At 58.5% G+C, this 57671-nt stretch carries 54 protein-coding genes, 1 other RNA gene and 1 riboswitch (2 of these 56 only partly in view); of the genes, 18 read left to right on the top strand and 37 right to left on the bottom strand.

All coding sequences use genetic code 11. The features are described 5' to 3' along the window. The 3 genes from HY067_12480 to HY067_12470 form a co-directional block, all read right to left on the bottom strand. Window positions 1–305: the beginning of a homoserine O-acetyltransferase gene (locus HY067_12480; protein ID MBI3528773.1), read on the bottom strand. It extends 838 nt beyond the left edge of the window; 305 of the gene's 1143 nt are visible here — the first part of the coding sequence; its start codon is at window positions 303–305; its stop codon lies beyond the left edge, outside the window. 51 nt (window positions 306–356) lie between these two features. Further along, window positions 357–890: a hypothetical protein gene (locus HY067_12475; protein ID MBI3528772.1), complete on the bottom strand. Its 534-nt coding sequence runs from the start codon at window positions 888–890 to the stop codon at window positions 357–359. A 99-nt stretch (window positions 891–989) separates the two neighbouring features. After that, on the bottom strand, window positions 990–3653 hold the full coding sequence (locus HY067_12470; GenBank protein ID MBI3528771.1) for a leucine--tRNA ligase: 2664 nt from the start codon (window positions 3651–3653) through the stop codon (window positions 990–992). A gap of 114 nt (window positions 3654–3767) precedes the next feature. Between HY067_12470 and HY067_12465 the strand changes: the two genes are divergently transcribed. The 3 genes from HY067_12465 (at window position 3768) to HY067_12455 (ending at window position 7863) form a co-directional block, all read left to right on the top strand. Continuing rightward, window positions 3768–4640 carry a FecR domain-containing protein gene (locus HY067_12465; protein ID MBI3528770.1) on the top strand — a complete coding sequence of 291 codons (873 nt, stop codon included), beginning with the start codon at window positions 3768–3770 and terminating at the stop codon, window positions 4638–4640. Between the two features lie 106 nt (window positions 4641–4746). After that, window positions 4747–5625, top strand: coding sequence for a phosphoribulokinase (locus tag HY067_12460; protein ID MBI3528769.1), 879 nt, complete (start codon window positions 4747–4749; stop codon window positions 5623–5625). Window positions 5626–5676: 51 nt separating this feature from the next. Next, complete coding sequence (locus HY067_12455) at window positions 5677–7863, top strand: UvrD-helicase domain-containing protein (protein MBI3528768.1); 2187 nt, start codon at window positions 5677–5679, stop codon at window positions 7861–7863. Between the two features lie 11 nt (window positions 7864–7874). Here the strand turns inward: HY067_12455 and HY067_12450 are convergent, their stop codons facing one another. Genes HY067_12450 through HY067_12440 form a run of 3 tightly spaced genes read right to left on the bottom strand, consistent with a single transcriptional unit; the run spans window position 7875 to window position 10308 of the window. Further along, window positions 7875–8615, bottom strand: a complete 741-nt coding sequence (locus HY067_12450) for a hypothetical protein (protein MBI3528767.1) — start codon at window positions 8613–8615, stop codon at window positions 7875–7877. Between the two features lie 25 nt (window positions 8616–8640). After that, entirely contained in the window at window positions 8641–9570 is a 930-nt protein-coding gene (locus HY067_12445) for a homoserine kinase (protein MBI3528766.1), read from the bottom strand. Window positions 9571–9579: 9 nt separating this feature from the next. Continuing rightward, window positions 9580–10308, bottom strand: coding sequence for a TIGR00730 family Rossman fold protein (locus HY067_12440; protein ID MBI3528765.1), 729 nt, complete (start codon window positions 10306–10308; stop codon window positions 9580–9582). Window positions 10309–10333: 25 nt separating this feature from the next. Between HY067_12440 and polA the strand changes: the two genes are divergently transcribed. Continuing rightward, window positions 10334–13072, top strand: a complete 2739-nt coding sequence (gene polA / locus HY067_12435; protein MBI3528764.1) for a DNA polymerase I — start codon at window positions 10334–10336, stop codon at window positions 13070–13072. A 52-nt stretch (window positions 13073–13124) separates the two neighbouring features. Here polA and HY067_12430 read toward each other — a convergent pair whose 3' ends face one another. The 4 genes from HY067_12430 to HY067_12415 all read right to left on the bottom strand — a co-directional run bounded on the left by HY067_12430 (window position 13125) and on the right by HY067_12415 (window position 17670). Further along, entirely contained in the window at window positions 13125–13298 is a 174-nt protein-coding gene (locus HY067_12430; GenBank protein MBI3528763.1) for a superoxide dismutase family protein, read from the bottom strand. Window positions 13299–13429: 131 nt separating this feature from the next. Continuing rightward, the gene (locus HY067_12425) at window positions 13430–13723 is read right to left on the bottom strand and encodes a ferredoxin family protein (protein ID MBI3528762.1); all 294 of its coding nucleotides are present in this window, start codon (window positions 13721–13723) and stop codon (window positions 13430–13432) included. An 81-nt stretch (window positions 13724–13804) separates the two neighbouring features. Further along, window positions 13805–15574 (bottom strand): lipid A export permease/ATP-binding protein MsbA, encoded by a 1770-nt coding sequence (gene msbA, locus HY067_12420; protein MBI3528761.1) that lies wholly within the window; start codon window positions 15572–15574, stop codon window positions 13805–13807. Between the two features lie 104 nt (window positions 15575–15678). After that, window positions 15679–17670 (bottom strand): TonB-dependent receptor, encoded by a 1992-nt coding sequence (locus tag HY067_12415; protein ID MBI3528760.1) that lies wholly within the window; start codon window positions 17668–17670, stop codon window positions 15679–15681. 114 nt (window positions 17671–17784) lie between these two features. Further along, a riboswitch (cobalamin riboswitch) is annotated at window positions 17785–18030 on the bottom strand. Between the two features lie 155 nt (window positions 18031–18185). Between HY067_12415 and HY067_12410 the strand changes: the two genes are divergently transcribed. From HY067_12410 to HY067_12390, 5 genes are all read left to right on the top strand, one after another. Continuing rightward, window positions 18186–18386: a hypothetical protein gene (locus tag HY067_12410; GenBank protein MBI3528759.1), complete on the top strand. Its 201-nt coding sequence runs from the start codon at window positions 18186–18188 to the stop codon at window positions 18384–18386. Continuing rightward, a complete protein-coding gene (locus tag HY067_12405; GenBank protein MBI3528758.1) occupies window positions 18383–18697 on the top strand; it encodes a cell division protein ZapA in 315 nt (104 codons plus the stop codon). Before HY067_12410 ends, HY067_12405 begins: the two co-directional genes overlap by 4 nt. A 10-nt stretch (window positions 18698–18707) precedes the next feature. Further along, window positions 18708–18884, top strand: a non-coding RNA gene (gene ssrS / locus HY067_12400) — 6S RNA. A 116-nt stretch (window positions 18885–19000) separates the two neighbouring features. After that, a complete protein-coding gene (locus tag HY067_12395) occupies window positions 19001–19456 on the top strand; it encodes an EVE domain-containing protein (protein ID MBI3528757.1) in 456 nt (151 codons plus the stop codon). Between the two features lie 13 nt (window positions 19457–19469). Next, a complete protein-coding gene (locus HY067_12390) occupies window positions 19470–20264 on the top strand; it encodes a sulfite exporter TauE/SafE family protein (GenBank protein ID MBI3528756.1) in 795 nt (264 codons plus the stop codon). Here HY067_12390 and HY067_12385 read toward each other — a convergent pair whose 3' ends face one another. The 4 genes from HY067_12385 to HY067_12370 are packed head-to-tail and all read right to left on the bottom strand — an operon-like array spanning window position 20265 to window position 24934. Then, window positions 20265–20990: a 2OG-Fe(II) oxygenase gene (locus tag HY067_12385; protein ID MBI3528755.1), complete on the bottom strand. Its 726-nt coding sequence runs from the start codon at window positions 20988–20990 to the stop codon at window positions 20265–20267. Window positions 20991–21037: 47 nt separating this feature from the next. Then, window positions 21038–22537, bottom strand: a complete 1500-nt coding sequence (locus tag HY067_12380; protein MBI3528754.1) for a malonyl-CoA synthase — start codon at window positions 22535–22537, stop codon at window positions 21038–21040. Window positions 22538–22544: 7 nt separating this feature from the next. Continuing rightward, window positions 22545–23792 (bottom strand): hypothetical protein, encoded by a 1248-nt coding sequence (locus HY067_12375; GenBank protein ID MBI3528753.1) that lies wholly within the window; start codon window positions 23790–23792, stop codon window positions 22545–22547. An 11-nt stretch (window positions 23793–23803) separates the two neighbouring features. Beyond that, window positions 23804–24934, bottom strand: a complete 1131-nt coding sequence (locus HY067_12370) for a M20 family metallopeptidase (protein ID MBI3528752.1) — start codon at window positions 24932–24934, stop codon at window positions 23804–23806. 238 nt (window positions 24935–25172) lie between these two features. Here HY067_12370 and HY067_12365 point away from each other — a divergent pair, with 238 nt between their 5' ends. From HY067_12365 to HY067_12345, 5 genes are read left to right on the top strand one after another with little or no spacing between them, the layout of a single operon-like run. After that, window positions 25173–26747, top strand: coding sequence for an ABC transporter substrate-binding protein (locus HY067_12365; GenBank protein MBI3528751.1), 1575 nt, complete (start codon window positions 25173–25175; stop codon window positions 26745–26747). Window positions 26748–26772: 25 nt separating this feature from the next. Further along, window positions 26773–27714 (top strand): ABC transporter permease, encoded by a 942-nt coding sequence (locus tag HY067_12360; protein MBI3528750.1) that lies wholly within the window; start codon window positions 26773–26775, stop codon window positions 27712–27714. A 1-nt stretch (window position 27715) separates the two neighbouring features. Continuing rightward, entirely contained in the window at window positions 27716–28594 is an 879-nt protein-coding gene (locus HY067_12355) for an ABC transporter permease (protein MBI3528749.1), read from the top strand. Window positions 28595–28640: 46 nt separating this feature from the next. Further along, window positions 28641–29627, top strand: a complete 987-nt coding sequence (locus tag HY067_12350) for an ABC transporter ATP-binding protein (protein MBI3528748.1) — start codon at window positions 28641–28643, stop codon at window positions 29625–29627. Continuing rightward, on the top strand, window positions 29624–30607 hold the full coding sequence (locus HY067_12345) for a dipeptide ABC transporter ATP-binding protein (protein MBI3528747.1): 984 nt from the start codon (window positions 29624–29626) through the stop codon (window positions 30605–30607). Before HY067_12350 ends, HY067_12345 begins: the two co-directional genes overlap by 4 nt. A gap of 132 nt (window positions 30608–30739) precedes the next feature. Here the strand turns inward: HY067_12345 and HY067_12340 are convergent, their stop codons facing one another. From HY067_12340 to rpmH, 19 genes are all read right to left on the bottom strand, one after another. Next, window positions 30740–31159, bottom strand: coding sequence for a F0F1 ATP synthase subunit epsilon (locus tag HY067_12340; GenBank protein MBI3528746.1), 420 nt, complete (start codon window positions 31157–31159; stop codon window positions 30740–30742). Window positions 31160–31173: 14 nt separating this feature from the next. Continuing rightward, window positions 31174–32598, bottom strand: a complete 1425-nt coding sequence (atpD, locus tag HY067_12335) for a F0F1 ATP synthase subunit beta (protein ID MBI3528745.1) — start codon at window positions 32596–32598, stop codon at window positions 31174–31176. A 59-nt stretch (window positions 32599–32657) separates the two neighbouring features. After that, window positions 32658–33521 carry a F0F1 ATP synthase subunit gamma gene (atpG, locus tag HY067_12330; GenBank protein MBI3528744.1) on the bottom strand — a complete coding sequence of 288 codons (864 nt, stop codon included), beginning with the start codon at window positions 33519–33521 and terminating at the stop codon, window positions 32658–32660. A 59-nt stretch (window positions 33522–33580) separates the two neighbouring features. Beyond that, complete coding sequence (locus tag HY067_12325; protein ID MBI3528743.1) at window positions 33581–35122, bottom strand: F0F1 ATP synthase subunit alpha; 1542 nt, start codon at window positions 35120–35122, stop codon at window positions 33581–33583. A gap of 12 nt (window positions 35123–35134) precedes the next feature. Further along, window positions 35135–35671 carry a F0F1 ATP synthase subunit delta gene (locus tag HY067_12320; protein MBI3528742.1) on the bottom strand — a complete coding sequence of 179 codons (537 nt, stop codon included), beginning with the start codon at window positions 35669–35671 and terminating at the stop codon, window positions 35135–35137. 4 nt (window positions 35672–35675) lie between these two features. Then, window positions 35676–36149: a F0F1 ATP synthase subunit B gene (locus HY067_12315; protein ID MBI3528741.1), complete on the bottom strand. Its 474-nt coding sequence runs from the start codon at window positions 36147–36149 to the stop codon at window positions 35676–35678. 38 nt (window positions 36150–36187) lie between these two features. After that, window positions 36188–36460, bottom strand: coding sequence for a F0F1 ATP synthase subunit C (gene atpE, locus HY067_12310; protein MBI3528740.1), 273 nt, complete (start codon window positions 36458–36460; stop codon window positions 36188–36190). Between the two features lie 43 nt (window positions 36461–36503). Next, the gene (gene atpB, locus HY067_12305) at window positions 36504–37313 is read right to left on the bottom strand and encodes a F0F1 ATP synthase subunit A (protein MBI3528739.1); all 810 of its coding nucleotides are present in this window, start codon (window positions 37311–37313) and stop codon (window positions 36504–36506) included. 15 nt (window positions 37314–37328) lie between these two features. Next, complete coding sequence (locus HY067_12300) at window positions 37329–37697, bottom strand: ATP synthase subunit I (GenBank protein ID MBI3528738.1); 369 nt, start codon at window positions 37695–37697, stop codon at window positions 37329–37331. Between the two features lie 98 nt (window positions 37698–37795). Continuing rightward, the gene (locus tag HY067_12295) at window positions 37796–38650 is read right to left on the bottom strand and encodes a ParB/RepB/Spo0J family partition protein (protein ID MBI3528737.1); all 855 of its coding nucleotides are present in this window, start codon (window positions 38648–38650) and stop codon (window positions 37796–37798) included. Between the two features lie 5 nt (window positions 38651–38655). Continuing rightward, a complete protein-coding gene (locus tag HY067_12290) occupies window positions 38656–39420 on the bottom strand; it encodes a ParA family protein (protein MBI3528736.1) in 765 nt (254 codons plus the stop codon). Window positions 39421–39425: 5 nt separating this feature from the next. Further along, window positions 39426–40028: a 16S rRNA (guanine(527)-N(7))-methyltransferase RsmG gene (gene rsmG / locus HY067_12285; GenBank protein MBI3528735.1), complete on the bottom strand. Its 603-nt coding sequence runs from the start codon at window positions 40026–40028 to the stop codon at window positions 39426–39428. 38 nt (window positions 40029–40066) lie between these two features. Beyond that, a complete protein-coding gene (mnmG, locus tag HY067_12280; protein ID MBI3528734.1) occupies window positions 40067–41995 on the bottom strand; it encodes a tRNA uridine-5-carboxymethylaminomethyl(34) synthesis enzyme MnmG in 1929 nt (642 codons plus the stop codon). A 103-nt stretch (window positions 41996–42098) separates the two neighbouring features. Further along, window positions 42099–42863 carry a TSUP family transporter gene (locus HY067_12275; protein MBI3528733.1) on the bottom strand — a complete coding sequence of 255 codons (765 nt, stop codon included), beginning with the start codon at window positions 42861–42863 and terminating at the stop codon, window positions 42099–42101. A 3-nt stretch (window positions 42864–42866) separates the two neighbouring features. After that, entirely contained in the window at window positions 42867–44207 is a 1341-nt protein-coding gene (mnmE, locus tag HY067_12270) for a tRNA uridine-5-carboxymethylaminomethyl(34) synthesis GTPase MnmE (protein MBI3528732.1), read from the bottom strand. Then, window positions 44194–45852, bottom strand: a complete 1659-nt coding sequence (yidC, locus tag HY067_12265; protein MBI3528731.1) for a membrane protein insertase YidC — start codon at window positions 45850–45852, stop codon at window positions 44194–44196. The genes mnmE and yidC overlap by 14 nt, the downstream gene beginning before the upstream one ends. Window positions 45853–45868: 16 nt before the next feature. After that, window positions 45869–46078 carry a membrane protein insertion efficiency factor YidD gene (yidD, locus tag HY067_12260; protein MBI3528730.1) on the bottom strand — a complete coding sequence of 70 codons (210 nt, stop codon included), beginning with the start codon at window positions 46076–46078 and terminating at the stop codon, window positions 45869–45871. Beyond that, window positions 46078–46422, bottom strand: coding sequence for a ribonuclease P protein component (gene rnpA, locus HY067_12255; GenBank protein ID MBI3528729.1), 345 nt, complete (start codon window positions 46420–46422; stop codon window positions 46078–46080). The genes yidD and rnpA overlap by 1 nt, the downstream gene beginning before the upstream one ends. Then, complete coding sequence (rpmH, locus tag HY067_12250) at window positions 46419–46553, bottom strand: 50S ribosomal protein L34 (protein MBI3528728.1); 135 nt, start codon at window positions 46551–46553, stop codon at window positions 46419–46421. The genes rnpA and rpmH overlap by 4 nt, the downstream gene beginning before the upstream one ends. 185 nt (window positions 46554–46738) lie before the next feature. On the opposite strand from rpmH, the gene dnaA reads away from it, so the two are divergent. The 3 genes from dnaA to gyrB all read left to right on the top strand — a co-directional run bounded on the left by dnaA (window position 46739) and on the right by gyrB (window position 51775). Next, on the top strand, window positions 46739–48076 hold the full coding sequence (gene dnaA, locus HY067_12245) for a chromosomal replication initiator protein DnaA (protein ID MBI3528727.1): 1338 nt from the start codon (window positions 46739–46741) through the stop codon (window positions 48074–48076). 176 nt (window positions 48077–48252) lie between these two features. Then, window positions 48253–49359 (top strand): DNA polymerase III subunit beta, encoded by a 1107-nt coding sequence (locus tag HY067_12240; GenBank protein ID MBI3528726.1) that lies wholly within the window; start codon window positions 48253–48255, stop codon window positions 49357–49359. Between the two features lie 19 nt (window positions 49360–49378). Further along, complete coding sequence (gyrB, locus tag HY067_12235; protein MBI3528725.1) at window positions 49379–51775, top strand: DNA topoisomerase (ATP-hydrolyzing) subunit B; 2397 nt, start codon at window positions 49379–49381, stop codon at window positions 51773–51775. A 9-nt stretch (window positions 51776–51784) separates the two neighbouring features. Here the strand turns inward: gyrB and topA are convergent, their stop codons facing one another. The 4 genes from topA to HY067_12215 all read right to left on the bottom strand — a co-directional run bounded on the left by topA (window position 51785) and on the right by HY067_12215 (window position 57085). After that, the gene (topA, locus tag HY067_12230) at window positions 51785–54319 is read right to left on the bottom strand and encodes a type I DNA topoisomerase (protein ID MBI3528724.1); all 2535 of its coding nucleotides are present in this window, start codon (window positions 54317–54319) and stop codon (window positions 51785–51787) included. Between the two features lie 93 nt (window positions 54320–54412). Beyond that, window positions 54413–54871: a DUF494 domain-containing protein gene (locus HY067_12225; protein ID MBI3528723.1), complete on the bottom strand. Its 459-nt coding sequence runs from the start codon at window positions 54869–54871 to the stop codon at window positions 54413–54415. A 34-nt stretch (window positions 54872–54905) separates the two neighbouring features. Next, complete coding sequence (dprA, locus tag HY067_12220) at window positions 54906–55991, bottom strand: DNA-protecting protein DprA (GenBank protein ID MBI3528722.1); 1086 nt, start codon at window positions 55989–55991, stop codon at window positions 54906–54908. A gap of 14 nt (window positions 55992–56005) precedes the next feature. Next, the gene (locus HY067_12215) at window positions 56006–57085 is read right to left on the bottom strand and encodes a LysM peptidoglycan-binding domain-containing protein (GenBank protein MBI3528721.1); all 1080 of its coding nucleotides are present in this window, start codon (window positions 57083–57085) and stop codon (window positions 56006–56008) included. Between the two features lie 123 nt (window positions 57086–57208). Here HY067_12215 and def point away from each other — a divergent pair, with 123 nt between their 5' ends. After that, window positions 57209–57671, top strand: the 5' portion of a protein-coding gene (gene def / locus HY067_12210; GenBank protein ID MBI3528720.1) for a peptide deformylase. Its footprint extends 41 nt past the window's final position; 463 of the gene's 504 nt are visible here — the first part of the coding sequence; its start codon is at window positions 57209–57211; the stop codon falls past the right edge of the window.

The raw sequence follows: 57671 nt of genomic DNA, 5'->3' as shown, positions 1-57671 counted from the left end.
CAACCACCGATGTTGTTGACGCCGATCACGAAGAACCGGTCGGTGTCGACCGGCTTTCCCGGACCGATCAGGTTGTCCCACCAGCCGAGGTTGGCGGGATCGTCGTCATAGACGCCGGCGACGTGGTGCGAAGCATTGAGCGCGTGGCAGACCAGCACCGCGTTGCTCCGCGCGGCATTGAGGGTGCCATAGGTTTCGTAGGCAAGCTCGTACGCGTCGAGCCACGCGCCGCTGTTGAGCGCGATCGGGTCCTCGAAGCGGGCAAGTTTCGGGCTGACGACGCCGACTGAACCTTCGGGTGGCATGGAGAAATCCGGATTGTCTTTGCGCGGATTATATCGTCCGCGCCGCGTGCGTCACCCGACGTGTTTCGCTGCCGCCAGCCGGCGCAGCATCTGCTGCACGGCATCTGTCTTCATGTCGCGGTATAAAAGGGCTTCCTCCGACTCCTTGGCGAGTACCTGGGTATCGTCGTAAGTCATGTCCCTGCGCAGGAAGATCTCCCCCGGCGGCGCCAAATCGTTGCCGGCGAGATCGGTCAGTCGGTAAGCCACCTTGTAACGCAACTCGAATTCGCGCACCTTGCCGCCGGCGGACAGCGAAAGAATGTATCTCTCCTGGGATTCACCGATGATCTTGAGCACTGCTTCCGCGTCGTTGCGATTCTGCGCGATTCTGGTCTCGCTACCGGAGCGGATGGCCCGCTCCAGATCATTGGCAAATGTCGAATAACCGATCGTCTCGACGAACAGCGATTTATAAGGAATCGCAGCCTGGCCGCGAAGCTGGAAGCCGCAGGAAGACAGGGTCATTGCGATCAGAAGGATCGCAATGACCAGGGGCGAGGGGCGAGGGGCGCCCGACTTCGCTGGATACCGGCCTTCGGCCATAAGGGACGAGGGGAATCTTTGAAGAAATTTGCTCATTGCCCTGCTTGAACTCCAGGCATTGCTGCGCTTCGGTCTATTCTCGTCCTTCATTCCCCTTCCCTATACAACAATGTTCACCAGTCGTCCCGGTACGACGATCACCTTTTTGACCGCCTGCCCGGCAATGTGTTTCTGGGCGTTCGGATTCTCCAAGGCCAATCGCTCAATCGTTTCGCGCGATGCATCACTTGGAACGCGGGTTGATCCTCGATGCTTGCCGTTGACCTGCAGCACCAGTTCGATGTTGTCCTGTTCTAGCGCAGCCGCGTCTAATTTCGGCCACGACGCTACAAATACATCCTCGCCAAATTTGAGCTTTTGCCATAGATGATAGGTAAGATGAGGGACGATAGGAGCTAGTATACGTATGAGAATACTTGCGCCTTCGGCGAGTATTTGTTGGCGAATTGACCCTAACCTTCCAATTTCTTCGGGAGAATCGCAGAGCTGCCCGGGAATTTGTTGCTGAAGCAAATTCAGCATTTGCATGGCCGCAGACACAACCGTATTGAACTGATGTCTCTCCATGTCGTCAGTTGCTTGCTTTAGCAAGCCGTATATCTTGTGTCGAATCTTCTTCTGATCATCATTGGCGGCATTCCAATCGAACGGCTCTTGCGGCTTCCGCGAAATGGCACCTGGGGTCTCCAGCATCCACTCATTGGCCTTTAGCCGTTCGCCAAATTCCCACAACCGCCGCAAGAATCGGTAGGCACCCTGAACTCCGGAGTCTGACCATTCGAGAGTCTGTTCCGGCGGCGATGCGAAAATCATGAACAGCCGCGCGGTGTCGGCGCCATACTGGTCGATCAGCGCCTGCGGATCCACGCCGTTGTTCTTGGACTTCGACATGGTGCGGATGCCGCCTGAATCCACCGGTCCGCCGTCCGACTTCAGGATCGCGCCGGTGCGCTTGCCCTGCTCGTCGAATTCGAGTTCGACGTCGGCCGGATTGAAATACTGGACGCGGGCGCCATCGGATTTGCGGGAGAAAATCTCGTTCAGCACCATGCCCTGCGTCAACAGACGCGTAAAAGGCTCGTCGAGTTTCACCAGGCCGAAGTCGCGCATGACCCTGGTCCAGAACCGCGAATAGAGCAGGTGCAGGATGGCGTGCTCGATGCCGCCGATGTATTGGTCCACCGGCAGCCAGTCATTCACGCGCTCGTCGACCATTTTGCCGTCCTGGTCGGCGCAGGCGTAGCGCAGGAAATACCAGGATGAATCGACGAAGGTGTCCATGGTATCGGTCTCGCGCTGCGCCGGCTTGCCGCATTTCGGACAATCCGTATTCAGGAAATCGGCGCGCTTGTTCAGCGGATTGCCACTACCATCCGGCACGCAGTCCTCGGGCAGGACGACCGGCAACTGATTTTCCGGCACCGGCACGTCGCCGCAGCTTGCGCAATGCACGATCGGGATCGGGCAGCCCCAGTAACGCTGGCGCGACACACCCCAGTCGCGCAACCGCCATGTGACCTGCTTGTCGCCGAGCCCTTTCACTTTGAGATCCGCTGCGATCGCCTCCACCGACTTCACGAAATCCAGGCCGTCGTACTTGCCGGAATTGACGCAAACGCCGTGATCGGCATACCAGGGTTGCCAGGCGTCGAGCGAATACTCTTTTCCGTCGACGTCGATGACTTGCACGATCGGCAAGCCGTACTTCTTGGCAAAGGCGAAATCGCGCTCGTCGTGACCCGGCACACCCATGACCGCACCTTCGCCATAACTCATCAACACGTAGTTGCCGATCCAGACCTCGATCTTCTCGCCGGTCAGCGGATGACTGACGAACAGGCCGGTGGGCATGCCTTTCTTTTCCATCGTCGCAAGGTCGGCCTCGATGACGCTGCCACGCTTGCACTCGTCGACGAAGGCAGCCAGCTTCGGATCGCGCTTCGCCGCCTCTGCGGCGAGCGGATGTTCCGCGGCGACCGCGCAGAAGGTGGCGCCCATGATGGTATCGGCGCGTGTCGTGAAAATCCAAAGCTTGCCCGGCTCGCCATTCAACTCGTACGGAAATGCCAGGCGCACGCCGAAACTCTTGCCGATCCAGTTCGCCTGCATGGTCTTCACGCGCTCCGGCCAACCAGGCAGCGAATCCAGCGAAGACAGCAGTTCCTCCGAGTACTTCGTGATCGCGAGGTAGTACATCGGGATCTCGCGCTTCTCCACGAGCGCACCCGTGCGCCAGCCGCGACCGTCGATCACCTGCTCGTTGGCAAGCACCGTCCGGTCGACCGGGTCCCAGTTCACCGTGCCGGTTTTTTTATAAGCGATCCCCTTTTCCAGCATGCGCAGGAACAGCCACTGGTTCCAGCGATAGTATTGCGGCGCGCAGGTCGCCAGCTCGCGCTCCCAGTCGATGGCGAAGCCCAGCGACTTGAGCTGCTTCTTCATGTACGCGATGTTGTCATAGGTCCATTTCGCCGGCGGCACGTTGTTGGCCATTGCCGCATTCTCGGCCGGCAGGCCGAAGGCATCCCAGCCCATCGGTTGCAGGACATTGAAGCCGCGCATGCGGTGATAGCGGGACAGCACATCGCCGATGGTGTAGTTGCGCACGTGGCCCATGTGCAACTTGCCCGACGGGTAAGGGAACATCGACAGGCAGTAGTACTTCGGTTTGTCGGAACGATCGATCGCGCGGAAGGATTTCTTGTCCGCCCACTCTTTTTGTATTTGCTGCTCGACTTCGGCGGGTTGATATTGCGGCTGCATGAGGAATCTTACAAAGCGTTGTAAAGTAATCGATTATACCGTCGCGTCAGTGCATCCGTTGGATGTTCCCGCACGTATCTTCGCCGCCAGACTTAAACGAAAGGGGATAACACCATGTTGTTGCGTACCGGACTCTTCGTTCTTTTATTTCTCGCGGCCGACCTCTTGCAGGCTGCGCCCGATGCCATCGTTGAAGGCCTGCAATTGCCGGCCTGGGTCACTCGCGACGGAAAGCGCCAGCCGCTTGCCGTCGGCACGGAACTGAGGAGCAACGACGAGGTTGCGACCGGCGGCAACTCGCGGCTGCTTTTGCGCCTGGGTGACGGGAGCGTGGTCAAGCTGGGCGAAAACGGCAGACTGAAACTGACCGATCTCTTGCAAAGGCGCAAGGAGAGTTTTATTGCGGCGACGCTGAAAGTGCTGGAAGGCGCATTCCGCTTCACCACCGAAGCGACCGTGAAGAATCGCGGCACTCGCGACATCACCGTGCAGTTCCCGACGGTGACCGCCGGCATCCGTGGCACCGACATCTGGGGCAAGAATCTCGGCGACAAGGAAGTCCTGGTCCTGATCGAAGGCAAGATCACGGTGACCCGCACCGGCGACCAGCCCGTGCAAATGAAGGACCCGCTGACTTATCTGCAGGCCCCGAAATCAGGGGCTGCCGTCGTCGAAGCGGTTCCCATGGACCAACTGAAGGCCTGGGCCGCAGAAACTGAAATGGCCGATGGCGCGGGTGCCATGCGCAAGGGAGGACGCTGGAAGCTTTATCTAGCCAGCTATCGGCAACAGCTTGAGGCGTTATCCCTGTATGACGGCCTGCGTCGCGAGGGTTATCCGGTACGCATCCAGCCGCAGCAGGGTGAAGAGGGCCAAATTTATCGTGTACGCCTGGCCGGCTTTTCCACCGAGCAGGAAGCCAATGCGTTGGGCGCGCGCCTGAAGGAAAGCAATCCCAGGCTCGAGCCGATCGCTTCACTGCAATAGCATCGCGGTCCCCGCCTTCGGCGCCTTGTCGCCGAAGGCGGTTTTCGTTGTACCATCGCCGGGCAGTCGAGATTTCCGGAAATCGCTCCCTCCCACCCGGCAAACCATGTCGCGCAAGCACCCGATCATCGCCGTTACCGGCTCCTCCGGCGCCGGGACCACGGCTGTGCGCAAGACCTTCGAAAACATCTTCCGTCTCGAGCACATCGAAGCGGCGCTGATCGAGGGCGACAGTTTCCACCGCTATGATCGCGACGAAATGCGCAGGCTGATCGAAGCCTACGAGCAAATCGGCGGCCAGGCGATCAGCCACTTCGGGCCGGAAGCGAACCTGTTCGAGGAACTCGAGGCATTGTTTGGCGAATACAGCAACCGCGGCGGTGGCAATGCGCGGCTATACCTGCATAACGAGGAACGCGCGGCCCGCTATGGCCGGAAAGCCGGCACCTTCACACCCTGGGAGAAACTGCCGGAGAACACCGACCTGCTGTTCTATGAAGGCCTGCACGGCGGCATCGTCACCGACAAAGTCGATGTGGCTCGCCATGTCGACCTTCTGATCGGCGTAACGCCGACGGTCAATCTGGAGTGGATTCAGAAGATACACCGCGATATGCAGGGGCGGGGCTACTCGATGGAGGTGGTAACTCAGACCATCCTGCGGCGCATGTACGACTACGTGCACTTCATCACGCCACAATTCTCGCGCACGCATGTGAATTTTCAGCGTGTGCCGACCATTGATACATCCAATCCTTTCGTCGTGCGCGAGGTTCCGCGTCCGGAGGAAAGTTTCGTCGTGATACGCCTTGCCGACGCGGAGCACCTGAACGTGCCCTACCTGCTGGCGATGATCGAGGATTCCTTCGTATCGCGCCCCGATACCATCGTCGTGCCCGGCACCAAAATGGAATACGCGATGCAACTCATCCTGACGCCGATGATTCGCGATCTGGTCAACGAAAGCCGGAAGGCGCGTGGCTGACCGGACAACTGCATTTATAATCCGGAATCGAAACCGCAATCCGAATCCCGCATGTCGCTTCTCGAAGGCCTCAATCCGCAGCAACTCGAAGCCGTCACGCTCCCCCACCAGTCGGCACTGATCCTCGCCGGTGCCGGTTCCGGCAAGACCCGAGTGCTTACCACCCGCATCGCCTGGCTGATCCAGACCGGGCAGATCGGTCCGCAGGGCCTGCTGGCCGTGACCTTTACCAACAAGGCCGCGCGCGAAATGCTCATCCGCATTTCCGGAATGCTGCCGATCAACACCCGCGGCATGTGGGTCGGCACCTTTCATGGGCTGTGCAATCGCATCCTGCGCGCCCATTACCGCGATGCCGGATTGCCGCAAACCTTCCAGATCCTGGATTCGGCCGACCAGCTTGCCATGATCAAGCGCGTCATGAAGTCGATGAACATCGACGACGAGAAGTATCCGCCGAAGCAAGCCCAGTACTTCATCAATGGCGCCAAGGAACAGGGATTGCGCGCCGCGAAGGTCGAAGCCTTCGACGATTTCTCGCGCAGGCTGGTCAACGTTTACGACACTTACGATGCGCAGTGCAACCGCGAAGGCGTAGTGGATTTCGCCGAGTTGCTCCTGCGTTGCTTCGAGCTGTTGTCGAAAAACGAAATCCTGCGGGAGCATTATCGCGGCCGCTTCGAGCATATCCTGGTGGATGAATTCCAGGACACCAACCGGCTGCAATACTTCTGGCTTAAGTTACTGGCGGGCCCGAACAATTCCATTTTCGGTGTTGGCGACGATGATCAGTCGATCTACGCCTTCCGCGGCGCGCGCGCCGGCAACATGCTCGATTTCGAGAAGGACTTCCATGTCGAGAAAGTCATCAAGCTTGAGCAGAACTATCGCAGTCAGGGCAACATCCTGGATGCGGCCAATGCGCTGATACGTCACAACCGCGCCCGGCTCGGCAAGAACCTGTGGACGGCGCAAGGCAGCGGCGAGCCGCTGCGGCTGTACGAGGCGATGACCGACCTGGAGGAAGCCGGCTATATCCTGGACGAAGTGAAGCAGTTGAAGAACGAAGCCGCAGCACTTTCGGAAATTGCGCTGCTCTATCGTTCCAATGCCCAGTCGCGGGTGCTTGAGCATGCCCTGTTCAACGCGGGGATCTCGTATCGCGTCTACGGCGGACTGCGCTTCTTCGAGCGCCAGGAAATCAAGCACGCGCTGGCGTATCTGCGGCTGACTGCGAATCCGGATGACGACGGCGCGTTCCTGCGGGTCGTAAATTTCCCGACGCGCGGAATCGGCAATCGCAGTATCGAACAGTTGCAGGAAGTCGCTGCGGGGCGCGGCATCTCGCTGTGGCAGGCGGCTTGCGCCAACACCTTGAGCGGCAAGGCCGGCACCAGCATCGCCGCCTTCGTCAAACTGATCGAGTCCATGCGTGCGGCCTGTGAAACCCTGCCGCTGCCGGAAATCATCGACCACGTCGTCGAATTGAGCGGGCTGATCACCTACTACCAGAACGAACGCGAAGGCGAAGACCGCCTCGAAAACCTCGGCGAACTGACCAACGCCGCGGTGGCTTTCGTTTCCGCCGACGGATCGATTGCACCAGTCACCGAGGAAGGCGAAATCCCGTCTCAGGGCTTCTCCGCGCTCGCGGCGTTTCTGGCGCATGCCTCGCTCGAAGCCGGCGAACATCAGGCTGCGGCCGGCGCGGATGCATTGCAGCTGATGACCGTGCATTCAGCCAAGGGCCTGGAATTCCATGCCGTGTTCATCACCGGCCTGGAGGAAGGACTGTTCCCTCACGAGAACAGCATTTCCGAGCAGGACGGACTGGAGGAAGAAAGGCGGCTGATGTATGTGGCGCTCACGCGCGCGCGCCGCCGGCTGTATCTCACGCACGCGCAGACGCGCATGCTGCACGGGCAGACGCGCTACAACATCGCTTCACGTTTCCTCGAGGAAATTCCGGAGGAGTTGATAAAACGCGTCAACGCGACCAAGTATTCGGGATTCGTCAGCGCCAAGGGCTTCGCGCCGGGATACGAGGCAAAGGCGCCGAAGATGGAAACCGCGGTGTCAGGCTGGCGTGTGGGACAAAACGTGGTGCATGCGAAATTCGGCTCCGGTGTAATCGTCAGCGCGGAGGGCCGCGGCACGGACGCGCGTGTTCAGGTCAATTTCCGGGACGCCGGTATGAAGTGGCTGGCACTCGAGTACGCCAAACTCGCCCCTGCCTGAACGAAGCCGCGTTACGCTGTTGCCTGTTCAGGCGTCGCAGCGGTTGCAAAAATATCCCGGTAACTGGTGTACATCGTCACCACCATCACCGGTATCCACAGGACCAGGCCGAGACCGAAGGGAATCGACGCAACGATCAGCAGCAGCAGGCTGAATATGCCGTATACCAGGAAGGGCTGCATGTTGCGCAGACAGGCGCGCACGCTTTCGCCCATCGCGGCGAAACCGGACTGGTTGTCGAGTATGACCAGTGCCGGAGAAAACCAGGTTGCCATGGCCAGCGGTACGAAGAGTGCCATCCCTACCAGCAGCGCCATCAGGATGCGGGTCGCGACCTCGGGAGTAATGCTGACAGGGTCGATTCCTTCGACACCGACCCTGAGCGCTTGCTGGAATTCCGGTCCGCCGAGCATGATCATCACACCGGAAATGACGACCTGGCCTACGAGATAGACCCCGCCGACGGTGATGAGGTGCAACGTGTTCTGGCGAAACCCGCGGAACAGGTGCGCAATCTCGATGTCCTGCCCGGATTCGATGTCGTTCGCGGCGGTCATGAGGCCGCCCAGGAGCAGCGGGGTCAGCAGGTAAAGCAGATAGGGACCGATCACCGGCAGGATACTCAGGCCCGCGCCAATCAGTATCAATATCAGGTGCAGGACGATCCAGATCAGCGGATTTTTCTTGAAGAGACTGAATGCCGCCACGATCCACTGCCAGCCACGACTGGCGGGAACGCTTTGTATGTTCATCGATGGTTCTTTCGTAGTCCGGCAGTCAGGGTCCGCCGGCGCGGTGATTGAAAAGAATCCGGCGAAACCGCTCCGGGTCGTGCTTGTGGGTGAGTTCCCCGGGACGCGGCAGATGGAAATCGTGCAGCCTCGAGACCCAGAAGCGCAGGGCGCCCGCGCGCAACATCCTCGGCCAGGCGGCGTGCTCCTGATCGGTGAATGGTCGCACCGACATGTATGCCTTCAACAGCGCTTCGGCGCGAACGTGATCGAGTCTGGCATCGGCATTGACGCACCAATCGTTCACGGTGATGGCCACGTCGTAGACGAAACAATCGACGCAGGCGAAATAAAAGTCAATTAGACCGCCGACCCGGTCGCCGTCGTACAGGACATTGTCGCGAAACAGGTCGGCATGCACGACACCGCACGGCAATCCTTCACGATTGTGCTCCGCCTGGAAACGGATCTCGGACTTGAGCAGCTCCGCATCCTCGGGCTTGAGAAACGGATAGATTTCCGGCGCACAGGCGCTCCACCAGCCGGCGCCACGAAGATTGTCCAGGTGTCCCGGATAAGTCCGTCCGGCCAGGTGCATCTCCGCCAGTACTTCGCCGACCCGCGCGCAATGCACCGGCGCCGGCTCGGTTACAGGGTGACCTTCCAGGCAGGTGACGATTGCGGCAGGCTTCCCGCTGAGTTCACCAAGCAATTCGTTCTGCAGGTTCGCGATCGGCTTCGGGCATGGCAGACCGTGACTGGAAAGATGCGCCATCAAATTCAGATAGAACGGCAGTTCCTTACGCGTAAGCTTTTCGAACAACGTCAGCACGAAGCGGCCGTGCGTGGTGGTAACGAAATAATTGGTGTTCTCGATGCCGGAGAGAATGCCTTCCAGAGCGGTCGGCACGCCGATCGAGTAGTTCCTCAGCCAGGCCGAAAGCTGGTCGGGCATAACGGTCGTGAAAACTGACATCGGACGGTTTCAGAGATTCAGTTGTGCTTCGCGTTCGGCGGCGGTCGGCTCGAAGCCGCGTTTCTCGTAGTGGTCGAATATTGCCGCGACCACTTTGTCGGGCTCATCGATCAGTTTGATCAGGTTCATGTCAGCCGCATCGATCATGCCCTCGCTTATCATCCGATCCCGGATCCAGTCGATCAGTCCTCGCCAGTAGGAGGACTGCATGAGGATGATGGGGAAACGACGGATCTTGCCGGTCTGCACCAGGGTCAGAGCTTCCATCAGTTCGTCCATTGTGCCGAAGCCGCCCGGTACGACCACGTAGGCGCAGGCGAACTTGACGAACATGACCTTGCGTACGAAAAAACGCGTGAAGGTCTGGCTTACGTCCTGATACTGGTTGGTTATCTGCTCGTGAGGCAGTTGGATGTTCAGTCCTACCGAAGGCGATCGGCCCGCAAACGCGCCTTTGTTTGCCGCTTCCATTGCGCCCGGTCCGCCACCGGAGATCACGCTGAATCCGGCATCGGACAATCGGCGTGCCACCTCTTCGGTCAGTTGATAGTAGGGATGCCCGCGCGCCACCCGCGCGCTGCCGAAGATACTGACCGCGGGCCGGATGTGAGCCAGGCGCTCGGTGGCTTCGACAAACTCTGACATAATTCCGAATACCCGCCAGGATTCCCGCGCCGACCATGCCTTCTCGACCAATTCGGGAGCAAGCGGAACCGGGACCTTCTGTTTTTCGTTCATATTGGATTTTCGGCGCTGATCGTCAATGAAAACGCTAGTGCTGGTGGACGGCTCTTCCTACCTTTATCGCGCATTCCATGCGCTTCCCGACCTGCGCAACAGGCACGGCGAACCGACCGGTGCCGTCAAGGGTGTGCTCAGCATGCTGCAGAAGCTGCGCAAGGAAACGTCGGCGGATTATATCGCTTGCGTATTCGACGCAAAAGGAAAGACCTTCCGCGACGACTGGTATCCGCAGTACAAAGCCAATCGGCCGCCGATGCCGGATGATCTGGTGCAACAGATCGAGCCGCTGCACGATGGCATCCGCGCAATGGGCTGGCCGCTGCTGATGATCGACGGCGTCGAAGCCGACGATGTCATAGGCACCTTGGCCAGGCAGGCCGAAACGCTGGGTGTGCAGACCGTCATTTCCACAGGCGACAAGGACATCACGCAGCTCGTCAATCCGATGGTCAGGCTGGTAAACACCATGTCCAGTGAATCCCTTGATGAAAAGGGCGTGCAGGAGAAGTTCGGCGTCAAGCCGGCGCAAATCGTCGACTACCTCACGCTGATCGGCGACTCGGTCGACAACGTTCCCGGTGTCGACAAAGTCGGCCCGAAGACCGCGGTGAAGTGGCTTTCGCAGTATGGCACGCTCGACGAAGTAGTCGCCCATGCCGGGGAGATCACCGGCGCGGTCGGAGAAAACCTGCGCAAAGCGTTGCCGTGGCTGCCGACCGCGAAGAAACTGCTGAGTATCAAGTGCGATGTGCCCCTGCCCGTCGGAATCGACGGACTCGTCCCGCAGCCGCAGAACGCAGCCGTCCTTTTGCAGCTGTTCGAGAGGCTCGAATTCAAGACCTGGCTGCGTGAACTCGAGGGAGGAGGGATTCTTTTCAATACCCCCTTGAGGGGTGCGGGGGATGAAGGGCGAGGGAACGAAACAGTCGTATCCACCCCTCGTCCCTCGGCGCCGCGGGACTACGGAACCATCCTGACGGACTCCGAACTTGCGGCCTGGCTGGACAGGATCTCGAACGCGCCGCTGGTATCCGTCGATACCGAGACGACCAGTCTCGATCCGATGACGGCGCAACTGGTCGGCATTTCGCTTTCGGTGCAGGCGAACAGCGGCGCCTACATTCCGGTCGGCCATACGTATACCGGTGCGCCGGCGCAACTCTCCCGCGATCACGTCCTTGCCGCGCTGAAGGACTGGCTGGAGAGCCCGGCGTCGCGCAAAGTCGGACAGAACCTCAAATACGACAAGCATGTCTTCGCCAACTGCGGAATCCTGCTCGGCGGGGTGGAGCACGACACATTGCTGCAATCCTATGTGCTGGAAAGCCATCGCCCGCACGACATGGACGACCTCGCCGCCCGCCATCTTGGCATTACCACCATCACTTACGACGATGTCACCGGCAAGGGCGCAAGCCGCATTCCGTTCGAGCAGGTGGATCTCGCCCGCGCGACCGAGTACTCGGCCGAAGACGCGGATGTCACATTGCAATTGCATCAGGTGCTGTATCCCCAAGTCGAACAGGATTCCAAACTTCTGCGCATCTACCGCAACATCGAAATACCGGTAATGGAAGTGCTGTTCACGATGGAACGCAACGGCGTGCTGCTGGACACCCGGCTTCTCGACCAGCAGAGCCATGAGCTCGGCATCAAGATGCTGGGGCTGGAGCAGGCGGTGCACATGCAGGCTGGGCAGCCGTTCAACCTGAACTCGCCGAAGCAGCTTCAGGAAATCCTGTTCGAGCGCCACAAGCTTCCGGTGAAGAAGAAAACGCCGGGAGGCCTGCCTTCGACGGACGAAGACGTGCTTCAGGAACTCGCCCTCGATCATCCGCTGCCCAAGCTGATTCTCGAGTATCGGAGCCTGTCCAAGCTGAAATCCACTTACACCGACAAGCTGCCGCGCATGGTGAACGCCAGGACAGGACGGGTGCACACGAATTACGCGCAGGCGGTTGCAGTAACCGGCCGGCTCTCGAGCAACGATCCGAACCTGCAGAACATTCCGGTTCGCACCGCGGAAGGCCGCCGTATCCGCGAGGCTTTCATTGCGCCGCCAGGCTCGGTCATTATTTCGGCGGACTATTCCCAGATCGAGCTGCGCATCATGGCGCATCTGTCCCAGGACAAAGGACTGCTGCAGGCATTCGCCGCCGGCGAAGACGTGCACCGGCACACCGCATCTGAAATCTTCGGCGTCGAATCGGCGGCCGTGTCCAGCGAACAGCGCCGCTACGCGAAAGTCATCAACTTCGGACTGATCTACGGCATGTCGGCGTTCGGGCTGGCCTCGCAGCTCGGCATCGAGCGTTCTGCCGCGCAGCAATACATGGAACGCTATTTCCAGCGTTACCCGGGAGTGAAGGATTACATGGAACGCACGCGCGAAGCTGCGCGAAGCCTGGGCTACGTCGAAACCGTATTCGGGCGCAGGCTCTATCTCAACGACATAAGGGCGAGCAATGCGGCACGACGCCAGGGTTCGGAGCGAGCCGCCATCAACGCGCCGATGCAAGGAACCGCAGCGGATCTGATCAAGCTGGCGATGATCGCCGTCCAAGGCTGGATATCAACATCCCGCATGATGAGCCGGCTGATCATGCAGGTCCACGACGAACTCGTTCTCGAAGTACCGGAGTCTGAAATCGATTCAGTAAAAAGCGAGCTTCCGAAACTGATGAATAGTGTCGCAACGCTCGATGTGCTGCTGGCGGTGGACGTCGGTTCGGGGCCGAACTGGGAGAAAGCGCACTAGCCGCGGATGGCTACTGCGCACGATTCCACCCTCCGCTTCGTGTTCTCGCGGATCAGCCCGCTTTTGAATAAGTCATCTTGTCGGGATCGCGGGTGATCATTCCGCACGCCACGCGCGTTCCGGAGTTACCGGCAGGTTGTGACTTCAGGTCGTCCATGTCGGCATGCACTACCAGCCCGCGGCCGATGATGCTGTCCTGTCCCGTACCGAAGGCGACATCGCCGATCTGGAATGCTGGAACTCGTCATTTGTCGTTGTCCTTCCCGGAGCTTCCATCGATGACGCCGCAGGCGCTTCGCACGGCGGAATTTCCAGCCGGGCGGGCTGCCTCCATCACGAACTGAAGACACACCGTTCTTAGCGGGGTCGAACCAGCGCAATCGCCTTTTCCGGACACACGGAAACGCACAACCCGCAGGCCTGGCAGGCGTCGGCGTTCGAGGCAAACGCCTGTTGCCATCGATGGGCGAAGCCTTTGAGTTTTCCACGCAGGCTCAGACCACGCCGCAACTCCGGCGTAAGGGTTGCCATCGTAAAGACGTGGTAAGGACAGACCGCGACGCATTCTTTCTTGCCCTCACACCGGTTCCGGTCGATGACCGGCCGGATCGAACCGGGCGTCTGCTTACAGTCCGTTTCCTGGATCTCCACTACAGCGGTTCCTTCGAATGGTTCAGCCGAATCGGTTGAGCAGGGCCGGCGTTTCAGGGTTATTTGTAGGGAAAGTTCACGTCAACTGATTGGCTGAAGCGCATGGTCGGGTTCGCCACCGACGAGCGCATACTGGATGCTGTGAAGGTTTGCATAGATGCCGCCCTTGGCGAGCAATTCAGCATGCGTTCCAATCTCGGCAATCTCGCCCTGATCGAGCACCACGATACGGTCCGCGTTTTCGATGGTTGACAGGCGGTGAGCGATGACAATGGTCGTACGGCCCCGCATGAGGTGCTCTAGCGCATCCTGCACATGCTTTTCCGATTCCGAATCGAGAGCCGATGTTGCTTCGTCCAGAATCAGGATCGGTGCGTCCTTCAATACTGTGCGCGCAATCGCCAATCGCTGGCGTTGACCGCCAGACAACCTTACGCCATTTTCCCCGATCAAGGTATCGAAGCCTTGCGGCATTGCGCGAATGAATTCCAGCGCGTGCGCCGCGGCGGCTGCGTGTTCGATCGCCGGTCTGCTCGCGCCCGCTGCTTGACCGTACGCGATGTTTGCAGCGACGGTATCGTTGAACAACGCGACCTCCTGACTCACCAGCGCGATGTTTCGGCGCAGGCTGGCAAGCGACAACGCTTCGATATCGTGGCCATCTATCGTAATGGTTCCGGAATCCGGGCGGTAGAAACGCGGCACCAGGTTCGCGAGCGTGGTTTTTCCGCCGCCGGAAGATCCGACCAACGCGATGGTTTCCCCGGCACAAATCGACAACGTGACATTCTTCAATGCCGGCTGGCCGGCGCGGGGGTAGCGGAAGCTTACCTTGTGGAAGTCGACTCCTCCGCGTGCTCGCTCCAGCGTTACCTTGCCCTCATCCTTCTCCGGATTCTCGTCCAGCAGCGCGAAGACGCTCTCAGCCGCAGCCAGGCCACGTTGCAGATATTCGGCTACGCCGGTCAGTCGTTTCAAAGGCGGGGTCAGCAACAGCATGGCGCCGAGGAAGGAGACGAATCCGCCGACTGTTGTGGCATCCGATTGCGCCTCCACGGTGGCGTAATAAACCACCACCGCCACGGCCATCGCCGCGAGCAACTGGACGATCGGCACATTGCCGGCGGCGGCGGCGGTTTGCTTCATGCTGAAGCCGCGCAGCCGGTCGCTGGTCGCGGCGAAACGCTGCGCCTCGTACTCTTGCCCGCCGAAGATCTTCACAACTTTGTTGCACTCGACCGTTTCCTGCAGGACCTGGGTGATGTCGCCCATGGCATCCTGGGTCTTGCGGCTCATGTTGCGCAGCCGGACATTGAAATAGCGCACCACCACGGCGATCGGCGGGACCATGATCAGCGAAATCAGCGTGAGCTTCCAGTCCGTGTACAACAGGTAGGCCAGCAAACCGAGAATGGTCACCGAATCCTTGATCAGCACCGTGACCACGTTGGTGGCGGCACCGGTGACCTGGGCGACATCGAAGGTGAAGCGCGATATCAGGTTGCCAGTGGTGTTGTCATGAAAAAACCCTAGCGGCAGTGCGAGCATGCGGCGGAACATCAGATCGCGCAGGTCCATCACCACTTTGTTCCCGACCCAGGCGCTGGCGTAGGTTCCAAGGTAGGCGCCCGCGCCGCGCACCACATACAGCAGGACCATGAAGATCGGTACCCAGGTGATCAGGAAAGGGTCCTTCTTGACAAAGGTGCCGTCGAGGAACGGCTTCACCGCGATCGGCAGCGCAACTTCGGTGGCCGCACTCATCAACATCCCGACGATCGACAGCGCAAATACGCCCCAGTACGGTTTGACGTAACGGAGCAGGCGGAAGTAGAGCTGGGTGCTGGTCATCTGCTGCATGGCCCGCACAATAACAAAACTCCGGGGTGCAGGACAGGATGGGAAACGAAAAGGCCCGGCTACGCCGGACCTTTGTGGGTTTCGGCGTTCAGTGCCTACTTGCCGAAACGATACTGTACCGAGACCAGGAAATTACGCTCCGGCGCCGGATACGCGAGGACGGTAGTCGGGACAAATGCCAGCGCATAGGTGTAATACTTCTCGTCGAACAAATTTCTTACAGATGCACCGAAAGTCCAGGCGTCAATCGTGTGAAAGACACCCAGATCGGCCGTCCAATAGGACGGCATTTCTCTTCCGAAGGTGTTCAATTCGTCGCCATCGTAAAGCTGGCGTCCGACGTAGTTGGCGGCCGCATTCAGTCGCGTGCGTTCCCATATTGACCAATCGATTCCGACATTGGCCATATGACGCGGTACCAGCGGAATCCGATTGCCGGAAACGTCTACGCCTCCCAGGACAGCGGAGCGGAATTTCGCCTCGGTGTAGGTGTAGTTCGCAAACAGCAACGCGCTCGTGGTCAACATCCATTTGCCTTCCAGTTCCACGCCCGAGCGTTTCGTGGGCGGAAGATTGACGTTGGCAAACGCATTGGAGTCGAAATGGATCTCTTTCTTGAGATCGGAATGATAGACAGCGATCCGATATCGGCCTGGACCGAATTGCGTCTCAAGGCCCAGCTCCGCGTCGTGCGAAGTCTGCGGCTCGACGAAGCTCACCGACGGCGGTATGAAAAAAGCGCCAAGCCCGGGAGAATAAACTTCGTCCAGCGTCGCAACGCGGAAGCTATATCCATATTTTCCGTAGATCGCAGCCGCACCATTGAACTGGTGGCGCGCGCCGATCTCGTAAGCCGACAGATTTCGATTCTGTTCTCCTGATGCGCCGCCAGCTGGAACGGTGGAGTCATTCGCATCGAACTCTATCCTCTGTAACCTGCCGCCAAGCGACAGTGTTGTTCCCGGCATCAGAGTTGAGACATTCTCCAGATACACAGCGGAATTCTGCTGTTGCGCGGTAGCTGAAGCCGGATTGGTGCGTACGGAGGTGTAATCCCAGTCTTCCCAATCAATACCGAACACGAGGCTGTTATCCACGCCAAATGCGGAATATGGAATCTTTAGTCGCGGCGAAAAACTCCATGTTTCCACTTTTGTGTTGCCGTCCAGGCTCAAGCCGGAAAATGCCGCGTGGAAATCGTTGTTTTTCTCCCGATAACCCAGATCGGTCACCAGTTCCGCATCACCCAACCTGAATTTTCCGGATAAATTGGCGAAACCGCCACTACGATTGGAAAAGTCCATGGGTGTTCTCGTACCACGGCGGTCGGTGTCCAATTCTGCTTCAGTGCGATTACCAGGCAAGCGCAGATCCTGCTTGTCGTAGCCGAGCTTGAGATTCAGACTGTGACCGGGATCGAAGTTGCGCAGATCGGCGACAAAGTTGTCCTGGTCAACGCGATTATTTTCCCGGTAATTGTTCGAAGTATAGTGGCCGCTATTCAGACCGAGGCCGACACTCTCGCCTGCTATTTGTCCTCCGACACGGTAGTCCTGGGTGCTATAACTGCCGCCGCCGGCGTAGGCGTTGAATGATTTGGTACCGCGATCCGGCCCTTTCGTGATGACATTGATCACACCACCGGTGGCGCCACTACCATAGAGCACAGCGCCGCTGCCGCGAACGATTTCTATGCGGTCAATGGATTCGATCGGTATGGATGACCATCGTGCGGAAGTAAGTTCGTACTCGCTCAACCGGCGGCCATCGAGAAGAACCAGCGTGTTTTGATCCCCGGTGACACCGAAACCGCGCAAGTCCACCTGCATGTCCGGGCTGCCGCTATTGTCGCGCACGCAAACACCGGGCTGGCGGGCAAGCAACCGAGGCAGCGAAGTTTCGCCGCTGCTGCGGATTTCCTCGCCGGTAATAACCGTTACACCGATGGGCTGATCGCCCGGCTTCTCTTCGAAGCGCGAAGCCGTTACGACGACTTCATCGGCGACGATATCCGGAGTTTTTTGTGCGTGAGCGCTCGCGCTGACCAGCAAGCCGGTCAACAGGATGTAAGTTTGCTTTTTTCTCATTACTGCTCCCCTGGTGCGCAAGCCCGCCGCATGCGCGAGTTTTGGAAAGGGAGTTCCGCAAGGCGAAAGGCTGGTGAAGGGGATGCCAACACCGGATGCCGCCCCGCGCGGAATCTCCGTTCGCGTCCAATGGGCCGGTATCCGGGCTTGCGCTTCGGGCGTGTCGCCTTCCCATGAAGCAGCCGATGATCCGGCCGACCTTCGCAGTGGCATCGTGACACGCCCCTACAGTCGCTTACCGTTGCGGGGGCAGCACAGGAATTGCTCCGCCTGATGTCAGAATCTGGCGAACGCGCACCTGTTTCCCGTTTGACCCCTCCAAAGAAAATCGGTCGGGGCACCCGAGAACGTACAGGGATTCTAACCTATGATCAGGCCAGTCTCGCCGTTGAGGTCATCTGTATCCAGATGACTTCGAGGCTGGAACCAGCAAGCTTCGTTACATATGCCAAAGCACATTCAAAAAAATCCGTTAGCAGTTGACTTTTCACGGTTTTCATAACTATAGTGTGCTCATGGAAGCCGAGCTTACCGCCCTCGACGACAAGATCAGCCAACTCGTTCAGCTGACGCAAAAACTCCGCAAGGACAATTCCCAACTGCGGCAGAACTTGGCTTCGGTTCAGAGCGAAAACAAACGCCTGTCCGAGAAGGTCAACACGGCCAAGGTTCGTCTCGAGGCCTTGCTGGACCAGATACCGGACGGCGCGGAATGACCAGTCAGACCAAGGGCGGCCTCGATGTAAGCATCATGGGACGCGAGTTTCGCATCGCCTGTGCCGAGAACGAACAGAAGGACCTGCTCAAGGCAGTCGAATACCTGAACAACAAGATGCGCGAAATCCGCGATGCCGGAAAAGTTATCGGCGTGGAGCGCATTGCGATCATGGCCGCGCTGAACATTACTCACGAATATCTGTCCACGCGCATGGAAGGTGGATTTGATGTCGGCGAGTTTAAGCGTAGAATCTCAAGCATGCAGGCAGCCATCGACCAGGCTATGAATGGTCAGGATGAGTTGTTCTGACGCTAGTCAATGTCCCCTGCGGTGTTCGTCAGGCTGTAATTCTTTGAACCAATGTTAATGACCTTGGTTGCTGCCTAAAGTAGCGCTGTTGTGCGCGTCCCATCGGGAAGCGCCTGATGTGCTCGGAAAGCGACCACCTTGAACCCTAGGTTCAAGATGCCGGCCTGACGGAAATCGTGGGGGGCGCCCTTTCCGAGGTAGTGAGCGGATACGAGCGACTTTGCCGCCTTTTATTTTTGCCAAAGTCCGACGATCCGATAGAGTTCCGGAACTCCGGAACTCTTTTTTTTGCGCGGCGGAATCATGAATTACTGGCTGATGAAATCCGAGCCTGCAGTCTTCGGTATCGATGATCTGGCAAAGGCGCGGGACAAAACCGCGGCCTGGTGGGGCGTGCGGAATTATCAGGCTCGCAACTTCATGCGCGGCCAGATGATTGTGGGCGACCGTGTTTTCTTCTACCACTCGAGCTGCCCGGAACCCGGCATAGCCGGTATCGCGAGGGTTTCGAAGCTCGCGTATCCGGACGAAACCCAATTCGACCGGAAGAGCGAATACTTCGATCCCAAAGCTTCGCAGGACAACCCGCGATGGTTCAATGTCGATGTGACTCTGGTCAAGAAAACCCGTTTGCTCGGGCTTCCGGAATTGCACTCGCATCCGGAGCTCGCATCAATGCGCGTCCTTCAGCGCGGCAACCGTCTGTCGATCACACCGGTGGATTCCCGCGAATGGGATTTCATCATGAAGCTGCTCTAGGCGGACATCCCTCGTGGAATGGTGGATCGTTTACCTGTTGGTGGGCTTGTTCGTCGGCTTCTTTGCCGGGTTGCTTGGTATCGGTGGTGGCCTGATCCTGGTCACCCTGATGGTATATTTGTTTACCTTGCAGGGTTTTCCCGCGGATCGTCTGTTACATCTTGCACTCGGCACTTCCATCACCAGCATTGTCTTCACTTCGATTTCCAGCTTGCGGGCTCACCACAAGCACGGCGCGGTGCGCTGGGACATCCTGCGCGTGGCGACTCCGGGATTGGTCGTCGGTACTTTGCTCGGCACGGTCGTCGCCGATTCTCTGAAGTCGAAGTACTTGGCGATCTTTTTCGTCATCTTCGTCTACTACTCCGCGGTGCAGATGTTCGCCGATGTAAAGCCGAAACCGACGCGACAGTTGCCCGGCAAACCAGGTATGACTCTGACCGCGACAATTGTCGGCGTCATCTCCAGCCTGGTCGGTATCGGCGGCGGCGTGATGACCATTCCGCTGATGAGTCTATGCAATGTGCCGATGCGTCAGGCGATCGGAACTTCTGCAGCGCTCGGTCTGCCGATCGCCATCGCCGGAACGGTGGGCTTCATTGTCACGGGCCTGGGCAAGGATCACCTGCCGGCGCTCAGTGTCGGCTATGTCTATCTGCCGGCGCTGGTCGGGATCGTGATCGGCACCTTCGTCACCGTACCCTGGGGCGCAAAGATGGCGCACACCATGCCGGTGACGAGACTGAAGAAGATTTTCGCGGTAATCCTGTTCATTCTCGCAACCAGGATGTTGTGGTCGCTGTTCTGATCAGCGCGTTTTGAACCAGCCGGCAATGCTTATTCGTTCGCGCTTCGCCGGCAAGACTTCATGAGCGAACCGCCCGCTCAGGAAAACCACGAGCCTTCCACTTTCCGGAAGCACGTCTTCGAATTCTGCACCATCGCCATCCAGGTAAAAGCGCAGTTCACCACCCTCTTCCGGTTTCCAGTTTTCGTTCAGATAGAGCACGCAAGACAACTTGCGGCGGCTGTCGCCACGAAGCTGGTCGATATGCCTGGCGTAGAAAGCGCCTGCAGGATAGCGGGCGAAATGACTTTCAAATTCGAAGAGTCCGAGCTGCAGGGTCCGGTTCAGCGTCAGTCGCAGTTGTTCGAAACGCTCGAGGCATGTGCGCTGTGGTTCACTGGATGCCGGGTGCTGTAACCACAGGATTTCATCGCTACGAACCTCGGATCGAGTCTGACGCCGTCCTCCGCTGCCCACTGCTGCTTCGCGGAAATCGCCTTGCCCGCTCGACGTCTGGCAGTCGCCGCGCAGCGCTGCCGTCAGCTCGGATCCGAAAAAATCATCGACCACCATCCAGCCTTGCACCGCAAGGCTGTCGGCGATCCGGTCGAGATTTTCGAGCTCGGTAAATCCGGTCAATGTGCAGCGCTGTCTAAACGCGCCCGGCCTTGAAGGTATCACAGGCCGACAACTCGCCGGATTCCAGTCCGCGATGTTTTCGCTGCGCCTGCCGTTTTCCCAAAGCATCGGGCCTCCAGTTACTCCTTGCCGAAGCGGTTATTTGCCACACGCGGTTATTTACCATAGCGCTCGCGCAACAACGCTTTCTGCACCTTGCCCATCGCGTTGCGCGGCAGATCCTCGACAAGGTATACCCGTTTCGGCACTTTGTAGCTGGCAAAGTTCTTTTTCAGCTCCGCGATCAGAGCGGCCGGATCGAGCTTTGCATCTTTTCTGGCGACGACTACTGCGGCAACGGCCTCGCCGAAATCTGGGTGGGGAATGCCGATGACCGCAGACTCTGTCACGCCGGGTAACGCGTCCAGCGCCAGTTCGATTTCCTTGGGGTAAACGTTGTAGCCACCGCTGATGATCAGATCCTTGGCGCGACCCACGATGGAAACATAACCGTTGGTGTCAAACGTACCGACATCGCCGGTGCGGAAGTAACCATCCGCGGTGAATTCCTCGCGGGTCTTTTCCGGCATGCGCCAGTAACCGGCAAATACATTTTCACCTTTGATCTGAATACCACCGACTTCACCGCGAGGCAAGGCACGATCGTGATCGTCGGCCACCCTGACCGATACGCCCGGAAGCGGAAAACCGACACTGCCGCCGCGACGTTCCCCAACGAGTGGATTGGAGCAGATCATTCCGGCTTCGGACATGCCATAGCGTTCCAGAATGGACTGCCCGGTGCGTGTCTGGAACTCCTTGAACGTCTCGAGTTGCAGAGGAGCGGAGCCAGAGACGAAGAGGCGCACATTGCGGCAGGCATCGCGGTTGAACCCGTGTTCGGCCAGCAGCCTTGTGTAGAACGTCGGCACGCCCATCATGACAGTGGCGCGCGCAAGATCGCGCAGTACCAGCTTAGTGTCGAACTTGCGGTGCCAGAGCAGTTTTCCTCCGGACAGCAACGCGCAGTGGTTGGCGACGAACAGTCCATGGATGTGGAATACCGGCAACGCATGCAACAGTACATCGCGATCGCTGAATCCCCAATAGTCCACCAGCAGACGGGCATTGGACTGCAGATTGCGATGAGTCACCATTGCGCCCTTGGAGCGGCCGGTGGTACCCGAAGTGTAGATGATGACGGCAAGATCGTCGGGCTCAGAGTCTACCGTTTCGAATTCGCCGGGCAGGGCGGCCGCAGTGTCGGCCAGCGTGCCGCCTCCTTCTTCATCCAGCGTGAACACTTGTGCGTGTGCGGTGGAGATTTCGCGCATCAGCTCGAATGACTGTGGCCTGCACACGACGACTTTGGGCTGTGCGTCTTCCAGGAAATACGACAACTCGCCGCGCTGATAGGCAATGTTGAGCGGCAGGTAGACCAGTCCGGCGCGCAGACAGCCCAGATAGAGAAACAGGGAAGCAGGGGATTTGTCGACCTGCACCGCGATGCGATCGCCGCGCACCGCACCGGCATTGACCATCATGCGGGCAAGTCGCGCCGATTCGCGCGCGAGGTCCGCGCGTGTGTAGGTTTGGCCGTCGTCGGTTTCCAAGAATATGCGTTCGCGGCCGGAATCGATCGGAGCCGCCACTGCGGCATAGAAATTCGCTGTCATCGATGACTCAAATGAAAGTATCGATCACGCCGGCGCGCATGTAGTCCTCGATACCGCTTGGTTCACTATGCCGACGCAAGACGCGGGCGATCGCTGCCGGCGGGAGCACCTGGACGTTGGCGCCCGGCAACGCAACCACGCGCGCGGCCGGCGCCGCCAACGCCACGTAGATCCCGCCGGCCGCATCGCCGAGTACCTGCAACGTTACGCGGTGTCCGTGTTGCCGCAACGACGACAGTACCAGCGCGAGGTGCGCAACATACTCGGAGAGCATGACGCGTTCGTCACGGAAGGTCGGCGCCTGGCCTGGAGAATCCAGAAAAACCGTCACCGTTTCGCCAGGACGTTCGTCAGCCAATGCAAGACACTCACCCGCCAGGGTCCATGCCGCCAGTGCGCCCACCGGGGTACCGTCGATAAATCCAAAAAAAGCATTTGGCGAGGTTTTGCCGTTGCGCCCGAAGAGTACGCCATCCATCTTGTGAACTTTTACGCCTTCCGGAATGATCTCCTGAAGCACTTTGGGTAATCCCCCTGATGCATTCTCGGGCGGCGAAGGCGCCATGCCGTGCGCGAGCAGACGTGTGCCGAGGCGCGTGTGCTGATGATGCAGGTTGAGTTGCACAGCGGCATCGCAATCAGCGACCCAGTCGCGCGCCGCCTGACGATAGGCGTCGAACGAGTCTTCGCACAGATGATCCGATTGCAGGAGTTGCACACGAGCCGCGCCGCCCATCAACGCAGTGACGGCGCCGCTGTCCGTTGCGTCAAGCTCGGCAGAGCCCCCCAGCGCCTGAATAACGGCCGGCCCCGACATGGCGAGCCGGGAGGCTTTGCAATAAACGCGTTTTGCACAGGTTGCGGCAAGCATGCTCGCGCCCCCGAAGCAGTCGCGCCCGATCAGACCAAGCAGCGGGAGACCGGCGAGCCGTAAGTCGAGCAAATGGCGGTAAAGCTGACGAAATGCCCCCAGTGCCGGCAGGCCTTCATCCAGCCGTGCACCGGCGGAGTCCAGACAAAAAATGAATGGCCGTCGCGCCGCGTGGCTTTGCTCCAGCAGCGTGGACAATGCCTGGGCCTCGGCGACACCGAGTGATCCGCCCGCGACGTGCCTGTCGGTAGCGATGACAGTCACTTCGCGACCGCCGATTGTGCCGTTACCGGCGATCAGTGTTCCATGCGCCTGGCCGCGCGTCAGCGATCCGTTATCGAGCAACGCCTGAATGCGTTGCGCCGGTGCGCTGGCGGAAAACATATCTCCAGACATCAGATTCCGCACCAGCGCCGCGCGATCTCCTCGTAGGCGGCAACCGATTCAGCGATGCGATCGACAACGCAATATTCGTTGGTCTGGTGTGCCATCTGTGCTTCTCCCGGTCCGAGGATAACGGTGGGGGGCGTGTTGTAAGCGACGTTGAGTGCAGCGGCGTCGGTGAAGTAGGTTGCCACCCGCGGCTGCGGCCGATCGCCGAGGAAAGGCCGCATCACCTCGAAGACCTCCTGAATCCACGGATGCGCCGGTTCGGTATAAACGCTCTCCAGGTCGAGAATCGTTTCGAGTTCGACTTCGTCGCCCAGCTGACGCATCAATTCGGCCTTCAATTGTGCATGTTTGATACTCGGTATGGTGCGGATATCGACCCCGATCACGGCTTCATCGGGGACCGAATTGATGTTGAGTCCGCCGCGAATCGTGCCGACGTTGAGAGTGGCCTGTCCCATCACCGGGTGCGGTGGGTTGGTGAAGCGGAATTTCTCCAGGACCGCAACGGCTCGTGCCGCCTTGAATACCGCGTTCACGCCTTTCTCCGGCATCGAGCCGTGCGCCGTAACGCCGCGAGTGCGTGCGTTCAGCCAGAAAGCGCCGCGATGGCCGACGAAAGGATAGTTGGATGACGGTTCGCCCACCACGACGGCGCCGGCGCGGCCGAGCGCACCGCTTTTCTGCGTGAGATGAAAGGCGCCTTCACAACCGGTTTCCTCTCCAGCGGTAATCACCAGCTCCAGACCGGGGGAACGCGCCAGCTTGTCTGCCAGGTTCAACGAGGCTACGACGAAAGCCGCTACGCCGCATTTCATATCGCTGGTTCCGCGCCCGTAAAGTTTGCCGCCTTCCGTGTCGGCGGAGAACGGATCCATCTTCCACTGCGCCGCGCCGAGCGGAACGGTATCGATATGCCCGGTGAAGCACAGCGGTGCCTTGTCGGTGGAACCACCGATGGTTGCCACCAGACTCGCACGCTGCGGCGATAGTTCGTGATACTTGATTGCGAACCCCGCCTTCTCCAGCAGTGCGCCAAGGTGACGAGCGCATTGTTCCTCCCTGCCGGGGGGATTGATGGTATTCATGCGCACGATCTGTTTGGTGAGTTCGATCGCGTTCGGCTGCGCCACCATTTTGTCTTTCTCCTCAGTTCTTTCCGAAGTACCCTGCGCGCACTTCGGCGTTCTCGCGCATGGTACCCGCAAGCTGGCAGACGCGCTCCTTATCGAGCGCCATCTGCTCGTGTAGCTGACTGTAGCGCATACACGCTCGTGCATGGCCGCGGCCTATACATCTGCCGGCGGCAGGACTAAAGTGTGCGTCGTGCGCCGACGCAGCTTGAGCAAGACGTTCCTCGTACGGGAGATCGCCATGAAGGTCGTTTCGGCTTCGCTTCGCGCGTTCGCGCTTGCCCTCGCGTTTGTCGCGGGCTCCGCCGCAGCGCAGGAAAAGGTCCTGAAGTTCATTCCGCAGGCCGATCTGCGCATCCTCGATCCGATCACGACCACCGCCTACATCACGCGCAACCACGGCTACATGGTGTACGACACGCTGTTCGCGACCGACGCCAAATTCCAGGTCCAACCGCAGATGGTGGAGAAGTGGGAGGTCTCGAAGGACAAGCTGACCTACACCTTCACGCTGCGCGACGGGCTTAAGTTCCACGACGGCCAGCCGGTGCGCTCGGCCGATTGCATCGCGTCAGTGGAGCGCTGGGCCAAGCGCGATTCGCTCGGCCAAAAGCTCGCCGAGGCAATCGAGTCGTGGACTGCAGTGAACGACAAGACTTTTCGGTTCAAGCTCAAGAAGCCGTTCGCGCTCACGCTGCAGGCCCTCGGGAAGCTGTCGTCGAACGTGCCCTTCATCATGCCCGAACGCATCGCCAAGACCGATCCGTTTCAGAACATCACCGAGGTGATCGGCTCGGGCCCGTTCAAGTTCGTGAAGGAAGAGTGGGTGCCCGGCAACAAGGTCGTGTATGTGAAAAACACCGACTATGTGCCGCGCAAGGAGGCGCCGTCCTGGGCCGCCGGCGGCAAGGTGGTCAAGGTGGATCGCGTCGAGTGGACCTACATCCCGGATTCGGCCACCGCCGCGGCAGCGCTCAACGCCGGCGAGGCCGACTGGTGGGAGCAGTTGCCGCCCGATCTGATCCCGCTGCTGCGCAAGAACAAGGACATTCGCGTCGAGAACATCGACCCGCTCGGCTCGATCGGCATTATCCGCTTCAATTTCCTGCAGCCGCCGTTCAACAACCAGAAGCTGCGCCAGGCGTTGCTCTACGTGGTCAACCAGCAGGATTATGTGCTGGGCATCGCGGGCGACGAGAAGAACGGCCACACTTGCTATTCGTTCTTCACCTGCGGAACGCCGTTGTCTTCCGAGATCGGCGCCGAGCCGCTGAAGGGCAAGCGCGACTTCGACAAAGCCAAGAAGCTGATTCGGGAATCCGGCTATAAGGGCGAGAAGATCGTCATCATCTCGGCGACCGACCAGCCAATCGTGCACACGCAGTCGTTGATCACCACCGAGCTGCTGCGCAACCTGGGGCTCAACGTGGAGCTGCAGGCGGGCGACTGGGGCACGCTCATCACCCGCCGCACCTCCAAGGAGCCGGTCGAGAAGGGCGGATGGTCGATCTTCCACACCTGGTGGGTCGGACCCGACCTGATTTCGCCGGCCAACATGGCGATGGTCAACCTGGGCGAGAAGTCTTGGATCGGCTGGCCCGCCAACCCGAAGATCGAGGAGCTGCGCCAGGCATGGTTCAACACCAGCGATGCGGCCGCAGGCAAAAAGGCCTCCGATGCCGTGCAGCGCGAAGCCTTCAGCTTCGTCCCGTACATCACCACGGCCCAGTTCATCCTGCCCGCGGCCTACCGGTCGAACCTGTCCGGCATGATCATCGCGCCCGTGACTTTCCTCTGGAACGTCGAGAAGAAGTGAGGGTGCCGCCCACCCGGAGCGCCACATGATCGTCTATGTTCTGCGCCGGCTCGGCGCCACGCTGATCGTCATGGCGGTGGTCGCGCTGTTCGTGTTCTCGCTGCTGTTCCTGACGCCGGGCGATCCGGCCGCGGTCATCGCCGGTGATGTTGCGACCGCCGACGACATCCAGCGCATCCGCGCGAAGCTCGGCCTGAACGAGCCGTTCCTGGTGCAGTTCGGCGGCTGGGTGTGGCGGCTGCTGCACGGCGACCTCGGCACCTCGATTTTCACCAATCTGCCGGTCACCACGCTGATCGGGCAGCGCGTGCAGCCCACCGTGTCGCTGACGCTGCTGACGCTCGTCGTCGCGGTGCTGATCGCGGTGCCCGTCGGAGTGATAGCCGCGGCGAAGGCCGGCACCTGGACCGACCGGCTCGTGATGGGCTTCTCGGTACTCGCGTTCTCGGTGCCGGTGTTCGTGCTGGCCTATCTGCTGATCGGCCTGTTCTCGATCCGCCTCGAATGGCTGCCGGTGCAGGGCTACCGACCACTTGGCGAAGGCCTCTGGCCCTGGCTGTCGCACCTGATTCTGCCGAGCATCGCGCTGGGCACGGTCTACATGGCGTTCATCGCGCGCATTACGCGTGCGACCATGCTCGACGTGCTGGCGCAGGACTACATCCGCACTGCGAACGCAAAGGGACTCGCGCCGCGCGCGGTACTTACGCGCCATGCGCTTAAGAACGCCGGCGTGCCCATCATTACGGTGATCGGCATCGGCATTGCATTGCTGATCAGCGGCGCGATCGTCACCGAGACGGTGTTCGCGATTCCCGGCATCGGCAGGCTTACGGTCGATGCGATTTTGCGGCGTGATTACCCGATCATTCAGGGCGTGATCCTGCTGTTCTCCGGCGTGTACGTGCTGATCAACCTGCTGGTTGATCTTTCTTACCGGTTGTTCGACCCGCGCATCCGCTATTGACATGACCACCGCAGTTCTCACCGCGCCGACATCCGCGTCGCCGACCTGGCAGTGGTTCCGTAACGCATTCCGCCGCCATCCGACCGCCATCGTCGGCGCGATAGTGCTTGCCGTGATGGTACTGACCGCGATGCTGGCGCCCTGGCTGGGCACCGTGGACCCACAGGCACTCGCGCCGATCCAGCGTCTCAAGCCGCCTTCGGGCGAGAACTGGTTCGGCACCGACATGCTGGGGCGCGACGTATATAGCCGGGTGATCTACGGTTCGCGCGTCTCGCTCGCGGTCGGGATTGCTGTCGCCGCGGTTTCGATCGCCGTGGGGCTGGCGATCGGGCTCGTCACGGGCTTCATCCGCTGGCTCGACGCCATCGTCATGCGCGTGATGGATGGCCTGATGTCGATCCCCTCGGTGCTGCTCGCCATTGCGCTGATGGCGCTGACGAAGGCAAGTGTTGGCAACGTCATCCTCGCCATCACGCTCGCCGAAGTGCCGCGCGTCGTGCGGCTGGTGCGAAGCCTGGTGCTCAGCCTGCGGGAGCAGCCGTATGTGGAAGCTGCGATCGCCGCGGGCACCAATCTACCGCTCATTCTGCTGCGCCACATCCTCCCCAACACCGTGGCGCCGCTGCTGGTGCAGGGCACCTACATTTGCGCCTCGGCCATGATTCTCGAGGCGATTCTCTCGTTCATCGGCGCGGGCACGCCGCCGAACATTCCGAGCTGGGGCAACATCATGGCCGAAGCTAGGAGCCTGTTCCAGATCGCCGGCTACTTGATCCTGTTCCCTGGCCTTTTCCTGTCGCTGACCGTGCTCGCGGTGAACCTGCTCGGCGACGGTATGCGCGACGCGCTCGACCCGCGGCTCGCGCGGCGGATGTGACCAATGCAAGTGCTCTGCGCCTTGCGGTGGGTGTTTTGAGCTGCCGATGACCACACCTCTGCTCGAGGTCGACGGTCTCCAGACTCACTTCTTCACGCGCGACGGCATCGTGCGAGCGGTGGATGGCGTGTCGTTCTCGGTCGCGCCGGGCGAGACGCTCGGTGTGGTGGGCGAGTCGGGCTGCGGCAAGAGCGTCACATCGCTTTCCATCCTGCGGCTTATCGCCTCGCCGCTAGGCCGCATCGTCGCCGGGCGAGTGGTCTTCGAAGGCCGCAATCTGCTCGCCCTGAGCGAAGACGAAATGCGCACGGTGCGCGGCGACGCCATTTCGATGATCTTCCAGGAGCCGATGACTTCGCTCAATCCCGCCCTGACCGTAGGCCGGCAGATCGCCGAAAGCCTGGTCCTGCACCGCGGCCTCTCGCAGCGCGAAGCCATGGCGAAGGCGGTCGAGATGCTGCGCAAGGTGCGCATGCCCGAACCCGAGCGGCGCGTACGCCAGTATCCGCATGAGCTGTCGGGCGGCATGCGGCAACGCGTGATGATTGCAATGGCACTGGCCTGCGGTCCGCGATTGCTCATTGCCGACGAGCCCACTACGGCGCTCGACGTCACGATCCAGGCGCAGATCCTGGAACTGATGCGCGAGCTCGCGCGCGAAACCGGCGCAGCGATCATTCTGATTACGCATGATCTCGGCGTCGTTGCCGAGATGGCGCAGCGCGTCGTGGTGATGTATGCGGGGCGCAAGGTGGAAGAGGCACCGGTTGAGGTGCTCTTTGCACGGCCGCGCCACCCGTACACGCGCGGGCTCCTGGGTTCCATGCCCCATCTCGGTGATTCGGTGCGCGGAGAGGGCGGCAAGCGCCTGGTTGAAATCCCCGGGATGGTGCCGTCGCTGAAGGACGAGCAGCCGGGCTGTCTTTTCGCGCCGCGCTGCCCGAATGTGGTCGCGCGTTGTTCGCAAGACGTGCCACCGCTTATCGCCCACGGTCCGGGCCATGGGGCCGCCTGCTGGAATCCCGTCCAATGAAAGCGCCCGGCGATGTGCTGCTCGAAGTTCGGGGGTTGCGCAAATTTTTCCCCGTAAAGACGGGGTTGCTTGCGCGCGGCGCGAAGGTGCACGCAGTCGACGGCGTGAGCTTCTGGGTGCGTGACGGCGAAACGCTCGGGCTGGTCGGTGAATCCGGTTGCGGCAAGTCAACCACCGGCAAACTGATCCTGCGGCTGCAGGATCCGACCAAGGGTGAGGTTCTTTGGCGCGGCCGGCGCATCGATCAGCTCGACCGCGCAGCCATGCGGCCGGTCCGGCGCGAGCTCCAGGCCGTATTCCAGGACCCCTACTCGTCGCTCAATCCACGCATGCGCGCGGTCGACATCGTCGCCGAGCCGATCCGCAACTACGAGTCGTTGCCGGCGGCCGCTATGCGCGAGCGCGCCGCGGATCTCTTCGAGCGCGTTGGCCTGCGCCCCGATCAGATGGTGAAGTACCCCTATGAATTCTCGGGTGGCCAGCGCCAGCGGCTCGGCATCGCGCGGGCGCTGTCGGTGCGGCCGCGCTTGATCGTGTGCGACGAACCGGTGTCGGCGCTCGACGTGTCCGTGCAGGCGCAGGTGATCAATCTGCTCATGGACCTGCAGGCGGAGTTCAACCTCTCGTATCTGTTCGTCGCGCACGATCTCGCAGTGGTCGAGCACATCAGCCATCACGTGGCGGTGATGTATCTCGGCAAAATCGTCGAGATTGCGCCGAAGCGCGCGATTTTTACGCGTCCGCAGCATCCGTATACTGAGGCGCTGCTGGAAGCCGTGCCAGTGCCGAACCCGATGGTTAACAAGCGTCGACGCTTGCTCGCGGGCGACGTGCCAAGCCCGATCGATCCGCCGTCCGGTTGCCGCTTCCATACGCGCTGCCCGTATGTCGAGGAGCGCTGCAAGCGCGAGGAGCCGCCGTTACAAGAGATTTCTCCGGGGCAGTGGGTGGCGTGCCATTTGCGGCAGCCGGTCGCCTGAAGGCTTGAGACTGAAACTGTCGCTTGCCTCAGGCCAGCTGCGAGGTCATTGGCTGACCCCGGTATCGTCAACGCGCGGCAACGGACAAAAAAAGAGCGGCCCGCGGCCGCTCTTTACTACGGGTGCGATCCTTTACTTCTTGCGCAACTTGCGGATGGCCGCGAGCTGGGCCGCCATCATCGAAAATTCGGCTTGCAACGTGGCGATTTCTTGTTTGTCCGTCGCGTTTCGCAAGGCTTCCTCCGCGCGCTTCTGTGCTTCCAGCGCTTTGGCCTCATCAAGATCGTGGCCGCGAATCGCGGTATCCGCAAGCACGGTCACCATCGATGGCTGCACCTCGAGAATGCCGCCAGCCACGAATATCAGGTTCTCTTCACCGCCGTCAGCGGGCTTGATACGCACCGCGCCCGGCTTTATGCGCGTGATCAGCGGCGTATGCCTCGGATAGATGCCAAGTTCGCCGGCCTCGCCAGGCAGTACCACGAATTCCGCCTCGCCGGAGAAGATCTGCTGTTCGGCGCTGACGACGTCTACATGGATAGTGTTGGCCATTTTCGACTCTCGCCTTACTGCAGCGTTTTGGCTTTCTCGAACGCTTCCTCGATCCCGCCGACCATGTAGAAAGCCTGTTCGGGAAGGCTATCGCATTCGCCATTGACGATCATCTTGAAGCCCTTGATCGTGTCCTTGAGTTGCACGTACTTGCCCTCCTGGCCGGTGAAGTTCTTCGCCACGCTGAACGGCTGCGACAGAAACCTTTGGATCTTGCGCGCACGCGAGACGGCGAGCTTGTCCTCGGGCGAGAGCTCGTCCATGCCGAGAATGGCGATGATGTCGCGCAGTTCCTTGTAGCGTTGCAGCGTGGCCTGCACCGAGCGCGTGGTGTTGTAGTGCTCCTCGCCGATGATGTTGGGATCGACCTGGCGCGAAGTTGAGTCGAGCGGGTCGACCGCGGGATAGATGCCGAGCGACGCAATATCGCGCGATAGCACGACCGTGGCGTCCAGGTGGCCAAAAGTGGTGGCAGGCGACGGGTCGGTCAGGTCGTCGGCGGGCACGTACACCGCCTGGATCGAAGTGATCGAGCCGTTCTTCGTGGAAGTGATGCGCTCCTGCAGGCGCCCCATTTCCTCGGCAAGCGTCGGCTGGTAGCCCACCGCCGAAGGCATGCGGCCGAGGAGCGCCGAGACCTCCGTTCCCGCGAGCGTAAAGCGGTAGATGTTGTCGATGAAAAGCAATATGTCGCGGCCTTCGTCGCGGAAGTATTCCGCCATGGTGAGGCCGGACAGGCCCACGCGAAGCCTGTTCCCCGGCGGCTCGTTCATCTGCCCGAACACCATCGCGACCTTCGATTCGGTGATGTTTTTCAGGTTGATGACTTCGGCCTCGATCATCTCGTGATAGAAGTCGTTACCCTCGCGCGTTCTCTCGCCCACGCCCGCGAACACCGAGAGGCCGCTATGCTGGGTTGCGATGTTGTTGATGAGTTCGAGCATGTTGACGGTCTTGCCCACGCCAGCGCCGCCGAACAGACCGATCTTGCCGCCTTTCGCGAACGGGCAGATGAGGTCGATCACCTTGATGCCGGTCTCCAGAAGATCGACGGACGGCGAGAGTTCGTCGAACTTCGGCGCCGTCCGGTGGATCGAGCGCCGCTCCTCGGATTTGATGGGGCCGGCTTCGTCGATCGGACGCCCCAGAACATCCATGATGCGGCCGAGTGTGCCCGTGCCCACAGGAACCGAAATCGCGTCGCCGGTGTTCTTCACCTTCATGCCGCGGCGCAAGCCGTCGGAAGATCCCAGCGCGATACAGCGGACCACGCCATCGCCGAGCTGTTGCTCGACTTCGAAGGTGAGTCCCTTTTCGGCAAACGAAGCGTCGTTCGACTCTTCGAGCACCAGCGCGTCATAGACTTTCGGCATCGCTTCGCGCGGAAACTGGATGTCGGTCACGGCGCCGATGCACTGGACTATTGTTCCTTGGGTCATGATGTTTTCCTGAAAACGTAATTCGAATTCGTTGAATTGATTCCGGACCCGCAAGGATGTCATACCGCCGCCGCGCCAGCGACGATCTCGGAGAGTTCCTTGGTGATCGCGGCCTGCCGGCTCTTGTTGTAAACCAGCGTCAACTCGTCGATCAGGGTCGCGGCATTGTCGGATGCGGACTTCATCGCCACCATGCGCGCGGACTGCTCGGAAGCCATGTTTTCCGAAACACCCTGATAAACCACGGCCTCGATGTAGCGCGTGAGCACCTGGTCGAGAACAACCTTGGCCTCCGGCTCGTAGATATAGTCCCAATTGCCTTCGGGCGCGCCGATCCGCTCTCCGGTCAGCGGCAGCAACTGCTCCATCACCGGCTCCTGTTTCATGGTGTTGATGAAGCGGGTGTAGAAAATGAGTACGCGGTCGAAGCGATCCTTAGTGTAGCCGTCCAGCATGATCTTGACGGTACCGATCAGGTCGTCCAGTTTCGGCCGATCACCCAGGGCGGTCGACTGCGAAATGATGTTCGCGCCGAGTCTCTGCATGAAGCCGAGGCCTTTTCCGCCGATGCAGCAGACGTCGATTTCTTCCCCCTCGGTCTGCCATTGCTTGTACTGGTTGAGTGCCATGCGCAACACGTTGGTATTCAGCGCCCCGCATAGGCCCTTGTCGGTAGTGACTACAATGATGCCCACCCGCTTTACCGTATCGCGCTCGATCAGGAAGGGATGGCGGTACTCGGGATTGGCGTGCGAAATGTGCGCCGCGACGTTACGGATCTTCTCGGCGTACGGACGAGCGGCACGCATGCGCTCCTGCGCCTTGCGCATTTTCGACGCGGCGACCATCTCCATCGCCTTGGTGATCTTGCGAGTGTTCTGCACACTCTTGATCTTGGTGCGTATTTCTTTTGTGCCCGCCATCGATTCTCAGTCCAGATTACAAGGTCGTCGGTACGGAACAGCCAGTTTCCCGCGGCCGATCAATAGCTCCCGTTTTTCTTCCAGTCCTTGATCGCTTCATTCAGCGCCTTTTCGTCGTCCCCGGACAATTCCTTGTCCATGCGGCCGGCGAGCGCTGCATATTTGGTCTTGACGTAGTCGCGCATCGATTTCTCGGCGGCAAGTGCCTTCTTCACGTCGATATCGTCGTAATAACCCGTGTTCACCGCGAACAACGTCAGCGCCATTTCCCAGACCTGAAGCGGCTGGTACTGCAGCTGCTTCATCAACTCAGTAACCATGCGACCGCGCTCAAGCTGCTTGCGGGTGGATTCATCGAGGTCGGACGCAAACTGGGCGAATGCTGCAAGTTCGCGATATTGGGCCAGCGCCAGGCGCACACCGCCGCCGGTATCCTTGCGCTTCATGATCTTGGTCTGCGCAGCACCACCGACTCGCGATACCGATACGCCCGCGTTGATTGCAGGGCGAATGCCGGCGTTGAACAAGTCAGTTTCGAGAAAGATCTGACCGTCGGTAATGGAGATCACGTTGGTCGGCACGAAGGCGGACACGTCGCCGGCTTGGGTTTCGATGATCGGCAATGCCGTCAGCGAACCGGTTTTGCCCTTGACCGCACCTTTGGTAAAGCGCTCGACCCAGGCTTCGCTTACGCGCGCTGCGCGCTCCAGCAAGCGTGAATGCAGATAGAACACGTCGCCAGGATAAGCTTCGCGGCCCGGCGGACGACGCAGCAGCAACGACACCTGGCGATAGGCCCAGGCCTGTTTGGTCAAGTCGTCATAAATAATCAGCGCATCCTGGCCGCGGTCGCGGAAGTACTCGCCCATGGTGCAGCCGGAGTAAGGCGCGATGTACTGCAATGCTGCGGATTCGGAAGCCGTCGCGGCGACGACAATGGTATAGGCCATCGCACCGTGTTCTTCGAGCTTGCGCACCACGTTGGCGACGGTCGATGCCTTCTGGCCGATGGCAACGTACACGCAGAATATGTCTTTGCCCTTCTGATTGATGATGGTATCCACCGCCACCGCGGTCTTGCCGGTTTGGCGATCGCCGATGATCAGTTCGCGTTGCCCGCGGCCGATCGGTACCATCGAATCGATTGCCTTGAGGCCGGTCTGAACCGGCTGGGAAACAGATTTGCGCCAAATCACGCCAGGCGCAACCTTTTCGATGACATCGGTTTCCTTGGCGGTGATCGGACCCTTGCCGTCAATCGGCTGGCCGAGCGCATTCACCACGCGGCCGAGTAGTTCGGGGCCGACCGGCACTTCCAGAATGCGGCCGGTGCTCTTGACCGCATCGCCCTCGGAAATGTGCTCGTACTCACCCAGCACAACCGAGCCGACCGAGTCACGCTCGAGATTCAGCGCGAGACCGAACGTGTTACCCGGAAACTCCAGCATCTCCCCCTGCATCACGTCGGCCAGACCGTGGATGCGGCATATGCCGTCGGTGACGGAGACGACGGTGCCCTGGGTGCGCACCTCGGAAGAAGAAGCGAGATTCTGGATCTTGCTCTTGATCAGCTCGCTGATTTCAGACGGGTTCAACTGCATGCGTGAAAACTCCTATTTCGTAAGGGTCGCAGCCATGGTCTGCAGCCTGCCGCGCACTGAAGCATCCCAGACTTTGTCACCCACCTCGACCTTGATTCCCCCGATCAGGTCGGGGTCCACGGTCACAGTGGCGTTGATCTTGCGCTTGAATCGCGAGGACAGCAGGTTCACGACCTGGCTGCGCTGCGCGTCTTCCATGGGAAAGGCCGAGCTGATCTTCGCATCCAGCTTGCCTTCGTCTTCCAGCTTGAGTTGCTCGAACAACTCGCGAATTTCCGCAAGCACTGACAACCTGCGGTTGTGCACCAGTAACTGAATCAGGTTGCGCACTACACCGTCGATGCGTTCGCCGCAGATTGCAAGCAACAATCTTTCGATATCGGCCGATGTGACCTTGGGATTAGCGATGGCCGCCTGCATCTGCGGATCCTGATAGACCGTGGCGATCAAACTCAGTGCATCAGACCAGGCCGGCAGGGCGTTGCCCTGCTTGGCAAGGCGGAATACCGCTTCAGCATAAGGCCGGGCAATAGTGGCAAGTTCGGCCATCGTCTTATCTGAACTCGGCTTCCAGACCCAACAGCAGTTGCGCGTGCGCCTTGGCATCGACCTCGCGCTTGAGGATCTTCTCCGCGCCCGTGACTGCGAGTACCGCCACTTGCGAGCGCAGCGCTTCCTTGGCACGGAAAACTTCCTGCTCGATCTCGGCCTTGGCGCCTGTAACAATGCGCTCGGCTTCGGCTTTGGCGGCGCTCTTGGCTTCTTCGACCACCGCTGCGCCGCGTTTCTCCGCCTGCGAGATAATTTCGCCCGCCTGGGCACGGGCGCGCTGCAGTTCTTCGGCTGCGCGCTTGGCGGCCAGCTCCAGGTCCTGTTTGCCGCGTTCCGCTGCAGCCAGACCTTCAGCGATCTGCCTTTGTCGCTGCTCGATGGCCCTCATGAGCGGGGGCCAGACGAACTTGATCGTGAACCAGATGAAGATCGCGAAAGCGACCGCCTGGGAGAGCATGGTTAAACCGATGTTCACGGATGTCTCCTAAACTGAAAGTTCGCCGAAATTCGGGCTCAGCGAATGACAGCAAGCAGCGGATTGCCGAACGCGAACAACATCGCGAGACCGACGCCGATGATGAACGACGCATCGATCAGGCCGAGCAACAGGAAAACCTTGGCCTGCAACGCCGGAATCATCTCGGGCTGGCGGGCAGCACCTTCCAGAAAACGGCTGCACATGATGCCCACGCCGATACATGCGCCCGCGGCACCCAGGCCGATCATCAGACCGATGCCGACACCGGTGTAGGCCTGGATCAGTGCCAGAAATTGCAGTTTTTCCATTTGGGTTTTCCTTCCTTCTCTTCAATAAAAGTGGATGACGAAATCAGTGGCTTTCATGCGCCATCGAGAGATACACGACGGTCAACATCATGAAAATGAATGCCTGCAGTACAACGATCAATATGTGAAAGATCGCCCAACCGGTGCCGAGGATCGCGCCAAATACGGCACCGACCAACCCGGTGGCAGCCCAGAGGCCCAGCAGGAGGAAGATGATTTCCCCGGCATACATGTTGCCGTAGAGCCGTAGCGAATGGGACAGCGGTTTGGAGATGTATTCAACCAGATTGAACAGAAAGTTCGCCGGCCAGAGCAGCACATGATTGCCGAAAGGCGTGCCGAACAGCTCGTGGATCCAGCCGCCGAATCCCTTGACCGCGATGCTGAAATAGATCATCAGCAGCCAGACGGACAGGGCGAGCGCGAAAGTCGTATTGACGTCGGCGGTGGGCACGCCGCGCCAGTTGTGAAGGTGCAGCACGTTTTCATAGAACCAGGCCATGAGATCCACTGGAAGGAAATCCATGGCGTTCATTAGCAGCACCCACACGAACACGGTTAGCGCCGCAGGCGCGATGAACTTGTGGCGGTCGCCGTGAAATATTCCCTTGACCTGTTCGTCCACGAATTCCACGGCGAGCTCGACAAAGGCTTGTCGCTTGTTGGGGATGCCGGCGGTTGCACCGCGCACTACCCACCAGAGAAAGCCGAGGCTCAGGACGCCGAGCAGAACCGACATCACCAGCGTGTCGACGTGCAGAACCCAAAAATCGCCTTGGCCCACCGACGATGTCATGTTCGTCAAGTGGTGCGAAATATAATCAGTGGGGGTCAGTTCGTGATCGGCAGCCATCATTATCCACTTGCTCTATACGTCGCGTACGAAAAACGCCATCGAGAATATCAGGATCGAAAAAATAAACGACCCGATGAATACGATGAGCACCACGTCCTTATATAAGGCCAGTACCAGCCAAAGCAGAATTACGGCAAGACCGATCTTGCTCGCCTCGGCCCGCAATGCTGCGACTATTGTTCCGTCGGCGGACTGCATGTTGCTCGACTGCATGACTATCGCGAAGGCCAGCCCGGCAGCGACACTGACCGACCCTCCGAGAGCCGCCGATGCCGCTCCGTGGATACCGGCCAGCAAGCCGGCAATAACTGCCAGGACCACGGTAACAACAATTTGCCAGACTAGAACGGTACGTACTGGCTTGCTCTGAATGCGCAGCATGATTGCTAGGCAAATACGACAGAGCAAACTTTTCGATTGTAAATGTTTTGACGATTTAGCGTCAACGACTCGTGGCAAATCATTTCCAGGATATCCACTTAACGCCGCAGTTTTTGAAGCACGTTTTCCAACTGGTCGAGGCTTGCGTAGTCGATGGTCAACTTGCCCCGACCGCCCCGTATTGTCTTTACAGTAACCGCCGTTCCGAGAATTTCCGACAATTCTTCCTCGAGCGCCAGAAGATCGCGGTCCTTTCTCTGCTGTTTGCGTGAGGTCTTGCGCGACGTCACTTCGGCTTGGCCAACGAGTTGCTCGGCTTCCCGCACTGACAGATTGCGGCTGATGATCTGGTGAGCCAGTTCAGCCTGGCGTAAGCCGCTAACCGCCAGAAGAGCCCGGGCATGGCCCATTTCGATCTTTCCCTGCATCAATAGATCCTGTACCGCCTTCGACAAGTTGAGCAGGCGCAACAAATTGGTGACCGCGCTGCGCGAACGACCCACCGCCTGAGCTGCGGCATCGTGCGTCATATCGAACTCATCCACCAATCGCTGAATACCTGTGGCCTCTTCAAGCGGGTTCAGGTCTTCGCGCTGGATGTTCTCTATGAGCGCCATCGCAAACGCGGATTTATCCGGGACGGCACGGATAACGACCGGTACCTGTGTCAATCCGGCCAACTGAGAGGCGCGCCAGCGCCGTTCGCCGGCGATGATTTCGTATTTGCCGTTCTCGATCGGACGCACCAGGATCGGCTGGATCAGTCCCTGAGCCTTAATCGAATCGGCCAGTTCCGCGATCGATTGAGGATCCATGCGGGTACGCGGTTGAAAGCGGCCTGGCTTCATCAGTCCGACCGGCAATTCGGTCAGCGCATCGTCGGCCCGTTCCTCATCACCTGATAGCAATGCATCGAGTCCGCGGCCCAGTCCTTTGAGTTTTGCCATTTGCATTCTTCCTAAGCACTCTTGCCGAGCATTTCGCCCGCAAGCGCAAGGTAGGCTAGCGCGCCCTTCGACTGACGGTCGAAATTGAGCACGGGGAGGCCGTGGCTTGGGGCTTCAGCGAGGCGAATATTTCGGGGAATAACGGTACGGTAGACTTTGTCGCCAAAGTGCTGCTGCAACTGATCCGACACCTGCTGCGCGAGCATATTCCGCGGGTCATACATGGTACGCAGCAAGCCCTCGATCTCGAGTCCAGGATTCAGACTGGCGCGGACTTTTTTGATTGTCTGCACCAGGTCGCTCAGTCCCTCCAGCGCGTAATACTCGCATTGCATGGGAATCATCACCGCATTAGCGGCGCAAAGGCCATTCACTGTCAGCAGATTCAGCGCCGGGGGACAATCGATCAGCACGAAATCGTATTGATCCCTGATTTCATCGAGCGCCGTTTTCAGTCGCATTTCGCGCTCCGGGAGGTCAACCATTTCGACTTCGGCGCCAGCGAGTTCGCGGTTGGCCGGAATCACGTCGAATCCCCCTCTTTGGCTGCGAAGCCGCACGACAGATATTCGCGCCTCACCGAGTAATACTTGATACACCGTCGCCTTGAGCCCGCGTTTGTCAATACCACTGCCCATGGTTGCATTGCCTTGCGGATCTATATCCACCAACAGTACCCGGCGTCCCGCTGTCGCCAGGCTGGCCGCGAGATTGATAGTGGTTGTGGTCTTGCCGACCCCACCCTTCTGGTTTGTGATTGCTAGCACACGTGCCATGCGAATCAATTCGGGGTTGTGATCGGAATAGAGCGCAAGAAAACGAGATGGCGCGACGCATCGAGTTGAGGTATTTCCAGGCGCAAGATCTTTTCCACCTTCCACGATGACGGCAACTGCGCAATCTCGTCGTTAGGATGCAATCCCTTCATCGCGATCATTACTCCATCGGATGCGCATAAATGCCCGGCTAGCTTTACAAAATCCGCCAGGTTCGAGAAGGCTCGCGAAATAACGATCTTGAACGCTTCAGGGGGCCGATACGCTTCGACTCTCTCAGTTACGACTTGCGCGGTCGCCAGCCCGAGTTCTGCAATTGCCTGCTTCAGGAATGCACCCTTCTTATGGTTCGAGTCGAACAGTGTCACGGCACGGCCGGGGCATGAGATTGCGATGGGAATACCCGGAAGCCCCGCCCCGCTACCGACGTCGACTATATTTCCGTCTGGTAAATAACTGACGACCGCAAGACTGTCGAGCACATGATGGCTCACGAGTTTTGCTTCGTCCCGGATCGCGGTGAGGTTGTATACCCGATTCCATTTGACCAACAGGTCCAGATAACTCGCGAGTTGATCCATTGCTGCTGCAGGCAATTCCAACCCCATTCCGGCGACGCCTTGCCGGAGCAAAGATACGACCTGATTCAATGATTGCTTCCTGCCTTGCGAGACAGCGCAATCTGATCATCGATCACGGAGGCGCCGAATCCGCGTTTTAAATGCACCAGCAGGAGGGATATCGCAGCAGGTGTAATGCCCGATATCCGCGCCGCCTGACCGAGCGTTTCCGGCCGCTGCTTGTTGAGTTTTTGCTGCACTTCGATCGACAAACCGCGAACCGAACGGTAATCGAGCTCCACCGGTAAGCGTGTCGTTTCGAACTGCTCCTGTCGGCTCACCTCATCGCGCTGGCGCTCTATGTATCCCTGATATTTGATTTGAATCTCGACCTGCTCGGCAGATTTGTCGTTTGACAAACAAGAGCCCGCGCCGGGCAGCGAAATCAAGTCTCGATAGTGCACGCCGGGACGCCGCAGCAATTCCTCGAATGTGTAGTCGCGTTCGAGTTTCTGACCAAACAGCACCTGCATGTTGTCGTCTGACAGCAGCTTTGTGTTCAACCAGGTCGATTTCAACCGTTCGCGCTCCAACCCGACTGCATCGCGCTTGCTCTCGAAAGCCTGCCAGCGCTCGTCGTCGACCAAACCCAGTCTCCTGCCAATTTCGGTAAGTCGCATGTCAGCATTGTCTTCGCGCAGGCACAGCCGATACTCCGCGCGACTGGTAAACATGCGATAAGGCTCCGTGACACCGCGAGTAATCAGGTCATCCACCAGCACGCCGAGGTATGCCTCATCGCGGCGGGGGCACCAGGGCTCTTTCTCCTGTACCAGGAGGGCCGCATTGAGTCCGGCAAGAAGGCCTTGGGCCGCAGCTTCTTCATATCCTGTCGTGCCATTGATCTGGCCCGCAAAAAACAATCCGCCGATCGGTTTGGTTTCAAGCGAAGACTTGAGGCCCCGCGGATCGAAATAGTCGTATTCAATTGCATATCCAGGCCGCGTTAAATGAGCGTTTTCGAGGCCCTTGATCGAATGCACCAACTCGATTTGTACATCGAACGGCAAACTCGTCGAAATGCCGTTTGGATAGACCTCGTGCGTCGTCAGTCCCTCGGGCTCGAGAAAAATCTGGTGCGATGTCTTATCGGCGAATCGGGTGATCTTGTCCTCGATTGAAGGGCAGTAACGCGGGCCAACGCCTTCTATCACCCCAGTGAACATGGGCGATCGATCAAGACCGCCACGAATTATTTCGTGAGTACCCTCATTGGTGTGCGTTATCCAGCACGGCAGCTGCCTGGGGTGCTGCTCGGCCGCGCCTAAAAACGAAAACACGGGCACTGGATCGTCGCCCGGTTGCTCGATCATGAACGAATAGTCAATGGTGCGGCCGTCGATACGGGGCGGCGTACCCGTCTTCAGGCGGCCAACCGGAAGATCGAGCTCGCGTAGCCTGCGAGCCAAACTGATCGCCGGAGGATCGCCAGCGCGTCCTGCCTGATAATTTTTAAGACCGACATGTACCAGGCCAGAGAGGAATGTTCCCGTAGTCAAAACCACTACCCGAGTTGAAAAACGGATTCCGAGCTCCGTGACGACACCGGCAATGTAGCCATTTTCAATCGTTAAATCGTCTACAGCTTGTTGAAAGATAGTCAGATTTTTGTGATTTTCCAAGCGTCGGCGAATGGCTTGGCGGTAGAGAACCCGATCAGCCTGGGCGCGTGTTGCACGGACGGCGGGGCCTTTGCTGGAATTTAAGATGCGAAATTGAATCCCTGCGTCATCGGTGGCCGCTGCCATTACACCACCCAACGCGTCTATTTCCTTGACTAAATGTCCTTTTCCAATCCCTCCAACGGAGGGATTGCAGGACATTTGTCCAAGCGTTTCGACGTTATGGGTAAGCAGCAAAGTGCGGCATCCCGCCCGTGCTGCGGCAAGCGCGGCTTCTGTGCCGGCGTGACCACCACCCACCACGATTACATCGAATGAATTGGAGTTTTGCATTGCTGAAATCCGGGAGGGCGAATCATACCGGAAACCTGGTATTGGTTTCCGGCGGTTTCACGTGGAACATCGACTTCCGTGGTTCCACGTGAAACATAGGCTGCTAAAAGGATTTCGGCAAGTCGAGAAGGACTTTGACAATCAGTATTGCAACCACGACAAGAAACACGGTTCGGATGAAGCGACTTCCTCTGCGAATCGCAAAATGAGCTCCCAGGAAACCGCCGGCAATATTGAACGCTGCCATGGGCAAAGCGACCGCATAAAGCACATTCCCAGTCACCACGAACAACGCGAGAGCGCCAAAATTGGTGGCGAGATTCAGGACTTTAGTGGTTGCAGCGGCACTTAAAAAGTCATAACCGAACAACCGCACCAAAGCAAACATCATAAGGCTGCCGGCGCCGGGACCAAAAAATCCGTCGTAGAACCCAAATACTGCAGTCGCGGCGTAAAAGCTCGTACCGCCCTGCTTCAGGGGGGCGGCCGCTTCGGGATTCTCCCCAAACTTCGGGCGCGTAAGTGTGTAAACCGCCATGCCGCTCAACAAACCCAATAGGAGCGGACGCAGGATTGCAGGATTAATAAGGGTCACAGTCTTGGCACCCGCTAAGGCACCGATAGCCGCAATGCCTGCAGCGGGAAGGACAACCTGCCACCGGATGGGAACGGACCAGCCATAGCGCAATGTCGCAATGGTGGTTCCTGTTATTGCAGAAAATTTGTTTGTTCCAAGGAGAATGGGTGGTGGCGCAGAGGGAAAAATTGCGAACAACGCGGGAACCTGTATCAAGCCCCCTCCCCCAGCCACCGCATCCACAAGCCCGGCCAGAAAAGCAAACGCGCAAAGTGCTACGACTTCCGTCACGCGTTATTTGCCGATGCAAAAGCGCGAAAAGATTTCGCCCAGCAGGTCGTCGGCGCTGAACTTGCCCGTTATATTCGCGAATGCCTGCTGGGCCAAACGCAGTTCTTCCGCCATCAATTCCAGCGAACTGGGTTCGTTCGCTGCTCGATTTAATGAAGCCTCTGCTTCGCGCAGTGCTTGAAGATGGCGTTCGCGGGCACTGAAGGTGCCTTCCTCCGTCGGCTGCCAGCCAATGCTGCGCAAAAGGGCCGTGCGCAGCAAATCTAGTCCATCACCAGTTTTTGCAGATAGCCAGATTTCGATCCTGCTCATGGTTTGAACTTCTGCAGGCGCGCGTTTTAAAATATCTATTTTATTGAAAATAATGATTTTTTTTAAACTATCTGGCAGTTCCGATAGGATCTTAAGAGCTACATCTGTGATACCTACCGTTGCATCCACTATCAGCAGAGCCAGATCCGCCTGGTGGATTTCGCGCCATGCGCGCTGAATGCCGATTTTCTCGACAGCATCCGTCGCATCCCGGAGTCCGGCTGTATCGATGACGTGCACGGGCACGCCTTCGATTGCCAGTTCGTACCGCAAAGGATCACGCGTTGTCCCGGGAATTTCCGTAACGATCGCCACTTCTTCCTCTGCGAGGCGATTGAGCAAACTCGATTTTCCAACGTTCGGCTGGCCGATTAATACGACTTTGGCGCCGTCGCGTAAAATCCTGCCCTGCTTCGCTTCGGCCAACAAAGTCGTCACTTCTGCTCGCAGGCGACCAAGTTTTTCCAGAGCGCCGGTACGTTCGAGAAAATCGATCTCTTCTTCGGGGAAATCCAGGGTCGCTTCAACGAGGGTTCGCAGTTCGATGAGCGCGTCGTTAAGTTGACCAACGCGACCCGAAAATTCACCCGCGAGCGACCGCATCGCGCCTCGCGCAGCAGCTTCCGAACTGGCGTCGATCAGATCGGCAACACTCTCCGCCTGGGCAAGATCGAGCTTGTCGTTCAGGAATGCGCGTTCAGTAAATTCACCTGGCTGCGCGGGACGCGCGCCAAGATCAAGACACCTTCTCAGGACCAACTGCAAGACTGCCAGTCCGCCATGGCCCTGCAACTCGAGCACGTCCTCGCCAGTATAAGAATGCGGAGCAGGATAAAAAATTGCAATTCCTCGATCCAGAATTCCGGATTCCGCTTCGAGAAAATCGCACAACGTCGCAACGCGCACCTGTAACGTACGACCCAGAATTGCAGCAGCAATGTTGCGAACCGCGGGTCCGGAAACACGTACCACGCCGATGCCGGCGCGCCCCGGCGCCGTTGCTATCGCGGCAATTGTGTCAGCGTGCCGCATGAGCGGATTTTGACCGCTCAATCGTGCGCGTGATCTGCCACTGCTGCGCAATGGAGAGGATGTTGTTCACCAGCCAGTAAAGCACCAGCCCGGCGGGGAAGAAGAAAAAGAACACGCTGAATGCCACCGGCATGATCTTCATGACCTTCGCCTGTACGGGATCCGGCGGAGTCGGATTCAACCAGGTTTGTATGATCATGGTCGCTCCCATCAACACCGGCAGAATGTAGTAAGGATCCTGAGCCGAGAGATCCTTGATCCACCAGATGAACGGGGCATTGCGCAATTCCACGCTCGCCAGCAGTACCCAATAGAGCGCGATAAACACCGGTATCTGGACTACGATCGGTAGACAACCACCGAGCGGGTTGATCTTCTCGGTTTTGTACATTTCAATCATTGCCTGATGCATGCGCTGGCGATCGTCGCCGTATTGTTCCTTCAATTTCTGCATCTTGGGCGCCATCACGCGCATTTTCGCCATCGACCGGTAGCTTGCTGCCGACAATGGGTAAAAGATCAGCTTGATGATCACCGTAAGCAATATGATCGACACACCCCAGTTGTTGGTCCATTTCTGGATAGCTGATAGCACCCAGAACAACGGCGTGGCAATGATTGTCAGCCAACCGTAATCCACCGTGAGATTCAGACCCCGCGAAAGCTTTGCGAGCTTGTCCTGCTCCTGGGGGCCGGCGTAAAGCCGCATATCGACCGTCGCATCGGCACCCGGAGCAATGTTGCCCGCTGGCACGATGATGCCCGCTGTGTAGAGACCGCTGTCCAGAGCGCGGGTGTAAAACTCCCGCGCGACTTCCCCGGACGGCAGCAAGGCCGCCACAAAATAATGCTGGACGATCGCTATCCAACCGTCGTTCGCATGTTTCGGGTAGTCGGTCTTGCCCTTGTCGACGTCGGAAAACGCGACCTTGCGGAATTTGGACTGGTCGGTATATACGGCAGCGCCGGTATAAGTTGGCACCATTTTGGAATCCCCTGCTGCCGGCGTGCCGTCACGCACCAACTGAAAATACGCGAACGGCTTGATTTCCGTCCCGCCTCGGTTGGAGATGTGATACGTCTCGTCGATGAGATAACTGCCGCGGTGGAACGTCAGCGTCTTGGTAACGCTGACGGCCTTTGTCCCGCTTGCCGTCAAATTGACGACCAGTTCGTCGCTCCCATCGCGCAATTCGTAGTTCGTCGCGGCGGAGCTATATACCGTCGTGTGATTCGGAAGTTCGTCGCCGATCAGCCCGCTCTGCGCCACGTAGGTATGGACAGCATCTTTCTGGAACAGGACGAAATTCTTGGATTTGTCGAGCTTGTCCTTGTGCTCGGTGAACTCGAGCCTGCGCAACGTTCCGCCCACGGGATCGATCTCCGCGATCAGAACGTCGGTGCGTACAACCAAGGGGGGCAGATTCGCTGCAGCGGGCAGCGCGACCGGGGCCGCAGAATTCGTCGGCGCGAGCGGAGCAGCCACACCTGGCGGCAACGTTGGCGAGGGCGTTGGCGCGTCGGATCGTTGCGCAGCTTGATCGGGTGTAGGGGATTGAGGGCTCCGTTCCTTGTTCCAGGCATCGAACAGCAGGAACACGGAAACGGCGAACACCATCGCCGCAAATAAACGCAGACTGTCCATTGAGGATATTTTTATATCAAGGTACCGGATCGGCTCCGCCGGGATGCCACGGATGGCACCGGAGGATCCGCCTCGTCGCCAACCACCCTCCGCGAGCTGCCCCATATTTGCCAATAGCGTTCTTGGCATACTCCGAACAGGTCGGGTAGAAACGGCAGCTGTTGCCGGTCCACGGACTCAGAAGGAGCTGGTACAGCCGGATGAAGACTAAGAGTGTTGCCCGCATCAGCAAGTTTCTCGCAGAAGCTTTTCCAGTTCATGACGGGCCGCGGGCAGATCCGACCTTCCTGCGGGCCGGCGGACTCTCACGACGACATCGACTGGACCCAGCTGATCACGCAACTGACGGAATACTTCTCGAACGGTGCGCTTCATCAGGGAACGTGTAACCGAACGCGGAGCGGTATGCCTGCCGACTACTATTCCCAGGCGGGCTTGTTCACCCGGCGGGCTATTTCTGCTCAAGACGACAAAAAATTTGCCCTGCCGTTTTGCCGCAAATGCACCGGTGAACTGCGCTCTGCCGCACAGCCTCGCCTTGCGAGGCAGCCGGGAGCGCGCCGGCTTCAGACTGCCAAACGTGCCCGTCCTTTGGCCCGGCGAGCATTGATCACAGCCCGTCCACCGCGGGTCTTCATACGCTCGAGGAAACCGTGCGTGCGTGCACGTCGGGTCTTAGAAGGTTGGTAGGTGCGCTTCATAGTTCTCTGCTCCAGTGACTGGCGGAAAAAGCGCGGTATTACACGGGTTTTCGCACATGCTTGTCAACCTCGGCGAAGAGTTACCAAGCCTGTGGATAACTTGCCGGCTTGCTGGTAAACTTCGCGATTCTGTCTAGGGGGCCATCCACGGCCGCATCCTGCAGCAAAAATCATACTCTGCGCCGATGGATAGCTTCTGGAATCATTGCCTTCGCCATTTCGAAAAAGCCCTTCCAGCGCAACAATATAAGACCTGGATTCAGCCGCTTCAGGCACACCTCGACGGTGAAAATGTCGTGGTATCCGCTCCTAACCGGTTCGTCCTGGAGTGGGTCAAGGACAAGTTTCTGGCGGATATCGAACGCCTTTCGGCGGAATACCTGCGCAAACCAGTCGACGTGGTGCTAAGCCTCAGCGAAAAATCCACGGCCGCACCGATTGAGTTGCCGGCCGGCGCTGCAGTGATCAGCGAGGCACCATCAGCCAAACCCAAGATCCGAGAGCAGACGCGGCTCAATCCCTCATTTACGTTTGATTCGTTCGTGACCGGGAAAGCCAATCAGCTTGCGCGTGCCGCTGCACTCCAGGTCGCAGAACATCCCGGGGTTGCCTACAACCCGCTCTTCGTCTACGGCGGCGTTGGCCTGGGCAAGACGCATCTGATTCAGGCTATCGGCAACATGTTGCTCGAATTCAATCCTTCAGCAAACGTGCGATACATCCACGCAGAACAATATGTTTCGGATGTTGTGCGTGCCTATCAGCACAAGGCTTTTGACGGCTTCAAAAAATATTACCACTCGCTTGATCTGCTTTTGATTGACGATATCCAGTTCTTCAACGGGAAAAATCGCACGCAAGAGGAATTTTTTTACGCATTCAATGCACTGATCGAGGCTCACAAACAAGTCATCATTACCTGCGATACCTATCCGAAAGAGATCGCCGGTATCGAAGACCGCTTAATCTCGCGTTTCGGCTGGGGTCTCACAGTTGCCATCGAGCCACCCGAGTTGGAAATGAGAGTTGCTATCCTGTTGAAAAAAGCAGAGGCCGATCGCGTGAATCTCGCCGAGGACGTCGCCTTTTTTATAGCCAATCACATCCAGTCAAATGTACGTGAACTGGAAGGTGGCCTAAAGCGCGTGCTCGCCTACGCAAAATTCGCGAACACCAAGGTTTCACTCGATCTCGCGCGAGAAGCACTGAAGGATCTGCTGGCCGTACAAGTGCGTCAAGTGTCCGTCGACAACATTCAGCGCATCGTCGCGGATTACTACAAGATCAAGGTTTCGGACATGTATTCGAAAAAGAGATCACGAACCGTTGCTCGGCCAAGGCAAATGGCGATGGCTCTGGCCAAAGAACTTACACAATTGAGCCTTCCGGATATCGGCGACGCCTTTGGCGGGCGGGATCATACAACGGTTCTTCATGCATGCCGGAAAATCGTCGCTCTTCGCGCCTGTAATCCGGAAATCGCGCGCGACTTTGTTGCACTACTGCAGACATTGCGCGGTTGATAAGCCCGGGATGAATTGTTGAGAACTTCAGAAAATTTACGAAATCAAAATTTATCCACAATTCATCCACCATCTTTACTTGACTTATACAACGTGCGATGTGCTTGGCCCATTTGATATTTATCGCTGATCTAACAGACTTGCCAAACTCTATTATTCTTATCAAGGTTTAAAGAATGAAAATCTTGGATATAGACAAGGACGTATTACTGAGACCGCTTCAAGCGGTATCGGGAATCGTGGAACGCCGGCACACGTTGCCGATCCTGTCTAACGTCATACTAGAAACTCGCGGGACCGATCTGAATCTGGTGGCTACCGACCTCGAGATTCAGATCGCGACGTCAGCGAAGCTGGACAAGGCCGGAGGCGATCATGCGGTAACCGTGTCGGCGCGCAAACTGCAGGACATACTGCGAGCTCTGCCAGGGAGTACGGCTGTGACGCTAGATGTCCAGGAAGGACGACTACAGGTCAAGGCGGGTAAAAGCAAATTCAATCTTCAGACTTTGCCGGCTCAGGATTTTCCACGGCTGGCTGAAGGCGGTTCGGCTACGGCGAGTGTAAAGTTGCCGCAAAAAGTTTTCCGCGATCTGCTGTCTCTTGTTCAATACGGCATGGCGCAGCAGGACATCCGTTATTATCTCAATGGACTGCTGCTGGTTGCGGATGGCAAACAGCTAACCATGGTAGCAACAGATGGACATCGACTGGCTTATTCATCGACAACGCTTGCAAGCGACGTCGAACGATCGGAAGTTATTATTCCAAGAAAAGCGATACTTGAGCTGGCGAAGCTCCTGGAAGACGTAGAAGAAGAAGTCGAAATTCAGTTGCTGCCGAACCAGGTTCGCTTCATCTTCGCGGGGATAGATATTGTTTCGAAGGTTGTCGACGGCAAATTCCCGGACTACACCCGCGTCATACCGACAAATTACAAGAAGCACTTTGTCATTGGCCGGATCGTGTTGCAGCAGGCGCTGCAACGCGCTTCCATATTGTCGAACGAGAAATTCCGCGGGGTGCGTTGGGTACTGACGGCGAACAGCCTGCGCATCATATGCAGCAACGCCGAACAGGAAGAGGCGGAAGAGGAACTGGCCGTGGATTACGCCGGCGAACCGCTGGATATCGGCTTCAATATCGTCTATCTGCTGGATGTCCTGAATAATCTCGATACGGAGGAGGTCGACTGTGCAGTGGGTGACGCCAACAGCAGCATGTTGATCTCGGTACCGGGCAACAAGGATTTCAAATATGTCGTGATGCCGATGCGCATCTGACCATCGTCGATCAATCTAAATGTCTTCTTCTGACTATAACTCCGACAGCATAAAGGTACTCAAAGGCCTGGAGGCAGTGCGCAAGCGACCAGGCATGTACATCGGGGATACGAGCGACGGCACCGGATTGCACCACATGGTGTTCGAAGTCCTCGACAACTCGATCGATGAGGCGTTGGCAGGATACTGCAACGAAATAAAAGTCGTCATCCATTCCGACAACTCCGTTAGCGTCGTGGATAACGGGCGCGGAATTCCCACGGGCATCCACCCGGAGGACGAAGCAGGCCGTTCGACGGCCGAGATCGTGATGACAGTGCTGCACGCCGGCGGAAAGTTCGACAGCAACAGCTACAAGATTTCCGGTGGTCTGCACGGAGTCGGCGTCTCGGTAGTCAATGCCCTTTCGGATTCGTTGAAATTGACGATTCGGCGCGACGGGCAGGTACACTCGATGGAGTTCCGCAACGGCGACCCGGTTGCACCGCTGGCTGTGGCCGGAACGACCGAGCGACGCGGTACGGAAATTCATTTTCATCCCAGCCCCGAGGTTTTCGGCAACATCGAGTTCCACTACGACATCCTGGCAAAGCGACTGCGTGAACTGTCGTTCCTGAACAACGGTGTCCGCATTGAATTGCAGGATCAGCGCACGGGGAAAGAGGAAGTATTCGCTTTCGCGGGAGGCGTCAAGGGCTTCGTCGAATACATCAACAGGTCGAAAACCGTTTTGCATTCGAATATTTTCCACGCAGTCCTCGAGCAGGAAGGCATCGGCGTCGAAGTGGCCATGCAATGGAACGATTCATATCAGGAATCCGTTCTATGTTTCACAAACAATATTCCGCAGCGCGATGGCGGCACGCATCTGACGGCTCTGCGAGCGGCGATGACGCGTACGCTCAATCAGTACATCGAAGCCAACGAACTGGCCAAAAGAGCGAAAGTGGAAACCACTGGCGACGACATGCGGGAAGGGCTCACCTGCATTCTTTCTGTGAAGCTGCCCGATCCGAAGTTCTCATCGCAGACAAAAGACAAGCTGGTGTCATCCGAGGTACGCCCGGCCGTCGAGGACGCGATATCGCAAACGCTGCATGACTGGCTTCTCGAAAAGCCGGCCGATGCGAAAGTTATCGTCAGCAAAATCATCGATGCGGCGCGTGCACGTGAGGCCGCGCGCAAGGCACGCGAAATGACGCGCCGCAAAGGCGTGCTCGAGGGATTTGGCTTGCCGGGGAAACTGGCCGATTGCCAGGAAAAAGATCCGGCCTTATGTGAGCTCTATCTAGTCGAAGGGGATTCCGCGGGCGGTTCCGCTAAACAGGGACGCGATCGCAAGTTTCAGGCGATCCTGCCGCTGAAAGGCAAGATCCTGAATGTCGAACGCGCTCGCTTCGACAAGCTGGTGTCATCGCAAGAGATTGCAACTCTGATTACCGCGCTGGGCACCAGCATCGGCAAGGACGATTACAAGCCCGAGAAACTTCGTTACCACCGTATCATCATCATGACCGACGCCGATGTCGATGGATCTCACATCCGAACGTTGTTGCTGACATTCTTCTATCGACAGATGCCCGATCTGGTCGAACGCGGCCATATCTACATTGCCCAGCCGCCGCTTTACAAAGTGAAGCATGGCAAGGAAGAGCGTTATCTCAAAGATGATCACGAGTTGAAGGAATATCTGCTGCGACTGGCGCTGAAAGATGCCGAACTCAATCCTGGGGGTGACCGTCCTGCGCTGGCCAATGAAGCGCTGGAAGAAGTCGCGCGTTCCTATATTCTCGCCGAAGCGGTGATCGAGCGGCTTGGCAAGCGTATCGATCCTGTCATCCTGGCGGCTTTACTGAAAGATCCTGAAATCAGTCTTGCAGATGCCGCTGCCGCCCAGCAGTCAGCGCAGCGGCTGATGGCGTTGTGTCGCACTGCGGGCCTGGTAATCGAGCCCCACTACGACCAGAAGAACGAGACCCATGTGCTGGCGATCAAACGCATGCAGCACGGTAACCTGCGAGTGGGCTATCTGGACAACGACTTCCTCGGTAGTGGCGACTATATCCAGATCAAGCAGACGGCCCAAGTTCTTCAGGGCCTGCTCGGCCAGGGCGCCTTCGTCAAGCGCGGCGAGCATGAACAACGGATTACCGAGTTCAAGGAAGCGCTGGACTGGTTGCTCGAAGAAGTGAAGAAGGGCGTTTCGATCCAGCGTTACAAGGGACTGGGCGAAATGAATCCGGAGCAATTATGGGAAACCACCATGGATCCGACATCGCGGCGCCTGTTAAGGACGCAGATCGAGGACGCCATTACTGCGGACGAGATTTTTACGACGCTGATGGGCGACATGGTTGAACCTCGTCGCGCGTTCATTGAAACCAACGCGCTCGGGGTACGCAACCTCGACGTCTGACGCCAGGCCTCAGGTGGACTTGCGTTTGCCGCCTTTGGCAGCCGGCTTTTTCTTTGCCGTACTCTTTGTAGATTTGTCCGGTTTTGCGGATTTTGTCGGCTTCCTCGATTTCGCGGGTTTTCCGGACTTCGCCGTCTTTGCCGAAAGCAATTCGAGGGCCTCTTCGAGCGTGATCTTGGCCGGGTCGATGGATGCGGGAATAGTCGCGTTGATCTTGCCGTATTTCACATAGGGACCGTAGCGACCGCTGTGTACCGACACCGACCTTTTGTCATCCGGATGTGCACCCAGCGATCTACCGCCACCGCCTGTCGCTTTCTTTTCCGCCAGCAGTTCGATTGCTCGCGTCAGCGGAATGTCATGGACGCTCTCGGCCTTGGGGATCGATTTGAACATGCCGTCATGTTTCACATACGGACCAAAGCGGCCTATATTGGCCTCGACTGGCTTGCCTGACTCCGGATGATCTCCAAGCTTGCGGGGGAGAGCGAGCATTTTCAGCGCGGTATCCAGATCGGCCGAGGCTACGGGAATGCTTTTCGGCCAGGCCGCGCGTTTGGGTTTTTGAGTCTTGTCTTCCGGCGTGGGGCCTAACTGCACGTAAAAGCCGTAGGGCCCCTTCAACAGCAGAATATCCATTTCCGTTACGGGATCTTTGCCGAGGACAGTTGGACCTGCCGGCTGATCTCCCCACGGACGGGTATAGTCGCAATCCGGATAGCCGCAGCAGCCGACAAATAGCCCGCGCCGACTGTTCTGCAAAAATAACTGTTTCCCACACTTGGGACAGGCTTCTTCCATCGGGCTCCCGCGAGCGACTTTCTCCTTGGATTTCAGGGTGCGGGCGAAATCCTTCCAGAACTCTTTCAGCACCGGCACCCACTCGCGGTCACCGTTGGAGATCTCGTCAAGTTCTTCTTCCAGGCGTGCGGTGAAGCCGTAGTCCACGTAATGATTGAAGTGAGACGTCAGAAAGCCGTTCACCAGCCTGCCGATATCCGTCGGCATGAAACGTTTTTTCTCAAGCAAAGCGTAACCACGATCCTGAAGCGTCGAAATGATGCTCGCGTAAGTGGAGGGCCTGCCGATGCCGAATTCCTCCAACGTCTTCACCAGACTCGCTTCCGTGTAACGTGGCGGCGGCTGGGTGAAATGTTGTTCGCCGAATACGCGATCGACGGGAACCGATTCCTTTTCCTCGAGCAGCGGCAATCTGGCTTCCTCTTCCTGCTCGACGTCATCCGCGTCCTCCAGGTACACGGCCATGAAGCCGGGAAACACCAGGATTTGTCCGCTGGCGCGGAATAACGTATCGGCGCGGCCGGCAGCCAGATCCACCGAGGTTGTATTATATTTTGCAGGCGTCATCTGGCAGGAAAGCGTGCGCTTCCAGATCATTTCATAGAGCGCGGCCTGATCGGCGGTGAGGTACTTGCGGATGGCGTCCGGCGTGCGCTCGATTGAAGTCGGACGGATCGCTTCGTGCGCCTCCTGTGCATTCTTGGATTTGTTGCGATATTCGATTGCCGCTGGCGGCAGGTAATCAGGCTCGAACTTTTTCTTGATGTAGTTGCGAATATCGACCAAAGCTTCGTTCGCAAGTGCCAGCGAGTCGGTACGCATGTAAGTGATCAATCCGACTGTGCCGCCGTCGATGTCTACGCCCTCGTAAAGCTGTTGGGCGGTACTCATGGCACCCCGGGTGGTCATGCCAAGCTTGCGTACCGCCTCCTGCTGCAGCGTAGATGTCGTGAATGGCGGCGCCGGCTGCCGGCTCTTGGGTTTGCGCTCGACCCTGACGACTTTGGCCGAGCCCTTTGCGGTCTTCTCGACATCGGCAATGACTTTGCGGTGCTCGTCTTCACTAACGATCGAAAACTGCTCGATCTTCTCGCCGCGGTATTGGACGAGTCGCGCGCTGAACTTCTGTTTTCCCTTGTGGCTGTCGAGGTGTAAAGACCAGTACTCGCGGCTCTTGAAATTCTCGATCTCGTGTTCACGCTCAACGATCAGCCGCAATGCGGGACTCTGCACCCGGCCAGCAGACAGGCTGGGGCCGATCTTTTTCCACAGCAGGGGCGATAAATTGAAACCGACCAGATGGTCGAGGGCCCTGCGAGCCTGCTGTGCATTCACCAGCGGCATGGAAATGCTGCGAGGGTCGGCAACGGCATCCTTGACTGCGGACTCCGTGATCTCGTAGAACACGACCCTGTGCAGCTTCTTGTTCTTCAGCAGTTTCTTGCTTTTCAGGATTTCCGCGAGATGCCAGGCGATGGCTTCACCCTCGCGATCCGGGTCGGTCGCGAGGTAAATGTTGCTGGCCTTGGCGACCGCTTTCGTGATCGCATCGACATGCTTCTTGTTTTTCTCCACCAGCGCGTAGCGCATGCGGAAATCGTCGCTGGGGTCTACTGCGCCTTCCTTCGCTTCCAGATCGCGTACGTGACCATAGGACGCGACGATTTCGAAGCCGCGGCCAAGATATTTCTTCAGAGTCTTTGCCTTGGAAGGGGACTCTACGATCAACAGACTTTGGGACATTGAACTTCCGGCCAGGAAAGGAGGCGGAATGATAAGAACTTGGTGGCGCCGGAGCAAGCGCCGCGATTGACGGACCTACTTCCTTCTATTGCTCTATTGCAGGTAGCGTTCCTGGTTTGGAGAAATCAATTCTTCCAGAACCAGCGAGTCCAGCGTCTCGTTCTGGTTCCACAACACCATCAATACGATAAGTTTGACCTTGTCCAAGTCTACCGCAGGTTCGTCCAGTGCTACCACGCGTTCGATGATGAGTTCGCGTTGTAATACGCTGATGACACCCGCGCTTTCAAGGAAAAGAAGAAAGCCGCGAGCCTCTGCCGTAAGCGTGCTCAGTTCCGGTTCTATGTAGAACCGGAAGCCTTTGCTGGGGATGGAGTTGGAACGGGTACTGCTCTTGCCTATGCGTTCGAGGCCGCTTAGCCAGGTCAGTGCTTGCGAGATGTCTCGGCTATCGAAGCCCGCCGCAGAAAGGCGTTTGGAAAGAGTTGCTTGATCGGGATAGGTGCCGGCATGGAAATAATTTTCGAACAGGAAGACGAGTATGTCAAACATGAGCCCCTGTCTGGAGGTATGGACGCCCCTCACGCTAGCGCACGCGCTGGAACTTACCGCCCGGAAGGCGACTTACGACGCCTTCGAGTTCCAGTGTCAACAGCATCGCCGATGCAGTATCCGGCGTCAAGCCGCTGCGCTGACACAGGGTGTCGAGATCGAGCGGATCGAAACCTAGCGCGGCAAGCAGGAGATTGTCAGGCACGACTTCATCGTCCGTTGCGATTGTCGTGCCCCGGTCGTGAACCGCGGTGCCGAGTTCTTCGAGAATGTCCTGGCTGCTTTCCGCCAGCTTTGCGCCTTGCTTGATGAGCAGGTGGCAGCCTTTCGAAAGGGGTGAATGAATGGATCCCGGGATGGCAAACACCTCGCGACCCTGCTCGAGAGCATAGCGCGCGGTGATCAGCGAACCGCTCTTAAGCGCCGCTTCCACCACCAAGCAACCGCGCGACAGGCCGCTGATCAACCGGTTGCGGCGCGGGAAATTGGATGCAAGCGCTGGTGTACCCAACACGAATTCGGACACCAGGGCGCCTTCCTCGGCAAGCCGGTGTGCCAGATCGCGATTGCGTGCGGGGTAAACGATATCGAGGCCGGTACCGACTACGGCGATCGACGAAGACGATGCGGCGAGGCCACCAGAGTGCGCGGCGGCGTCGATGCCAACAGCCAGGCCGCTGATGATGGTAAATCCGCCTTCGGATAATTCACGGGAGAAAGCTTCTGCGTTGGAGCGGCCTTGCTGGGTTGCATTTCGGCTTCCCACCACGGCCAGCGATGCGCGGTCCAGCAGAGCGGGATTGCCTTTCACGTACAGCACAGGAGGTGGATCGGTAATTTCCAGCAGTAGCCTGGGATAGGCATCGTCGGCAAAAGTAACAAACTGATTGGCGGGATCCTCCAGCCAACGCTGGGTCACATCGAGACGTTCCGGATCGGGACCGCGTGCAATGGCCGCGGCGACATCATCCGAAACTATGCGAGCCAGAGTCGCACGATCAGCAGCGCAAATGCTCTCGGGTGTCAATAGCGCGGCGAGCAGCTTGCGGAAGCCGGTGGGGGTCAGCTCGGGAATCAACCCGAGCCTGAGCCAGGCGAGAGTCTCCTGGTCCGGCGACATGCGCCGCGAAAAAGTTACGGAGTCTGAACTACGTCGAGCACATTGACCGGACGCGTGGAATTCATTACCAGCGCGTAGGAAACTTTCTCGAATACGCGGAATATGAATACCATCCCATAGCGCTCCGCCGGAAGCCTCAGCTTCTCCTTCGGGTCGACCGCATTTGCCGGTGTCACCGATGGGCGATCGCGATATAGCGCCAGGACGTGGCCGATCTCCATGCCCTCGCGGCTGCCGCGATTGATGATCACCACGTGCAGGGATCCGATTTCCGATACGCTGCCGTCCGGACCGGCAATCACGCGACCCTTGATCGAACTGCCGGGTGCGTGCGGCGCATAGGACAACGATTGAGGGGGCGGTGCTTTGGCCAGCCGATCGCCGGGAGCAATTTCTTGCGTCGCCTTGGTCAGCAAGACCGTGCTGACTTCACCGAATTCGCTGATTTGCGCATCTCCAAGATAAATTGCTTCCCGACCGAGCAGTTCCTTGGTGTCGGGATCGGTCAGCGTGCGTCCGGGACGGTAAACACTCCAGCCCGCATTCTCCTCCCAAACCACACCCTTGGCGAAGGCGGTGTCGCCTGCCGACAGGACGACGCGATTTTCAGGACCTGCAACCAGCGTCGGCGCTGTATTCAGTTCCTGTTCCCCCACTACCAGGGGTTTAACGAGGAAAGCCTGGATGGCAGAGGTCGGGATACTCGATATGGCCCCGTTAGCCAGCGCCTGCTTGCGGATAGTCGGGCTCAACTTGGCGTCCATCAACCGCCACTCGGATTCGCTGCCGTCGTGGCCGTTTCCACCGACGCCATCCTTGTGCAATCGGGGTGTCTTTCCGGTGAAATCGAGCACGACCACATCGCCTGGGTAGATCCAGTGAGGATTCTTGATCTCCTCCTTGTTCAAACCCCAAACATCGGGCCATCGCCAGGGATCCTTGAGAAATCTGGCGGAAATGCCCCATAACGTATCGCCCTTGACCACCACATAGCGGTCAGGCACGTTCTCGGCGAGCTTGATTTCGTCCGCTATCGTACTGCCGGAGGTCCAGGCAGCCGCCAGCAGTAGCAGAGATATAATTGATTTGCCCATCTCAGGCCCCCATTTCTGTCGATCCGGAATTGCGTCCCACGCCAGCGCCGGCAGCAGAGCGGGCGCCCGATTCGATACTTTGGATTAAATTCTGCATCTAGTTTATTAAATTAGCAAGCAATTATGGCAATACTACCGATCATCCACTACCCTGATCCCCGATTGCACAAAATAGCTACACCGGTGACTGTCGTGGACGAAAGCATCCGCAAGCTGGTGCGGGATATGGCGGATACCATGTATTCCGCCCCTGGGATCGGACTTGCGGCTACCCAGGTCGATGTTCACAAGCAGATCATCATTATCGATATTTCCGATACCCACGATCAGTTACTGGTCCTGATCAACCCGAAAATTCTCGACTCACGGGGGCAGGCGGATTGCGAGGAAGGCTGTCTGTCGGTCCCGGGCATTTTCGAGAAAGTGACCCGTGCCGAATGGGTGAAAGTGCAGGCTCTCGGCATCGACGGCAAGCCCTTCCAGGTCGAAAGCGACGGCCTGCTCGCGGTTTGCATCCAGCACGAAATAGATCACCTGAAAGGCAAGGTCTTCGTCGAGTACCTGTCGCAACTCAAGCAGAAACGCA

The sequence above is a fragment of the Betaproteobacteria bacterium genome (assembly GCA_016194905.1).
Lineage (GTDB): Bacteria > Pseudomonadota > Gammaproteobacteria > Burkholderiales > JACQAP01 > JACQAP01.
The sequence above is the reverse complement of the archived record's forward strand: the minus strand, read 5'-3'. Positions and strand labels throughout refer to the sequence as shown.

Bases quoted from the DNA above. Each gene is read 5' to 3' on its own strand.
- HY067_12475 (MBI3528772.1), bottom strand. From the start codon at position 890: ATGGCCGAAGGCCGGTATCCAGCGAAGTCGGGCGCCCCTCGCCCCTCG.
- HY067_12470 (MBI3528771.1), bottom strand. From the start codon at position 3,653: ATGCAGCCGCAATATCAACCCGCCGAAGTCGAGCAGCAAATACAAAAA.
- HY067_12465 (MBI3528770.1), top strand. From the start codon at position 3,768: ATGTTGTTGCGTACCGGACTCTTCGTTCTTTTATTTCTCGCGGCCGAC.
- HY067_12460 (MBI3528769.1), top strand. From the start codon at position 4,747: ATGTCGCGCAAGCACCCGATCATCGCCGTTACCGGCTCCTCCGGCGCC.
- HY067_12455 (MBI3528768.1), top strand. From the start codon at position 5,677: ATGTCGCTTCTCGAAGGCCTCAATCCGCAGCAACTCGAAGCCGTCACG.
- HY067_12450 (MBI3528767.1), bottom strand. From the start codon at position 8,615: ATGAACATACAAAGCGTTCCCGCCAGTCGTGGCTGGCAGTGGATCGTG.
- HY067_12445 (MBI3528766.1), bottom strand. From the start codon at position 9,570: ATGTCAGTTTTCACGACCGTTATGCCCGACCAGCTTTCGGCCTGGCTG.
- HY067_12440 (MBI3528765.1), bottom strand. From the start codon at position 10,308: ATGAACGAAAAACAGAAGGTCCCGGTTCCGCTTGCTCCCGAATTGGTC.
- polA (MBI3528764.1), top strand. From the start codon at position 10,334: ATGAAAACGCTAGTGCTGGTGGACGGCTCTTCCTACCTTTATCGCGCA.
- msbA (MBI3528761.1), bottom strand. From the start codon at position 15,574: ATGACCAGCACCCAGCTCTACTTCCGCCTGCTCCGTTACGTCAAACCG.
- HY067_12415 (MBI3528760.1), bottom strand. From the start codon at position 17,670: ATGAGAAAAAAGCAAACTTACATCCTGTTGACCGGCTTGCTGGTCAGC.
- HY067_12410 (MBI3528759.1), top strand. From the start codon at position 18,186: ATGGAAGCCGAGCTTACCGCCCTCGACGACAAGATCAGCCAACTCGTT.
- HY067_12405 (MBI3528758.1), top strand. From the start codon at position 18,383: ATGACCAGTCAGACCAAGGGCGGCCTCGATGTAAGCATCATGGGACGC.
- HY067_12395 (MBI3528757.1), top strand. From the start codon at position 19,001: ATGAATTACTGGCTGATGAAATCCGAGCCTGCAGTCTTCGGTATCGAT.
- HY067_12385 (MBI3528755.1), bottom strand. From the start codon at position 20,990: ATGCTTTGGGAAAACGGCAGGCGCAGCGAAAACATCGCGGACTGGAAT.
- HY067_12380 (MBI3528754.1), bottom strand. From the start codon at position 22,537: ATGACAGCGAATTTCTATGCCGCAGTGGCGGCTCCGATCGATTCCGGC.
- HY067_12375 (MBI3528753.1), bottom strand. From the start codon at position 23,792: ATGTTTTCCGCCAGCGCACCGGCGCAACGCATTCAGGCGTTGCTCGAT.
- HY067_12370 (MBI3528752.1), bottom strand. From the start codon at position 24,934: ATGGTGGCGCAGCCGAACGCGATCGAACTCACCAAACAGATCGTGCGC.
- HY067_12365 (MBI3528751.1), top strand. From the start codon at position 25,173: ATGAAGGTCGTTTCGGCTTCGCTTCGCGCGTTCGCGCTTGCCCTCGCG.
- HY067_12360 (MBI3528750.1), top strand. From the start codon at position 26,773: ATGATCGTCTATGTTCTGCGCCGGCTCGGCGCCACGCTGATCGTCATG.
- HY067_12355 (MBI3528749.1), top strand. From the start codon at position 27,716: ATGACCACCGCAGTTCTCACCGCGCCGACATCCGCGTCGCCGACCTGG.
- HY067_12350 (MBI3528748.1), top strand. From the start codon at position 28,641: ATGACCACACCTCTGCTCGAGGTCGACGGTCTCCAGACTCACTTCTTC.
- HY067_12345 (MBI3528747.1), top strand. From the start codon at position 29,624: ATGAAAGCGCCCGGCGATGTGCTGCTCGAAGTTCGGGGGTTGCGCAAA.
- HY067_12340 (MBI3528746.1), bottom strand. From the start codon at position 31,159: ATGGCCAACACTATCCATGTAGACGTCGTCAGCGCCGAACAGCAGATC.
- atpD (MBI3528745.1), bottom strand. From the start codon at position 32,598: ATGACCCAAGGAACAATAGTCCAGTGCATCGGCGCCGTGACCGACATC.
- atpG (MBI3528744.1), bottom strand. From the start codon at position 33,521: ATGGCGGGCACAAAAGAAATACGCACCAAGATCAAGAGTGTGCAGAAC.
- HY067_12325 (MBI3528743.1), bottom strand. From the start codon at position 35,122: ATGCAGTTGAACCCGTCTGAAATCAGCGAGCTGATCAAGAGCAAGATC.
- HY067_12320 (MBI3528742.1), bottom strand. From the start codon at position 35,671: ATGGCCGAACTTGCCACTATTGCCCGGCCTTATGCTGAAGCGGTATTC.
- atpE (MBI3528740.1), bottom strand. From the start codon at position 36,460: ATGGAAAAACTGCAATTTCTGGCACTGATCCAGGCCTACACCGGTGTC.
- atpB (MBI3528739.1), bottom strand. From the start codon at position 37,313: ATGGCTGCCGATCACGAACTGACCCCCACTGATTATATTTCGCACCAC.
- HY067_12300 (MBI3528738.1), bottom strand. From the start codon at position 37,697: ATGCTGCGCATTCAGAGCAAGCCAGTACGTACCGTTCTAGTCTGGCAA.
- HY067_12295 (MBI3528737.1), bottom strand. From the start codon at position 38,650: ATGCAAATGGCAAAACTCAAAGGACTGGGCCGCGGACTCGATGCATTG.
- HY067_12290 (MBI3528736.1), bottom strand. From the start codon at position 39,420: ATGGCACGTGTGCTAGCAATCACAAACCAGAAGGGTGGGGTCGGCAAG.
- rsmG (MBI3528735.1), bottom strand. From the start codon at position 40,028: ATGGGGTTGGAATTGCCTGCAGCAGCAATGGATCAACTCGCGAGTTAT.
- mnmG (MBI3528734.1), bottom strand. From the start codon at position 41,995: ATGCAAAACTCCAATTCATTCGATGTAATCGTGGTGGGTGGTGGTCAC.
- mnmE (MBI3528732.1), bottom strand. From the start codon at position 44,207: ATGCGGCACGCTGACACAATTGCCGCGATAGCAACGGCGCCGGGGCGC.
- yidC (MBI3528731.1), bottom strand. From the start codon at position 45,852: ATGGACAGTCTGCGTTTATTTGCGGCGATGGTGTTCGCCGTTTCCGTG.
- yidD (MBI3528730.1), bottom strand. From the start codon at position 46,078: ATGCGGGCAACACTCTTAGTCTTCATCCGGCTGTACCAGCTCCTTCTG.
- rpmH (MBI3528728.1), bottom strand. From the start codon at position 46,553: ATGAAGCGCACCTACCAACCTTCTAAGACCCGACGTGCACGCACGCAC.
- dnaA (MBI3528727.1), top strand. From the start codon at position 46,739: ATGGATAGCTTCTGGAATCATTGCCTTCGCCATTTCGAAAAAGCCCTT.
- HY067_12240 (MBI3528726.1), top strand. From the start codon at position 48,253: ATGAAAATCTTGGATATAGACAAGGACGTATTACTGAGACCGCTTCAA.
- gyrB (MBI3528725.1), top strand. From the start codon at position 49,379: ATGTCTTCTTCTGACTATAACTCCGACAGCATAAAGGTACTCAAAGGC.
- topA (MBI3528724.1), bottom strand. From the start codon at position 54,319: ATGTCCCAAAGTCTGTTGATCGTAGAGTCCCCTTCCAAGGCAAAGACT.
- HY067_12225 (MBI3528723.1), bottom strand. From the start codon at position 54,871: ATGTTTGACATACTCGTCTTCCTGTTCGAAAATTATTTCCATGCCGGC.
- dprA (MBI3528722.1), bottom strand. From the start codon at position 55,991: ATGTCGCCGGACCAGGAGACTCTCGCCTGGCTCAGGCTCGGGTTGATT.
- HY067_12215 (MBI3528721.1), bottom strand. From the start codon at position 57,085: ATGGGCAAATCAATTATATCTCTGCTACTGCTGGCGGCTGCCTGGACC.